Here is a 57,671-nt window from a genome sequence, read left to right on the forward strand (position 1 = left end):
GATCCGTAAACGTTGATTCACATTCATTAGTCCCGTAATCTCTTCATCCCCATGTCTCGGGTTTGCAGATTCCTGAAAGGATGCTTGCAGGCTGCTCAGGATTTCATCTGTTAATTGATCGCCATCATCTTCTATCCGAATGGACAACTTGTCGTGTTCCACTTGATAGGATAATTTCAGAATTCCTCCCTGACTGCGTTTGGCAAGGGCATGTTCGAATACGTTCTCGACGATTGGCTGAATAATGACTCGGGGAATGGCGATGTCTCGATACTCCCTACTTAGTTCCTCCAGTTGCAGTTGGACTCTTGAGCCAAATCGGATTTTCTGAATAGAAGCATAGACCAAGGCATGGTCCACCTCTTCACCTAGCGAAACCTCGGAATGAGAATCCCTGGACATATACCTGAAATATTGACCCAAATAGTCGGTGAATTCCTGAATTAATTCAACATTCTCGACCTCGGCCATTTGCTTGATGCTGAACAGACTGTTATATAGAAAGTGAGGCTGAATCTGGGACTGCAAATGTTTGAGTTCTGCCTCGCTGGTTCGAATCCGGGCAACATAATTTTCATCAATCAAAATATGTAAGCGCTCTATCATGTGGTTGAAGCGAGAGTATAAATAACCGAATTCATCGCGTCTGGATTGCGGAATATGAATATTTGTCTGGCCCTGCTCCGCCATTCTGAACCCGCGAATGAGCACAGATAACGGCTTGTGAATTGACCTGTAGATCGAAAAGGAGAAGATCATAATGATAACAATTGAAATAAGCGTCAACGTCCACAGCCATAGGTTGTATTGTTCCAGCGGAGCTTGGAGCACATCATTAGGGATACTGGCTGTCAGCGTGAACGAGTGATCGGGATCATAAAGCGAATAATACAGATATGGATCGGATTGAAATCTCGTCACTTGCATGGATACAGGTGATACCGGTGATACCCGTTGCAATAATGCCGCCGACGTAGGTTCGTCTGAAGAGGAAATGGCGACATTGTGCTTCTCTCCGAAGCTCAGCGTAATATCACTGCCTCCTGTTTCCGCGAGCTGCTGTAATCTGTGCTTCAGTTCTTCTGCAGACAAGCGTATGCCTAATATAAAATTGGGTGGTTCTTCATGATTCATGTTATACGGATTGCTTTTGAGAAAATAAAGATTGTTATCCGAATAAGACAACTCACCATTCAGATTCCCTATAGTTTCCAGCAGATCCTTCCATTCTGTATCCTCTACATTGCGAATTCCGTCCACCGCGCTTACTCGTTTATGCAGAGCCGGAACGTAATACACAACATCGCTGATATAGGGACTCGTCACCATGATCTGCCCCAGCTTGTTGTGGATATTATTGAGACTGGAAGTCACCTCATATCTACTCATAATCGCAGCTCGTGTACTTAGGGTGGACATCGTTTCATCGAACGAAAATTCGGTAACAAGCCCACTCATTCTCTCCAGTTCGAATTGCAGATGATTGTGGTAAAAATAAAGCTTTGATTCATGCGCCTTCTCCACTTCCGTCTGCATTTGCTTGGAGCTGGTATGCGTGATCATAATGCTGATCCCATATAGGGGCAGGATGACGAGCACAAAAGCAATCATCAGTTTGACGACGATGGATGCATTTTTCCAGGTGCCCACCGCGAATCTCATTTCACTTCACTCCTCTCCTCAACGGCAAAAAGGAGCCGGAAATCGGCTCCTCCCATTGGTTTTCCTCCATCGATCTTATCCCTTTACACTACCGACAACAAGTCCATGAACGAAATACCTTTGCAGGAACGGATACACGAGCAGAATGGGTATAACAGACAAAAAGATTTGAGATGCCTGGGTCGTTCTATCCGACACCTGACTTAATAGTGTTGCATCTTCAAGGGTCATCATCTCACTTTGAATCATCGTCACTTGCTGAAGCATAGATTGTAGATACGTAGCTAGCGGATAACCTTCCGGACTTTTCATATAGATCATGCCGTCAAACCAAGCGTTCCAGTGTCCCACCATGGCAAACAATGTAATGGTTGCGATACTGGGCAATGAAATGGGAAGGTAAATGCTCCATAGCGTGCGGAAATGGCCTGCGCCATCCATCCAAGCCGCCTCTTCCAGCTCCTTCGGCAAACCCCGGAAGAAATTCAGCATAAGCAATACATTAAAGATCGGAACCGCTCCCGGTAATATCAGAGCCCAGATGGAATCCAAAAGGCCTGCTTCCTTGACGATCAGATAACCCGGGATTAATCCTCCACTGAATAGCATGGTAAAGACAAAAACCCACGCATAGAACGTTCTGGAACGAAACTTTGCTGCCTCTTTGGAGAGCGGATAGGCTACAAGAATCGTGAAAATCAGGTTGGTCGCAACTCCGAGTACCACACGGAGAAGACTTGTACCGAATGAATTTAGAAACTGCTGATTTTCGAGAATGTATTTATACGAGGAGAAGGTGAAGTCCACCGGCCAGAATGTGACACTTCCCGCCTTGACTGCATCACTCGAACTAAACGAAATCGCCAGAATATTCACAATAGGAAACAGGCATAGCAAGGCAAGAAGGGTCAGGATGACATAATTGATTCCCAGAAACCAACGGTAGGCTCTTGAAGCGTGATGCATGTTCTTGCCTCCTTTCTAGAAAATCCGATAATTGGCTAATCGATAGGCTAGGAAATAACCAAGCCCGATAAAGATAAACGAAACGACTGACTTAATGAGACCCAATGCGGTTGATACCGAATACTGCGCATCTTGCAGACCGATCCGATAGATCATCGTATCCAGAATGTCTCCGGATTCATAGACCAGTGGATTGTAGAGGTTGAACACTTGGTCAAAACCACCGTTAAGCACGTTACCCAGACTCAGTGTAACCATTAGAATCACGATGGGACGAATGCCAGGCAGCGTAATATGCCAGGTCTGCTTCCATCTTCCTGCTCCATCCATGACAGATGCTTCGTACAGGGATTTATCAATGTTTGTCAGTGCGGCCAAATATATAATCGTGCCAAATCCGAATTCTTTCCATTGGTCCGTAATGACGAGTATGTAAGGAAACCAATCGTTACTGGCCAGGAATTGAACAGGTTCAACCCCTATCGCCTTAAGCAGCATATTTACAATTCCTGTACTAGGGGACAATACGTCTACAATGATACCGGCCAATATAACCCAGGAAAAGAAATGCGGCATATAGATGACCGTCTGAATTGTTCGTTTAAAACCTGTTTTGCGCACCTCATTCAGCAGCAAGGCCACAAGTACGGGAATGACCAAACCGGACACAATTTTCATCGCGGAAATAAATACCGTATTCCATACGACCTGACCGAACCCCGGCAGATCGAATAGATACCTGAAATTGTCCAGGCCAACCCAGTTCATATTTTTGAATCCGGCAATGGGAGAGAAATTCTGAAAGGCAATGGAGAGTCCCGCCATCGGAATGTAACCGAATACAATAATAATGATCAATCCAGGCAATATCATGAGATGAAGCGGAACGTTTCGTATAAATTGTCTGTAGTTGGAACGCATGAGCTGTCTCCTCCTTCAAATTCATTATAGAATCCGTCAGGAATCGGCAATAGTGTAGGCTATTTACTTTAGGTATCTTTTGTTGACTCTCTTCGTTGAACGCCAAAAAACCGCGAGTGTCGCGGTTCTAAGGCTGCATCAGGTTACTATTGAAATATTAAAACTTATTATTTCTGGACATCCATAACCAATACATTGACCGAATGAGCAGGAAGCTGCAAAACAACCGAATCCTCCTGCAGATGAATCACTTGTTCTTGTGGAACAATTTTCTCATCATTTTTCTGGTTCACATTAGGAACATGTAGCAATTCTTCATCTCCGCCAAGTGTTATCCATTTCGCAACAGAGGTAACGTTTAGATTTTGAAGGTGAATTTGGGTTGCTTTGTCCACCCCATCTGCGTTCACCAGCTTCACATACACATGCTGCGCATCTCTCGTAACGGAATGGAATACATCCCGGTTGTACGCTTCCAACTTGTAATCCAGAATTCTGCTAGTAGTGTGACCATCGGTATAAGAGCAGATCAGATTCTTCCCTGTTTCACTACCATAATTGACAGTAATCGTATAATTCGTATCGTTCGCCAGCGGTTCATAGTTGGCTGCCCGGAGATTTCCCGCCGCGGAACTGGAAGAATAATCACCCAGAGTATAGCCTTCTACACCTTGCTTATATACTTTGACTCCTGTTGCATTGCCGCCATAACCGATTGCGTATTCGATGACATCCTTTTTCTCAGGTGAACTATCCGTCAATCCAACACCGATGGTGAAGCCATCCTCACCCGCTATGCGCTGAGCCTCGACTTCCACTTTATAATTCGACCATTCATCGTTCAGTAGGTATAACCCATTCAGTCCGCTTGACTGGGCTTTCAAAATCAGTCCTTTTTCCTTCTCCAGCGTGTATCCTGCCGATCCCGGAATCGAATTCCATGCCTCATTCAGAGCTGTCCGCTCCCTGAAATCTTCTGTAAACAGCACGCTGCCATCCTGGTTCGATGTGACCGTAATCCGTTTCACCACAATGTCAGCATTGCCTGTCGCAATCTCGATACCGCCTCGTGGAATGAGTTCCATCGGTTGACCCTTGCTGTACGTTGTAAATGAAGTGCCCAGCACCTGCTCACCCACATACTTGGCAAAAAGCTGCTGCACATAATAATTCGGTGTATACCACACCGTTTCATCATCAAACCAGATGCAGTCCGGCGTCCAGCGGTAAGTACCATCCGTCAGTACTTTGTTGAACAGCGGCGCATAGGCAGCCAGGCGAACAACGTCCGCATTATTTTCAAAACCGATCATGACTGCAGCTTCTGCGATCGCACCTGCCAGTGTATTTTTGTCCGTGGATGCATATTCTCCCACAAATACCTTGGATGTCTCTGTCCAATCCATACTGCCGTCTTCATGATAAGCCCGCTCATAATAGTTGTACCGATCCACGTTGTTCAGCAAATAGTCATTGGAGCGATAGTAGTGCTCATCCGCAATGGTATCCATATAGTTGTCCTGGTTCTCATACCAAGTGACCGTCTCCTCGATGACCTCTTGGCCATCTGCAAAAGCCACCTGAGCTGATCCGGTCAGATTGCCGCTCAGGAATTTCCAGCCCTGCTGGTACGCATCATCGTCTGCCTGGGCCCCAACTGTCGAAATGATATGAAGCTCATGATCAGGATAATTACGTTTCATATACTCATCAATTGACGTCTTGAATACTTCAAAGTTGGCAAAAAATTCGGTTCCCCAGTTCTCATTACCTACGCCAAGATAACGCAGATCGAATGGTTCAGGATGTCCCATGCTACTTCGAATGGCAGCCCATTCGTTATGTTCAATATCCTTGCTGAGCGCGAAATCGATCAGGTCTGTAAAGTTTCGGATATAGTAATCCCTCAAAGCGCCACCCGCCGGATGTGCGTAATCCGATCGAGCCTGGCACAGAACACCACAGGCCATAACCGGCACCGGAGCAGCATTCAAATCTTCTGCCAGTTGGAAATACTCCATATAACCTAGACCCATCGTCATCATGTAACCCCAGACGTTATAGTTCTCTTTGCGAAGCTCTACCGCTCCCACCGAATCCTTCCAGTCATACACATTGTCCCAAATAAACGAACCTTCGGAAATGCATCCCCCCGGAAAACGCAGAAACTTCGGATGCAGATCAACAAGGGCTTGAACCAGATCTTTCCTAAGCCGATAGTTCGGATTCCCGGTGTAGTTGGCATGTGCTGAAGCGGATACTCCCTGCTCTTTCGGATCGGCTCCCCATACATCCTGCGGAGTCAACGACACCATGTCGATGGAAATGTCTCCTTCAAAGGTAAGTGCCAATTGCCCAAGCACGGTCTCCGTTCCGGTCAGGGTCACGTTTGAATGGGTGATATGGGGAGAGCTGGAGTGAGTCAATACATGGCTACCACTTGCATGACCGCTGATCTCGCCATTGGCCACAAGGACACGGGTATCGGAATAGGCGATCCCGTACTTCTTCCATGTGTTACCGCCTTCAACTTGCAGCGTAACTGAATCACTGATGGCATCACCGTTCCCGTCCTGCAATTGAACCGTAATCGTTCCTGCGGATACTGCCTTGGCCCAGACGGTAAAATCATATGCCTCTCCTTTCTTGATGGACATGGCACAATGCTCATTGGAATCCGAGAATCCGCGATTTCGAATGGTTGCACCCGTCTGAACCGTTACATAATAAGCGTTCACTTCCGGGTCTTCTACGTTAAGATGAGTGTTTATTCCATCGGTATGCTGTACGATCATTTTCTCGGTATCCCCTGACCAGGCAAACAAAGGATCACGGTTCCGGCCTGTCGAACAACCACATTCGCCAGAGTCATGCGAGTACGTATCGAATGCAAAGGATTCGAACGAACGGTTCTGAACTAACTCCGCATAGATTCCCCCATCTGCTGCATTGTTGATATCCTCGTAGAACAGGCCGTACATCACTTCACTAATATCCGCCACATGCTGGTCCCCATGGATTGTAACGGTATAAGGCGGAAGATGTTCTGGCACAACGGACACATCAAAACTTTTGTTCAGCGTATTTCCACCTTTGGTTAAAAGTGCGTTCAAACGAATCTCCTGTGCTGAGCTCAGGGGTTGAACTTGTCCATTCGCTGACAGAACTTCTGGCTGACTTGATTTCCATTGAACGTTTACCTTGCCCCCCAGCAAATCTACAGGCAATGACACGTCTTTGGTAATAATCCGGGCTGGAGCAGACAAATATTTATCTCCTGCCAGCTTCACAATCTCTTCATCCGTCAGGGACTCGCACATGACTTCGATCACTTCATCCATGGACAGAGCCGCCTGATAAATCCGAAAATCAGACAGTGAGCCTGCAAAATCCACATCTGCCGCGTACTGAGAACGTCCAATATAATTGCGGCTATAATTCGCAGGATCCATGAACGAATCAAACCATCTGCGCAGCTTGGCATAGTTGCCACTAGACGTCTGACTGATGGAGCCATCCGCTACTTTCTCTCCATTCACATATACAACCGGACCCGCGCTGCTGCGTGTGCCGCCCTGACTGCCTGCTACTGACAAAGCAACATGCATCCATTCCCCACTGACAAATCCACGTCCCGGGTCTACAACCAGATCATCGCCTGCATATAACGTGCCTCGCATCTGACGAGTCAGAAATAAATAGGGGCCCTTTTCTCCTTTGCCGAAGTCGAAAATCCGCTCCCACACGTTCGATCCCTTGCCTAAATGGACCCATGCTGCAACAGTTACTCCAGTGTTGTCGCTTACATTTTGCAGCAAATTCGAAGGCAATTCCATATAGGATGTTCCGTTCGATCCTCCAGTAAAAGTAACCGCCCATCTGCCATTCACTTCGGAAATGTCGGGTATTTTCTCTCCTGCGGCGCCTCCAACGTGCCCATTTCCTGAACTATCCTTGCCAATGTCGGCTGCATCTTCAAACTTGTAGTGTGCAATTAGTTGATTATGAAATGTATTCATGTTCATTCCTCCTATGTAGCGTAAATTATCGTAGATAAGCTTTCTTTAATTCGTATAAATATAAATTGATTGATAAATATATAAACACACGATCTAATCGTATAGTATCTTATTCCGAGTAAAGATTTCAATCCCAAAATTACAAAAAATCCGTTATATCATAGGAATTCTTTCGAATACATCGACCTTTTGCTTATCTCCCTCTCCATCCTAAAGTCACCCTAACCCTGATATTTATGGTTTACAAATATATAAATTGATTGATAATATAGCAAATGAAAGCGCTTGATAATTTATGAGAACCAAAAGGAGGGCTGTCAGAGCAAATAACGTTTGCGGCAATGAATAGGGTGATTTTTCATTTCAGGTATTGGGAAAGGGGAAACGTATGAAACGTTATTGGGTAAGCGTACTTAACATTTCTTTACTGAGCTCTGCATTACTTACGACAACAGCTTTGGCTCCCGTCTCCGTATTCGCGGATAGTCCGGGGGCAATCCGTTCCAACCCGCAAGTTTCCACATCCATTGAGAATGCGGTTCCAGCATTCAGGAATGTTTCCGTTCATGACCCTTCCGTTATTAAGGTGGGTGATACCTTTTATATTTTTGGTTCACATCTTCAAGTGGCAAAATCCAAAGATTTGATGAATTGGGATTCGGTCGCCTCCGGGGTTACGGATGACAACCCTGTTGTCCCTAATGTAACCAAGGAATTCGCTGAAGCACTACAATGGGCGCAGACCGATACATTATGGGCAGCAGACGTCATCCAGTTGGCGGATGGAAAATTTTATATGTACTACAATGCGTGCAAAGGGGACTCTCCCCGCTCTGCGTTAGGTGTTGCTGTGGCAGATAACATTGAGGGCCCTTATAAAAATCAGGGTATTCTGCTCAAATCCGGCATGTGGGATGAGATTAGTGAGGATGGCACCATATACGATGCAACCATACATCCGAATGTGGTCGACCCTGATGTATTTTTCGATAAAAACGGCAAGCTCTGGATGGTATACGGTTCCTATTCCGGGGGGATTTTCATTCTGGAGATGGACGAAACGACGGGGAAACCTCTCCCTAATCAGGGGTATGGCAAAAAACTGACCGGAGGCAATCACAGCCGAATTGAAGCACCTTATATGCTCTATAATCCCGAAACCGACTATTATTATCTGTATCTGTCCTATGGCGGATTGGGTGCTGACGGGGGATATAACATTCGCGTAGCTCGCTCCAAAACACCGGACGGCCCTTTCCTCGATGCTGAAGGAAACGATATGATCAACGTCAAGGCGGACAAGGACAAACCCTTGTTTGACGACCGTTCGATCGAGCCTTTTGGCGTCAAATTACTAGGAAACTTCCTGTTTCAAAGACAGATCGGTGACCCCGGCACAGGTCAAGGTATCGGCTATGTATCACCAGGACATAACTCCGCTTATGTTGACGCTGAAACGGGAAAACAATTTCTGATCTTCCATTCCCGCTTTCCAGGACGCGGCGAAGAGCATGAAGTCCGCGTCCATGAGATGCATATGAACTCGGAAGGATGGCCTGTTGTTTCTCCCTATCGCTATGCGGGCTTAGAAGAGGATACTACCGCATTGAAAACCCAGGATATTGCTGGTCAGTACAAATGGGTGAATCACGGGAAGGAAATTACGGCCGAGATCAAATCTTCACAGACCGTTCAGTTCACAGCAGATGGGCAGATTAGTGGTGCGGTGACGGGAACTTGGAGTCTTAAAGAAGACAATCAGGTGCAAATCACATCGAATAATGTTCTGTATAAAGGAGTCTTCACTCATGAATGGGAGCCAGATTCCCAAAAGACGGTTCTGACCTTTAGCGCTCTCTCCTCGTCTGGCGTGGCAATCTGGGGAAGTCAGATGGCTGCACTGAAGGATCAGGATATTGTTAATGCGGTGAAAAAGGATCTGAGTATCGGCGACACAGGGAACGTATTCTTCAACCTGTCCCTCCCGATCAAGGGAACTCGTGATACTGAGATTACGTGGAAATCTTCCAACACCTCTGCGCTGTCCGCTACCGGAGTAGTGAATCGTCCTCGCACGGGTAAGGGAGATGCCAAGGTGGCATTAACGGCAACGATTCGCAAAGGTAGTGCGGTAAGCTCCAAAACATTTAACGTTATCATTCCACAGCAAGCGGTTAGTCCTTTGCTTGGAGAATATACGTTTGAACAAAAGAAACTTGCCAAAATCGCACAGGATTTCAGCAAAAATAAATATCATGGACAAGCCTTTAATGTGGTGACTTCTGCTATTAGCAGCAAGAATCAGGCTGCTGCTTTTAATGGAACCGACAGCTACATCCAGCTGCCCGGAATCATTACCGATACGAATGATTTTACCTTTAGTGCATGGGTCAACTGGAGTGGCGGCGGAGCCTGGCAGCGAATTTTCGACTTTGGAAATGGCCTGACCCGACATATGTTCCTTACTCCCGCCCAGCATAACGGAGCTATGCAATTCACCATTCATGATCAGGGACGGGATCAGAGCCTGATTGCTGCTGAACCGCTGCCCTCCAATCAATGGGTGCATGTCGCTGTTACCCTTCAGGAAAATACCGGCACGTTGTACGTGAATGGAAAAGCTGTAGCAAGCAGCACGGAAATCACGTTTAACCCGAAGGATCTGCAAGTGACGGAAGCTTATTTGGGCAAAAGCCGCTATACAGCTGATCCTTTCTATAAAGGCTCAATGGATAACGTAAAAGTATATGATAAAGCGTTAACCTCTACAGAAATTCAGCGTCAGGCAAAAGAAAAGCCTTAATCAGGATACCTGCCGGAGGTGTTGGATCTATAAAACAAATACCAATAAAGCAGCCGATTTCTCAGGCTGTTTTATTGGTATTATCATTTAAATCTTCTGTATTTATTCCTGTGGTCCGGCTGCTGCAATTTCCGCAATTCGTTCGTTTACATTCCCTTCATACCAACCACCGTGATAACAGAGGATTTTTTCGATGTCATATGCAGCAAATTTGCTTAGCGATTCGTAAGCTTGCTTCAAATCCGGTGTCTGCACGGGGTTAGGTCCTTGCAGTTGTCCCCCGCGAATTAACATGGCATCACCAGCAATTAATGTTTTGGAAGCAGGTTGGTACAAACTGATATGCCCAGGTGTATGTCCTGGCGTCTCAATAACAATGACTCCGCCACCGAATGCCAATTCGTCGCCATCTTCAACAGTATCTGTAACGACAGCTCCAGACACTAAAGGGAAATGGGCCGTTTTGAGCTGCACTGTTGGAGGCATTTGTTTTAGAAGGGGAAGCTCTCCATCGATATAAGGACGATCAGCAGCATGTGCATACACCTTTTTACCCGGATAGGTCTTGATGATTTCGGTTAGATTGCCAATATGATCCGGGTCCTGATGCGTGAGCAGAATACCTGTTAACTGTTCAATGGAATATCCAGCTTCCTTCAACTTGGAGGATACTTCTTGCACCATTCCCGCCACGCCTGTGTCCACAAGAATTAATTCATCTTCCGAATATAACAGCGAAGGCGTGAATGTCCACATGCCTTGCGGAAGCTCAATACCGAGTTCGAGAGAAATTACACCTGATTTTTTCATTTTTATGATCTCCTTTTACGCTTGGATTGTGAGTTCATTCATTAGTTCACATAATGCTTCAATGGCATTGTCCGAGAAAAACAATTCCATGTTGGACTGGGTAACGGTTGCCGTTTCCGCCGCGTACTCAAACATCTTGGTTTCATATTCCTGCACGGCTTTGTCAAGATCAGCATGATTTATAATGGAATTGGCAAGCTCGGCAGCATCCAGCATCGCCAGATTGGCCCCTGCTCCCGCAAAGGGAGACATCAGGTGGGCGGCATCGCCTATCAGTGTAACGCCAGATTTATGTTCCCACTGGTGAGGGACAGGCAGCATATATATTCGTCTGGGTGTGATTGCCCCGTTAGCACATCGGATATAACTCTTCAGTTGTTCGTCCCAATCTTCAAATAACGGCAATATCTCTTTCTTCGCTTCTTCCAAGTTCTCAAAAGGAATATTGCTCTGTTCCAGCCAATCTCGTTCCACCTGGAAACCCAGGTAAACCCGAATCCGTTTGTCACCATTCAGCTGTGCCATAATTCCTTTGTGATCGCCCAAGGCATACATACTTCCCATCCCATTAAATGCTGCAAGTTCGGGAAACTGGGCTGCGGCATTCAGGATGTTAAGTTCAATCATGCTCACACCCGAATATTCTGCGGTTGCATCACTGACCAATGGACGAACTTTGGAAAAAGCACCATCTGCTGCAATGACCAGATCAACGGTTTCGGTAAACCCATTTTCAAACCGCAGTTCATGTTTTCCCTGATCAAGCGGTACAGCCTTCAACAATTTATACCCCCATTGAATGGAATTCGGCTGCAGCGAGTCAAGCAGCATCGTCCGCAGCACGGAACGGTCAATTTCAGGACGGTCATGTTCTGTAGGATCAAGGTCTCCCTGGGCATCAAGCAGAATGTTTCCTCTTTTATTCGAAAGTTTTAATGCCTGTCCTTCAAAACGGCAAATGGCATGGAACTGATCGAGTAGTCCGGCCATCTGTAATGCTTTTTGACCGCTCTCCTGATCCAAATCAAGTGTACCTCCTTGTTCGCGAAATGCAGGATATGGATCACTTTCATACACGACAGGACTGTAACCAGCCTGCTGCAAAATTCTTGCCAAAGTGAGTCCGCCAGGACCCGCTCCAATAATAGCGATACGTTTATGTTGATTACTCATAGCAATCACTCCTAGATTTATTATTTAATTTCATGTTGTTTCCTGTTCACAAACTTATCTTAGCGCTTGAAGTTAAACGGAATTTAAATGGATAAAGAAATCAGCATATTCATCTTCTCGTCAGAATGTTTCACATCTGAAGATCTGACGAAAAACCAAAAAAGCACCAGTCGTTAAACGACTGATGCTCCACTAAATCCGATCCCATATTCCACACATTCAATCTAATTTCAGGATTTTTCAGTGATCAGGGGTAAACTCACAACAAATTCCGATCCCTGTCCCAGCTCACTTTTGGCAGTAACTTGTCCGCCATGCATCATCACAATTTTTTGGACAAGAGACAGCCCAAGTCCATTGCCTCCCCGGGAACGGGTTCGAGCTTTATCCGCCTTGAAAAACCGTTCAAAAATGTGCAGCTGATCTTCTGGTGAGATGCCCACGCCATTGTCCGTGATTGCACATACGACCTCATCTTGATGACAATCAAGTTTTACCCCAATAGTTCCTTCTTCTGGTGTGAATTTGATTGCATTGTGCAGCAGATTGATCCACACCTGACTTAGCAAATCCTCGTTCCCTATAATCGTGGTCACAGGCATAGATACATCCAATTGAATTTGTTTTTCAGCCCATTGGGGTTCCAGCATAAGAAGGATGTTCTCAAGTTGTCTGTCCAAACGATAAGCTTTCTTCTCCATGGAAGTATAATCGGACTCCAATGCGGAAAGACGCAACAAATTACCACTCAGCTTGGATAATCGCTTACTCTCCGTTTCAATAATATCTGCATATAACACGATTTGCTCTTGATTCACACTTTTATTTTTCAGCAACGAGGCATACCCACTGATGGAAGCGAGCGGGGACTGGATCTCGTGAGATACATTGGATATAAAATCCTGGCGCATCTTTTCCACCGAGCCAAGTTCTCTAGCCATGGTATTTACGCTGTCCACCACCTCCTGATACGGGCCCTGTTCGACCTCCATCTTCACAGATACATTGAAATCTCCCTTGGCAATCCTGCTCATCGCTTCAAGCAATTCTGTACGTTGTTTATTGAAAATGAATCTGCGATCCTTCCGTTCTTCGCCACGGATCCATGCCCACACGTAACCTACCAACGGCATAAGAGCCAAGCCAACAATCGCAGTAAGAAGATGGGCAATCAGTTCCGGGGGATTCCCAGTCACCTTATAGATCCACTGCATTAGCACATATCCAACACATAGAGATACACAGAAGAGCACCAGGAAGAAAATCGTTCGCCTTATAAACATATCCATCTCCGCTCGATTGAATGCCCCTTCTTTCTTCAAGGTGTCTCCTCCAATCGGTAACCCAATCCTCGAATGGTTGTAATCTTGAAACCTGCCGTCTCCGGTTGATAACGTTCTCTCAACCGATTGATATGTACATCCAGTGTGCGTTCATTTCCTTCAAAATCATACCCCCATAAATCCTCAATCAACTGATTACGGGAGAGTGTTTTATTGGCATTACCCGCAAGCTTAAATAACAATTCAAACTCTTTCATAGGAATCGTATGAGTATTCCCCTCCATAATGACGGCATAACTGCTTCTGTCCAGCGTGATTCGTCCAACGGTAACCGATTGAGAAGCATTTATTTTATAACGCTTCAGCAATGCCTTCGTACGGGCTATCAGTTCAGCAGGTTCAAACGGTTTGGTGAGGTAATCATCCGTACCCATTTCAAATCCTTTGACTTTTTGAGTGATATCCTCCTTCGCAGTTAGCATTAAAATCGGAATATCCTCATGATAGCGCCGAAGCTCGCGACACAATTCAAAACCGTCCATATTTGGCATCATAATATCTATAATGCAAAGGCTTGGATTCACTTCTGCTACTTTTTGCAGCGCATCATGTCCATCAACCGCTTCAATTGTAAGAAATCCCTCCTGTTTCAGGATCGTACTTACAAGTTTTCGGATATAAACATCATCATCGACAATTAGAATTTGATTCATTACCGGACCCCCTTTCACTCATTCAGGAAGATCGTACGACACGAATTTAAACAAAATATAAATAGCGTAGAATCTATTCGTATGACCATCTCATTTTGAATAATGGATGACCATGCTTAATTTATTCGCAGAAGCTCCCGAATTTTTATAGCCATGAGCCTTATCCGCGCGAAACCGAATCGACTCCCCTTGTTTTACCGTATAATCCTCTGCACCAACCCGAATCGTAACTTCCCCTTCAAAAACTGTAATAAATTCCTCTGCCCCTTCTATATGTGGTTCAGCATTCAAAGAAGACTCTTCATCCATTTCCATCATGTACATTTCAAAACGGCGCCCTTCTTCAAAAGGAAAATGCGGATAAATCCGAATCTTTCCCTCATCCTCCATCAATGCTTGAATATCACTGCCCGTTACAACTGTAGTATCCGACTTTGGCTCGTGGATCAAGGCAGTAAACGAAATTTTCAGGCCGTTCGCAATCTTCCAAACTGTCGCAATTGTAGGGTTGGATTCACCCCGTTCAATCTGTCCCAACATCGTCTTGCTAATTCCAGACATCTCGGCTACCTTGTCCAGACTAAGTTTTCTTTGTTCCCTGAGCTGCTTCAAATTCTGTGCCAGAACAACATTAATGTTTTTCAATATACTGTCACCTCTGATTTAAAAGATTATATTGTGCTATATAGCGTACATATTGTACAATTATAAAGAACGTACGTTATATCGCACGTTTCAGTTAAATATAACATGCAACAAGAATGAAATGTGGAGGACATATGAATATCATTCCGTTACTGACTTACGCAATCGTTGCTTCATTCACACCGGGTCCCAATAACATCATCGCCATGACTCACGCAAGAAACGAGGGATTCAAAAAAATTATTCCGTTTATTGCCGGCGTAGCAGCTGGCTGCCTGCTTATTATGTTCCTGTCTAGTTATTTCAACCTTATTCTGCATCAATACATCCCTAGGATCAAACCGGCCCTGAACATATTGGGGTGTGTATACATGATCTATTTGGCGATCAAAATCATGCGAAGTAAACCTGCAAATGCCAAAGATCCAAAGGTCAATCGTTTTACGTTTCTCTTTGGCTTCACCCTGCAATTCATCAACCCCAAAGTCATTCTGTATGGTCTTACGGCCATCTCGGTATTTGTTATGCCTCTCGGAGACTCTCATGTTCATATGATCGTATTTTCGTTACTTCTAACCATCATTGGCATTAGTGCCAATATGACTTGGGGGTTATGCGGTATGTTATTTCAGAGCTTTTTATTGAAATATGAACGTCCTTTTAATATTCTAATGGGTGTTTTGCTCATCTATAGCGCCCTATCGATTTTAAAATAAATGCAAGAGAAAAAGCGTCCTCCCATCGAATGGCTGGACGCTTTTATGTTTATTTCAAATTACCTCAGTTTGATCTCCACCACGGTTGGCTTGGGTAAGCTCCCGTATGCAGCACAACCTTCTCACCGATTTTGGGTGTTGCAATGGTGACATTCAGGGCATGTGCAGCCTTAGTGATCCGTTCAACTGGCTCGTTCCAGGCATGATAAGCAAGCGTAAATGCGGCCCAATGAATCGGGATGAGCAGTCCTCCCCTTACGTCCAAGTGAGCCTGTACCGTTTCTTCCGGCATCATATGAATGTTGGACCAACGCTCATCATATTGTCCGCATTCCATCAGGGTCAGGTCAAAGGGTCCATACTTACTGCCGATTTCCTTAAAATGAGGACCGTATCCACTGTCGCCGCTAAAGAAAACCTTCGTTTCTTGTCCAGCAATAACCCACGAACACCACAGTGTCGAATTGCGGTCCAACAACCCTCTGCCCGAGAAATGCCGCGCCGGCGTGCAGGCTAATGTCAGACCTTTGAAGGATAGCTCATCCCACCAGTTATGTTCGGTAATCTGTTCCGAGGGCACACCCAGTTGAATTAGTCTTCGACGCACGCCGAGTGGGACGATAAACCGCTGTGTTTTATTTTTCAATCTGCGGATAGAGGAATAGTCCAGATGATCATAATGGTCATGCGATATAATGATCGCATCCAAGGCTGGAAAGTCCTCGGGTTGAATTGGCAGGTTAGTGCTGTATCGTTTCGTACCCGCCCAAGATACAGGAGATGGACGGTTGCCCAGCATTGGATCAAAGAGCAATCTGTGTCCTTCGATCTCAAGCAAAAAAGCCGAATGACCGAACCATGTTACCTGCGGATGATCGGATACATTTAACGATTCCGCTGGTTCATATTTCTCTACGGGAATGTTCCCCACAGGTCTTCGCTCTATACTTCTCCGCATGGAATCTTTCAACATGCTCACGAGGGAGCTGAAGCTCATACCTGCGGATGTCGGAACCTGATTTTCGTATTTTGTCATTATTCATACCTTCTGTTCTCTATAATCAATAATTCAAGCGATCATTCAATCTTGAGTAAAACAGGAGCAATATTAGCCTTTATATTAAATCATTGTTCGTTTATAATCAATTCGCCAGGCGCGAACAGAATCAACCGCGATATTATCTAGTCTGGAAGATGAGGATTTGTCCAGGGAAGTGACCATTCCCTATGAGCTGACCGATTGGAATCGTATGAACCGTCGTGAGGATGAAGCCAAAGATGCGCATGAGCATAAATTTGTACGTTCTCTGTTGATAAAGGTCGCTTCCCATTATGGCTACCATACAGGCCAGATTATACTGCTGTCGAAGCTTTTACAGCCCAGCGACGAACATCTCACAGGACTATATCACCAATTTATTCCAGTAACCCAAAACAAAAGAGTTTTTCTATAAAAGGCTGTATGACGGTAGGTGTTATAACGACTCCTCAAAACCGTTAAATAAGAAAAGATAGTGTCCCTTCTCTGCAAGGACACTATCTTTTTTCTCTTTATCATATATTCAGTACTGAGTTTACTGCCTTATACGAATTTCCAACCTGTATATCCTCATCCTGCTTCTGTTCATTCTACAAAGTCGTAACATTTGAATTATAATATTGCCGGTTCTCTCCCATTCAAATGGAAACCAGACCACCCAGCGCCGTCTTCAAACTATCCGCAGCGGAATCAACATCGTTCTGGTTTGCTTCCAGATCCGTATCAACCACGGCTGCACTCGTGATAGCAGCCTGTAACTGCGCATAGCTCTCTCCGGTATAATCCTCCTCTTTCACTGCATTTGCCCGTTCCATCAGCAGTGTAAGGAGCGTTCTGTCCACAATCTTCTCATAGAACTCCAGCTCACCGATATTGGCGAAGCCGTTTGGCGTATAATAGCGCAAATAACGATAAGCATTGCTGCTGCTCAAAGTCTGCTTATACCACTTGATCTCGCTTACACCACCTATGGTATAAAGCGTATCAAAGTTCACCCCATCAGTGGACCCCTGGATCAGGGCTCCATTCATTCGGGCGGCATTGCCGGTACGTGGGATAAACCTGATACTGCCAACTACTTTGGCGTGATCTGCTCCCAGATCGACTCGGGTCCAGCCTGCTGCTGTTTTGGTATCTGGCGATGTGGCAGGATCGCCGTCAAATGCACGCCATCCGTTATTAATTGCATCAACCTTTCCATCCCATGAAATGGAGGAGGCAAGCACCATCGCAGTGTCTACATGAATTGGAGGAAATGAGTCAGCGAAAGAGATTAGCAGGGTCTTGGCTGCAATTAACTCTTTAAGCAATGCCATCTTGTTTGCATCCGGTTCGGTTAATGAAGCTTTGATGCGGTTGACCTCCTGCATATACAGGTAGTAGCTTCCTTGGGTGTAGCCTTCAGGCGCAACCACTTTTGAATCCACAACCTCCGCATCGTAGTCTACATCACCATAAAACTCAACTTCGGCAACGTTACCACTCCATGCCGAGTTGTTGTACAGTTTTAAATATCGATAATATCCATTATTCAGAAGCTGATCCTGTCTAATATCGGACCACGTTCCTTCTTGAGAACCTTTTAGGGGCTGTGTTAGATCCGTCCAGTTTGAATTATCGTTGGAACCCTGAATGACAAGCCCGTTCATTCTTGAGCTGTTGGAAGCTCTTGGCATCAGCACTATTTCATCCAGCTTCACAGACAGACCTTCACCGAAGTCCACCGTGTAGAAGGAACCCGATGATGTATTCAGATCTCCATAGGTGGATGTATCACCATCGAATAGCAGATAACCCACCTCATCCTGGGATAACCCGTTACCTGGCCATTGTTTATCCGAAGCCTTTACTTTCGCCATCATAGACACATCAATATACCTGCCGCCATCTACAAGGAACAGCTTCGAATTGTCAGTGGTCAGGACTGTCCGCTCCCCTGCTGTTCCGTCACTCTGTTCGTAATCCACTGTAAACTTGACCGTACCTGTAGGTACATCATCTCCCATAGCAGCCACCGCTGTCCAATGGATCTGATCCTGCGTCGTAACGGTTGCTGCAATTCCCTGAATGGTCGCTGTTACGTTTTGAATTGCTTCCTTGGCCTGAATCGTCAATTGTACCGTGTCCCCAGTTGCAATCTTGCCACTTACACTTTGATCCGAAAAGATGGAGACGGACTTCAGCTTATTGCCTGTCTCATGACGTTCACCATAGATCCGGAACTCGGTCATTTCGAACAAATTCCGTACGATGCCATACAATACATCCGGCTGTGGATGAAGCAGCTGAACCTTGATGAACCGGAACGAATCATCCTGGTATTCGGGAGCAACATCCAGGGTTTGAAAGCTCTGGGTAAATGCTGTTAACCCCGGGGTCAAGCGTACCCAGTCCTCCCCATCATTGGAGCCAAAAACAGCTGACTTCGCGAGACGATCGGCAAATATATTACTTTGGAATCCAAAGGACGTAGCCGATACTTTGAAATCTGGTCCGAAATCAATCATATGGTATAGGTTTGGCGCACGTGTATACGAAACCCCCGTCTGATTGTCCCCGTCCACCATATTGGCAATGTCTGTTCCAAAGGTCGATGAAGCAACGATGTTGTGGTAATCAATACCTCCGCCCTGTTCCAGCAGCGGAGTGACCAGCTCCAGCGCTTCCGCTGCTTGGGCTAGCTCCTGCAGCTGCCCATAGAATACTTCATCTGTAGCTGTATCAAGCTGCTCCAGGGTATCCTCATACACTGCATGAAATGAGTTGAGTGTTGCTGCTACATAAATTCGATCCTGATCATAAGCAGCTATGGCCTGCTCCACAGCGGAAGCCCGATTCGCAGAGACTTCAATCTTTACATTTCTTGTCGTGATTGTTGTACCGTCTGAAGCGGCGACATGGAAGGAATGAGTTCCAGTCTGTGACACTCCCGGCTGCCAAAGCATCTCGCCCGTGGCTTCATTCAATGCTGCTCCTTGAGGCAGATTCGGGCTGGAATAGGTCACCACATCCGTTCCCCCAGCATCGGTTGCTTCAAAATAAACACGAATCGGCGAGCTAGGATAGGCGAATATGGAGAGATCAGAATTTCCTATTTTGAATACTGGCGGTGTCAGCTGTTCACTTGCTTTGATATGAATGTGATCGATATCTACTGTCTTATCCGAACCTGTGACCTTCATATAAAGAATATCGTTCAGGCTCTGGAAGCTGTCCAGCGTGTAAGTCACATACCGCCACTGTCCATGCGTATCTGGCAAAGTTAATGTATCATGGATTCCCGGAGTAAGCTCCAAGTAGGCAGGCCCATTGGTACGGATGCGGAAACCAATGATTTTCTCGCTGCTGGAACCGTTAAGAAATGCTATACGACTTCCCGCTTGCGTCGCCTGAAACCGCACAAACGACGTATCGCCTTCCTTTATGGTGGTTGTGTTGCCGCCAAGCTTCGTATAACGATCTTCAATATCGATCAGTGAGCCGCTTGTCTGCTCACGCGGCAGAAATTCTGCACCTTCAGACACTGCCTCCTCTGGCATATACAGCCAGAAGTCTCCGCCTCCGTCCACATTGTCCCAGTTTTTGTTCAGAGTACCACCATAATAAAAGTTGGAAGGCAGCCGCTTCGTAAATGCTTCATAATAATGAGGAGCCTTCTCTGCAACATTAATGCCTCTGACATATGTGTAGTAGTAATACATATCCCAGAAATTTGCCGTATTCATTCTACCTTTGTAGGCATTGGATATATGATTATACGTATCCCGAATCGTTCCATCTGGCGAAATGGCATAGGCCACTGGCGTCCAGGGCGTATCATAACCAAGCATGAATTGCCAGAAGAAGTCTGCGGCCGCCAATATGCGATCATCCAGGAACTCATACGGTCCGACCGCATTTGCCGCTGTTGATACGGTACCATCCACGGGATCGACCTTTGTACCCTGAGCAAGCAGCATACGTGATAGGATAGCAGCGTTAGTGAGGTCTCCACCCCCATGCGCCTGGTCCCTACCCATCTCCACATGCTGAATCACCGGCTCATCCAGCGGCTCCCCAGTCAGATCATCAGTATCCATTAAGCGGAAGAGCTGCTTGACAGACCCATTAAAGCCTTGGTCTTGTGCAGTGCTGTTAACGGTGAACCACTCAACTGCTTCGTCATATCTGCTCTGATTGTTGGTAAAAATATACCCTGCCATCGCACCAAGCAAAGGATAGTTATGCTGATTCATAAAGCGATTGTTGTCATGTTGGAAGGTCTCGATAACCGGATTAATCAGGTTGGTTGTAAAATTCGTTGTATCCTGTGCTGTCCATCCCAGCTCATCCGTCTGATAACTTGTATATCTCAGAATCTCAGCTGCCGTAACCATGCGATTCAGCGGAATCCCGGTATGAATGTGTGCATCATTAAAGTAAACATATTTGCTAGGGTCCATCTGCGACCAGATCCGAATGATACGCATCGCATTGGACCGATACGTCTCATCTCCTGAAATATAATACATCAACGCTTGAGTATACGCTTTCAATCCATCGCTTATAAAACGGGAGTTGAAGCCTTGGCTGTTAAAGGCATCGCTTGCCGGTTTTGTTGGGTCCGTTTGGCTGACATTGCTGGACGTCACTGTCTTGGAAGCCGCTGCAGAACTAGTCATCGCCACATAGTAGGAGTACCATGGTTCCTGTTGCGACAATACCTGCTCTCTCATGTTCTCTAGGACTTCCTTGGTTAGTCCAACTCCGGGATGCGTGAAGCCACCTGTGATTGCTTCATTGATCTGAACTTCATATCCTGACACAGTAACATCGTTTGAATCCGCAGCAACTGCGATGGAATGGGTACCAACCGGTAAAAGTGTTGCCAACAGACTGATTGCAGCAAGTAAAGCAATCACCCGTCTCCATCTTTTTCCCTCATGAAATCCGCTATTCATTTCCATATCAAACCTCCTCATTTTCATGGAATTCGATGTTCTTCCCTTGAAGCCCACTTGTGCCAGACATTGAAATTACACATCCCCCCTTTCCTGTTTACTCGTCGTATTTTCCAATTGAACGCCCTTAACGGAATGTGATGCCACGTACATACTCGTTCATTTCAATCGCTGGGTGATTTGGGCTATCCACACGTTGACCTGCAATCGTCAAATTATTAAACGTCACTCCTTCAATGCTGCGCTCTTCGTCATAACCATAGATCCGGGAAGGATGTAACGCCCCTCCTGCGTACTCGATATCCTCAAATACAATGTGTTCGATCCTCCGACCAGGAGCAGGATTGTAATCCTTGTTCCTAATCACACGCAGATCGAATAGCTGACCTTGCTCAAAGGTTTCCACTCTGATTCGTGCATAGACAACGTTCCGCACGGTATTATGATCACCCGCGTTAATGGCCATAGCTCCCCAGTAGTTGGGTTGTGGCTCATGATGTTCCAGGATGTCGATATCTTCGTACCGGATATCCTCAATTACATCACCGTTAGCCTCGTGGTCCCCGTGCGTGCCAATCATAAGTGGATGTGCCACGTCAGCCCATAGCACAGCATGTCTAACCCGGATACGACGCGAGTCACCACGGTAACCCCATCGGCTGCCATAGATCGCGATGCAATCATCCGAGTTGCGCATGAAAACATGTTCGATCTCAATATCCGAGCTGGACATGATATCAATACCATCCGACCAGCCCCGTGTACTGAATGACTTAATACCCTTGATGGACACGTACTGTGAGCTACCGATGTACACACTGTAGTGCGGCACGTCGATGATCATAATGCCTTCAATGGCAATCCGGCTCGCATGGATCAACCGAACTCCGCGGAATGCAGAGAAACGATGAAAGTCGGCCAGATAGACCATGCCTCGCCCCCGGATTGTAACGTTCTGAACCCGATCACAGACGAATGAACCGGCGACAGCAGCACCGCCATCAATATAGACCGTCTTGCCTGATGGAACGCGTAGGATGGTCTCTTCAATGTAATGCATGCCTGGTGCAAAATAGAGTACTTCAGCCTTTGTCTCCAGCCATTCCGTACGATGGATGCCAGGCTTTATGACGTGAACACGTGGATCGTGCATGCTTGGAGCATCCGTCTCCAGCCCGTTTCCGAATAAATGCAGATTGCGAAAGCGTTCGCCATTTACCTCGATGGACAACTTAAGAGGTTCTTTCAGTTCAAATGAGAGTACATTGCCCCGTATCTGTGATTGGATTGTATAAGATAAAGGCCGAATATCAATGGTCTGAACCTCCGTGTATCTGCATTCAATTTCCAAATCAATTGGAACACCCATATCAAAATAAGCCATGCTCGCCTGCCGCACCTGGTGCATATCAACCTTTACTCCGTATACATTTACGTCAGACCACGGTCCGTCACTGCCAGCCTCACGAATACGAATAATGTAATCTTGAGATTGGGGAATTTCCTGAATCAGGGGATAACAGATGATTGGCTTCACAAGCGTTCCTCCAGCTATAATATAGGTGTAGACCCCGGAGTATCATGGGGTCTACAGGCACATTGGTACTTATATAATTGATTCGTTCAAATGTCTCCACAATTCAACTAATCCGAGTCTATTACTTCTTGCTTGCACCAAAAGCATCCAGTTGAACCTGTAATTCAGCCATAAACTTGTCGAATCCAGCGCCCTCCAGCTGTTTCTTCACATTGGCAAGATCGGCATCAATATCCTTGGTAATGCCCACTGACAGAGGAACGATATACTGAGATTTAACCGTCTCCATGCTTGCAAGCTCTGCAGCCACATTAGATGTTGCAAGTCCGAATCCGGCCAGTGGACTTTGACCATTCTCTTCCGCTTTCTTGGCACCTTCATTCTGCAATTTATCGTTAATGGCTTGCCATTCGTCTGGATATTTCTCCTGCAGGTTCATATATCCATCATATAGCCCCGTCCAGCCTGGCTTTTTGTTCTCCGATTTGATGCCTTCAAAGCTAACGAATTCGCCATCCAGCTTGTAATTCTCTCCTTCAACACCGTATTGCAACAGATTGTAGTACGTTCGATTGGTATGAGCTTTTTCGATAAGCTTTAGAACCGTTTCGACGTGTTTGGAGTGAGCACCAATCGAGATCATGGTGATATTATCCGGTGCCATGAACGGCATGTAGGCCGGAATATTGTTGAAATAATAATCAAACCAACCATACTCAAAATCAGGATGCAGCTCTTTCAGTGCACCAACATAACTGCTGCTGACAGCGCCAAAGTGGTTGTTAAATTCAAGCGGCTTTTTGTCGGCTTTCATCAATTCCAGCGTCTCACTTGTCGCATTGCCCTGAGCAGCCAAAATATCGTGGCTCACAATGCCATCTTCATACCACTTTTTGGACCGCTCCAGAACCTGCTTATACTCAGGTGTGTCGTACATGCTGATCGCCTTGTATGGCTCATCCACGGTGGCAACAACGTACCCTTTTACCAGATCCAGATACTTGGAGCCCGCAACCAGAGTCCAGACGTTATCCGCGAACCGCTTATCATTAATCATCGGCGTGTCTGGATAAGCTTCTTTGGCCTTGTAAAGATATTGTTCTACGGTATCCAGATCTGTAATTTCCGGTAATCCCCACGCTTTGCGCAGATCTTCACGGAACAACAGGCCTTCTCCGCCGCCTCCGGGCTTATTGTATTGTGGAATGCCGTAGAGACTACCGTTAATCTTTACGGTATCCAGTGTGCCTTTATAATGCTCCACCAGATCAGGCACATCTCCCAGCAGTGGGGTCAGATTCGCAAATGCATTCTTGGTGGCGAACGATGCAAAGTCGGACCAGGCGCCGCCAACATAAACGTCGTATTCCTTCGCGGCGATAGCTCTGCTGATCTGATTCTTTTCATCTCCCCAAGGCACAAAGTCAAAACGAATCGTTGCCCCCAGATCCTTAATCGTTAGCTCATCCAGTTGCTTGTAAAAGTTGTCCATGCCACTGGCGGGAGCATTCCCCATCGTGATACCCTTCAATTGCACAATCGTCTTGCCATCGGATGTCGTTGTGCTTGAACCTTCGGTAGTACCTTTGTCCGAACCCCCATTCGAACATGCGGAAAGGATAACCGTGAATACCATGAGACAAGACAGAAGTGATTTTCTAATATGTAGCGCTTGCAAAACAATCCCCTCCATTATGATGATATTTTTGTATGTGAAGCGACCAGTGACAACCTTTCACCCTATCCTGATCGTGTAAACCCATTATCATTTATCCCTTCACGCCTCCAACAATCAGACCGCTGACAAAATGACGCTGCATGTACGGATACAATAGGATAATGGGTCCTGTTACCAGCATGGTCGTTGCCAGCTTCATCGTCTCACTTGGCAGCTGATCCACGACAATCTGAGCGTCTCTGACGGCATCCGTTACACGGGATAACATACGATAAAGCAGATACTGCAATCCCCATTTCTCCTGATCGGAAATCAGGTACAAACTATAACCAAACCAGTTATTCCAGTAACCCAGTCCAAGAAACAGTCCGATTGTTGCGCTAACAGGCTTCGAGAGTGGAAGAACAATCTGCCAATAGATTCTGAAATCGCCTGCCCCGTCGATTCGTGCGGACTCCATTAAGGAATTGGGGATGCTTTTGACATAGTTGCGGAACAGGAACACATTAAATGGAGAGAGCATACCCGGAAGGATAATCGCCCACAACGTATGATTGAGATGCAGCACATTGGCGACCACCAAGTAGGTGGGAATCAGTCCGCCGCTGAACAGCGTGGTAAAGTAGATAAAGAAAGCAACTTTGTCCCGGTGCTTAAAGTCCGGACGGGATAAAATGAATCCGCTAATGGACGTTGTCAATAATCCGAGAAACGTACCCAGCACCGTAACATAGATGGTAACAAGATACGCCCTGCCAATTTCCCCTCCCAGGGTGGTAAAAACAATCTTGTATGCATCCAATGTGAAATCCTGTGGCAGTAGTGAGTAGCCATTAACTACAATTTTGGATTCATCACTCAGTGATCCTGACAGCATCAGGATAAATGGAGCGACGCAGATTAGTGCTACCAAGCCAACAATGACCACAGCCATAACATCGAATATTTTCGAGCTTGCATCCACTTTTAACTTGTTCTTGTCAGATGTTGCAGCAAATTGTGCCATCAGGCTTCCTCCCATTCGGTTGACGATTAAAATAATGAATTTTCACGATCCACTTTACGAACAATTGCGTTTACCGTCACAACAAGTACCAATCCGAACATCGATTGATATAGCCCTGCCGCCGTTCCCAGTCCGAGACTGAAATTCACGGTTAATGAACGGTACACATACGTATCGATAATATCGGTTGCATTCAGCAGCAGTCCGTTGTTGCCGATTATGTTCCAGAACAGGTCAAATTGTCCCCTCATAATTCCTCCGATAGCAAACAAAACCAGGATGATAACCGTCGGCTTCAAAAGCGGCAGTGTAATGTACCGAATCCGTTGCCACTTGCTGGCGCCATCGACATAAGCTGCTTCGTATACGCTTTCATCAATACCCATAATAGATGCTAAATAAATGACCGTACCGTACCCTAGCCCCTTCCAGATTTCGATAATGACGATAATGAACGGCCAGACCTCAGGTGACTGGTAGAAGTCAAAGCGCTCGAAACCCAATGACGTAAAAACGTTATTAAATACACCATACTTGTAGTTGAACAGATTGTATACAATGGAACCAACCACGACCATCGAGACGAAGTAAGGCATGAACATCAGCGTCTGCGACGTTTTCATGAATTTCTTGAATGTCAGTTCCCTAAGCAGAACGGCCATGGCGATCTGACAGATGTTGCCGAGTACAATGAAGGCCACATTATAGAGCAGCGTATTGCGAGTCAATTTCCAGACAATCGAATCCCAGCCTCCTTTGAACAGGAACTCAAAATTTTTCAACCCCACAAAAGGACTGAACAGACCCTTGCTAAAGTCATAGTCGGTAAATGCGTTGTAGAGTCCCGCCATGGGAAGGTAGTTGAATAAGGTGAAAAACACGACTAGGGGGATCAGCATAATGTAATAGGTTTTGTGTTCCCTGAGGTCTGCAAAGCGCCTTTTCTTCTGTTTGAGCGCTTTTGTCATTGCTATATTTGGTTCTGCCATCGTATCACCCTTTCCTTGCTTCTTATTGTAGTCCGGCACGATACCTCTCTACTATTCGAATTTCACAAGATTTCTGGTACTTTTCGATGAAAATGCAAAACAAAAGCGACAGGTAAAAAATACCTGTCGCCATGCTCTCATCTTATTCGATAAAAGACTTTCGTCGTTTGCTTCGTTTACGGCGTCCAATGTTACCGCCATTGTTCTCTCTCATCAAAGTCATGTGCTGGCTTGTTTCAATTCATGTGCATCACGAAAAACCATGGGAACATTGATGATTACACTTGTGCCTGTCTCAGGAGCCGATTCATAATGCATTCCATCCGTTTCATTATAATAAAACTCCAGCCGTTTGCGGATGTTATGTACGCCGTATCCGCTGCCTTGATGGCGGTGTAGCCGAGAAGGGGATTGCTCTAAGCCAGGACCATCGTCAGTGATCACAATCCGTACTCGCCCTTCCTCTATGCCTCCCGTAATTGTAATAATGCCACTGCTCTCGGGCTTTTCCAGAATACCGTGTACAATCGCGTTCTCAACCAGCGGCTGGAGTGTAATCTTGGGCAACATACATTCCATTACCGCTTCGTCTACGTGTACATCGAATTGAATCTTGCCTTTGAATCTCTTCTGCTGAATGCTTACATAGATCTCAGATAAGCGCAGTTCATCTCTCAAGGTTACGAAGTCTTCCCCTTTGTTCAGAATCAACTTGTAATAATCAGAGAGAGCGTACACGACCTGCTGAACGTTCTGCTTCTCTTCTTTCTGAGCCATCCAGACGATCATATCCAGCGTATTATACAGAAAATGCGGATTAATCTGGGACTGCAATGCCCGCAGTTCTGCTCCTTTCTTATCCTGCCCAAGCCTGTACTGATTGTCCATCAGTTCCCTGACACTGTTAATCATATAATTGTAGCTGGATACCAGATGACCTACTTCGTCCTCCCTATTGGGAATATCCAGCGTGTTTAATCTGCCTTGCCGAACCTGACTCATTCTGTTCATAAGCAAAAAGATGCGACTCGTAATAGATTTCGTCACCGGGATGATGCATACCAATAGAGCTAGGCAGACAAGCAAGTGTACGAGGAGCACCTTGTTTCGCACCTTATTCACGGCTGTAGCTGCCGTATCTGGAGATATGACGGAATGCAGGAACAGATTGCTCGATCCAACTCTTGAATCTCGGACGATATAAGAGGAGTCACCTACTTTGACCTCTTCAAACTGATTTCGGCTCACCTGAGATCTGAATCCATTTCGTTGTTCCAACTCCGCATGTCCATTACTGAGGACCACTTCTCCCTCATCCGTATCCAAGTAGACCAGCTGCTCCATGGCTGAGTTCATGATATAGGGCTGAAGCTGAGGCAACTCCACACGCAGCGTTACAATGCCTACCGGCTCGGAATAGTCGTTAATATTCCACAGCACTCTTCCCAGCGCTAAATAACTCACGGACGATGTGCTGCTCTCATCTTTCATCATTACCCACACCGCTTCGCCGCCCCCTGCAACGATCTTCCTGACCCAGGGCAATGACGACACCTGGGCATATGGACGATACATCGTTGCATGTGGACCCGTTATGACGAAGTCATCATTAATATAATATACGATACCGTTAATCTCAGAATTTGTCTGAAGAATACGTGTATAATCCGTGATCCGTTCAAAGGCGGACAGCTGCTCCCACACCTGCATATGCTCCGGGTCTTTTGAGAAAACCGCATTGATCTGCTCGTCAATCGTAATCATCGACGACACTTCCTCAATGTGGGAGAATTTGCTGGACAGCAGTGATAAAGTTTGGTCAAAGCTTTGGTTGGCTGCATAGTTCTGTCCGGTGATTACAGAATTACGAAGTTCTCCGTATGTCGCCGAGAACGTAATCATCAGCGGAATAATGCCTGCGAGTGCCAACAGAATGACCAGCTTTTTTTGCAGAGATAGGTTGCCCAGCCACTTCAGAACCCTCATTGGGAAAACTTCTTTCGATATTCCACAGGCGTTACGCCCGTAGCGGCCTTAAACACTTTGGCAAAATATCCTGCACTGGCATAACCGGACATTTTCGAAATATCGATCATTTTGAAGTGCTCCTCAAGAATAAGTCTCTTGGCAAGCTCCAACCGATAGTCATTCAGATACTGCTTAATCGTAGTTCCTGTCTCCTGCTTGAAGAGAACACCAAGATGGGCAGTGGATAAGTGCACATGGTCAGCAATCTCCCTCACATCCAGGTCAACATCGCTGCAATGGTCAGATATATAGTTCATTACATTACGAATCAAGCCCGAATATGGGGATACCCGGGTGAACTCCTCCTGATACGCATGACACAGCTCAAGCATGTGATCCTTTACCTCAAGCATTGTACGGCATTCGTTCAACTGCTTCTCCACATCTTGAATCTGAACCATCTTCCCCCTGCGGATCAGTACACCATTTCTCTCCTTGAACAGCGCATTGACAAACGTGACAAACATGGACAGCACTCTTTCTCTTGCCTGATCCCCTTCTACCAGCACTCTGTTACAGAACGTCTCCATCCAGTCAATCAATCCTTCAGGTTCCTTCTTCAGCAACCGGTAGAATTCAGGATATATGTCGCTTCTGAGCCCTTGTGGTGCGTAATTCACCGGATCATATGTGAGATAACACAGATCTGACTTGAAAAAAACACGTTCCATGGCCAGCGCCGCTTCGCGGAAACTTCTGGATACTTCCTCCAGTCCGCCCACTACCTGACCAGCTGCAATACGAAGCTCGCTGTACTCCCTGCATAGCGTTTCTGCCAGTACCCTCACCATCTCCTCATCCGGTCGGGGCAGTGCCACGACAAGCAGCAAACGGTCGTAATCCAATTGCTCGGCGATGGTAGCAAGGTTATGTTGTTCCCAGTAGGTCTGGATGTTGACGGCATCAACCAGCATTTCCTTGTGGAACTGGGTTACGATCAGACATACATAGCTCGCATGTACCGGATAACCGATTTCCTGGGCTTTGCACCTAAGTTCATCAGCGGGGTGGGACTTCGTTCTCAGCGCATTAGCCAGCTTCACACGCTCCAGGTCCATCTTCTGATCCAACAGCAAATGCTGCGCCCTCCGCTCGGCGATATAATGTACTGTTTTCTGGATGGCGTTCTCCATCTCCGGCAACTTGATCGGCTTTTCCACATAATCGACGGCCGAGAGCTGAATCGCACTCTTCAGGTAAGCCACATCCATATACCCACTCATGAATAACAGCTTGCTATCTGGGCAGACTGCCACGAACTGCTCGGCAAATTCGATACCGTTAAGCTTCGGCATGCGTATATCCGTAATGACAATTTCGGGTCTTTGAGCGGTTGCAATACGTAAAGCCTTGGCTCCATCCTCGACCTGAAGCACCTCATGTACACCGAAGCTCTTCCAGTCGATAGCCTCCACTAGCCCTTCTCTTGTATAATCATCGTCATCGGCAATCAATACTTTCATCGCGATGCCCCCCCTTTTTACAATGTACAGCTAAGGCGTTCATTAAGATAGCGCTTACATTTATAAGTACGATCCGCTTCCTCGCCCTTTCTATCCTTCATATCGGTATAATATATCAACAGGGCCGCCCTTGGCTATCAATCAATTCTGAGAAATATCATTTTATCCATTTAAATCGGTCAAAAAATAATTAAGGTGGAATTAAGACTCTGTTTTCTCTCCAATAAGATTGGGCATATATGATAGAGAAAATACAGAGAGAGTATGTGAGAGATGATGAAAAAATTTCGCAGAAGATTATTTAAGACGTTTATATTCGGAGCATTGGCTTTACTTCTCCTTCTGGTTACGGGCTTGATCTATCAACAAGTGAGTACCCGTCAGGATCAGAAAACATTTATTCCGCCTGGCAAGCTCTACAGCATACATGGTGACAATATGCATTTATATACGGGTGGTCAAGGAGATGCAACAGTTGTCCTTGCATCCGGGTGGGGCACAGCTGATCCTTATGTAGACTTTTATCCGCTCTATGAAAAGCTTGCACCGTACACGAAATTCGCGGTTTATGATCGCTTTGGTTATGGTTATAGCGATATGACCGATAAGAAACGCGATGTCGATACCGTGGCAGATGAATTGCATGAGTTACTAGAGGTATCTGGGCAAAAGCCACCATACGTTCTGGTGGGCCACTCCCTCGGTTCGCTGGAAACACTCCGGTTTGCGCAAAAATATCCGGATGAAGTTCAAGGTATTGTCATGTTGGATGGGGGAAGTCCGGAATATTACGCCAATGACACTGACGATATAGCAAGTGTGATTGGTGGCTTCATGAACCAATTCCGGATCAAAACGGGTTTGTTTCGGTTGACTTTACAGTCTGACGCTGTTGTGGAAGCTTCCAATGCCAATCGCAACGGCCTGAAGTTTGTACCAGATGATCTGAAGAAAATAGATACCACGGCTCTATTGCTTAACTATGGGAATGCCAACACCGTGGATGAGTTGCGTGAAATGACAGCCAATGCCAAGGTTGTCGTCGACAACAAAAAGCCCTTCCCGTTTCCACTTACCATACTGACAGCAGATTACTTCGGAGCCAGTGAGCCGATATGGGATAAAACCCAAGCTGAATTTACGTCCTGGTCGGAACATTCCAAACATGTAACTGTTAAGGATACCGAGCATTATATTCATCAATATCACCCGGATCTTGTTGCCAATGAAATATTGGAACTGGTCAAGAAGTAGATTCCCTGAACAAACGCTAAACAAGCAGTACAATTCGTTTCAAAATAAAACCCTAACGATTCTGGTAATCGTCAGGGTTTTTATTTCGTTAGTGCCGTTACTGTGCTAGTGCCATCCTCGGTGTTAGCGATCTGAAATTTACTAATGCCTCTTGGACCTCCGTGGTCGTGAGACCGTGTCGATCAAAATAATGCACGATCTCCCCCAGGTCAGCTCCATCACCGCTGTATATCCGCTCAATCTTTCGAATAATCTCTTGTTGTAATCGCTCCCGTATCCGCAGGCAACTAACAGGTTCACATAGCCAAAAATCAGTTCGCTTGACCTCCCCTGTTGCAGTCCATAACAAATTCTCATATCGTATGACATCCCAATCACGATAACCTGCCTGAATCTGCTGAAGTTCTGTTGAAAACATATCATATATTAGATTGTGCGGTATGTGTCCATACGTTGCCCGATATTGTCTCAGATTGAATCCTTCGATCCATTCTGTCAGCACAAAATTCCCAGGAGCGTACGCATACAGTTCGGGAACATGAAGGTTGTTTTGCAATGACAAGAGCGCCTCACATTCCAATTCTCCATCCACTTTTCCACGAGGCGTATATACCTTAAGGCAGTACTCTTGTAAACGATAAACAACCGACTGCTTTCCCATTAGTGAAGCTTGCATGGTCAGATGACCATTTTTCTCATAACGATCTAGCAATTGTTCAATATTCGCAGGAATTGATTTAACGATTCTCATAAAGACGTCTCCTTGATTATAAAATACACTCTAAAACGTTTTCCTCTATCCGTTATCATTCATTAATCCACTCTCTATATTATCTTTAAAATTCCATATGAACATATACAATTTCACCAGAACATGAACTATTTGCTTTCAACATCGAGATTTATTCTTTTCGACTGGCAGGTTTATTTTCACTCTAATGGATGGAACCCGTTTCATGTCAAGGTACAAAAAAACGATGCCCTCTATTGAAGAGAGAGCATCGTTTCATTTCTTATGTGACTTTTAATTAATGCATAGGACCTTGTTGGCCCTGCTGAGCACCGACCTTAACTCGTTTTACGAAGAGTGAAGTGATCAGTCCAATCACAGCAAGAACCAGTGCGAAAATAAATGCATTTTGTACACCGGATGTGAAACCTGCCAACTGATTCTCTGGGCTCTCAGGATCCGTCACACCGCTCAAGAAGCGGGTCTGACCTGCGCTCAGTATACTTACCGCAACAGCTGTACCAATAGCTCCGGATACCTGCTGCAATGTATTCATGATCGCCGTTCCGTGAGGATAGAAATCAGGTGGCAATTGATTCAAGCCGTTGGTTTGTGCAGGCATCATAATCATTGAAATCCCGATCATCATGAAGATATGCAGCGTAATAATCTTGCCCAGAGTCGTTGTCGGAGTGATTCCAGTGTACAAGAAGAGTACAACAGTTACGATCGCAAGACCGATAATCACAAGCCACTTCGGACCGAATTTGTCAAACAGACGCCCCATAACCGGGGACAAGAATCCATTCAGCAAGCTGCCCGGCAGCAGAACCAGACCGGCAGTCAGAGCCGTGACCGCCATACCTTGTTGCAGGTACATCGGCAGGATCAGCATGGATGACAACATCATCATCATACAAAGGAAGATCAGAATCAAGCCGACTGTAAACATTGGATATTTAAATGCCCGCAGATCCATCATCGGCTGTTTCATTCTCAATTGACGGATGCTGAACAGCAGCAAAGATAATACTCCAATAACCAGTGTGGCTACAACGATAGGACTGGTCCAGCCACCGCCACTTTCCCCATGTCCTCCTGCACTACTGAATCCGTACACGATACCACCAAAACCAAGTGTGGAAAGCACAATGGAAAGAACATCAATTTTGGGCTTGGTCAGCTTCGAGATATTCGGTAAGAACAGCAAGCCGCATACCAATGAAATAATGAAGAACGGCAAGGAGATCCAGAAAATCCAGTGCCAGCTCAGATTGGCCAGAATCAGACCCGAGATACTCGGTCCACTTGCTGGTGCAAACATGATAACCAAACCGATCAATCCCATGGCAGCGCCACGCTTTTCAATCGGGAAGATAACCAATATAGTGTTGAACATTAGTGGCAGTAACAGAGCTGTACCTATAGCTTGCAATACCCGCGCCACCAACAGAATTTCAAAGCTCGGTGCAATAGCAGCAACTATCGTTCCTGCAATCGAAAAAATCAGAGAAGTCGTGAACAACTGTCTCGTCGAAAACCATTGTAACAGCATACCGGAAACCGGCACCAAAATACCCAAAACGAGCAAATAACCTGTAGTTAACCACTGAATGGTAGTAGGTCCAACTTCGAGCAAGCCCATAAGCGGTGTCAATGCCACATTTAGTGCCGTTTCACCGAACAGACCAATAAAGCCGCTAAGTAACATGGCGAATAAAATCGGAAATACTTTATATTGTTTTGTTTCTTGTTGATCCTGTACAGAACCAGCCTTCATGGAAGCCTCCACGATCCCATCCTCCTCAAACAATCTGACGATTTCTATTTCTCTTTACGAAGCTTATTGCTTCTCTTTTGCATTCTTCGCCACAACGGACAAATAATCAGCAGCCGTCAGCAAAGGCTGTTTGTCCTGGTTGGTCAGGCTGATAATTAATGCGCCCTCCATTAAGGAAATGACGAGTAGTCCCATCTCTTGTGCTTTCTTTTCACCTATGCCATCCAAAATCAGATGTTTCGTAATGATTTGCTGCCATCCTGCAAACACGTCCTGACAGGCAATTCGCAATTGTTGACTGATGCACGAGGTCTCCACGGCTGCCCAGAAACTAAATGGAAGAAAACCCGTAAAACCTGCCGCCTCCGTTTCAATGGCTAAGTCATGAATAAATTGCTGAATGGCATCCCCCGTATTATCATGAGCAGCAAACACTTCTTCAAACTTCTGCAGAATGTTTTCATTGGCTTTTTGAATGCACTCATGAGCGAGCTCTTCTTTGCCATGTGGGAAATAATGATATAACGAGCCTTTTGGCGTACTGCTCTCCTTAATAATCTGATTTAGACCGGTCGCATGATATCCTTGTGAAAAAAACAGTCTGGCTGCTGTGCTGACGATTAGTTCTCTAGCATTAGACTTTTCACTCAATAAAGCCACATCCTTAAATGAATTATAACAATCGGTCTATATAATTAAAACCGTTTCAAAAAACACTGTCAACCCTTATATTTCGGCCAATATTCGTGATAGCGCTATCAATTCAGTGCACGGAAAGAACAGGAGCGAATTATCCTTGATAACATTTTAAAAACATAATATCCTATTGAAATAGTATGCATTAACCATGATATACTGATCATTACAATAATGAATAGAAAGGTGTTGCCATGGAAATGCGAATGATCAAGACCTTTCAAACGATTGTAAAGCTCGGGAGCTTTCAACAGGCAGCAGAAGCTTTGCAGTATTCACAACCCGCCATTACACTGCATATGCAGAAACTTGAGGCTGATCTGGGTATGAAATTACTGGATAGAGGCAAAAAGATTAAATTGACGGAAGCGGGGAAAATATTTTACGCCAGAGCCGATCAGCTTCTGAAGGAATACGAGTATTTGACAAATACGATCACCGACATTCAACAGGGACAAGCGGGGTTTGTACGAATTGGAGTATCCGAGCCAACAGCCAGCCATCGGCTTCCTGCTATTCTGTCTTCTTTTGTAAAACAGAATCCGAAGATTAAGCTCAGCGTGCGCATCGGGGACAGCAAGCTTCTTAATGAACTGCTAATTGATGAGCAGCTTGACTTTGCCGTCTGCCCTTCTCCTGAGACGAGTATGGAAACCGAGTTTCAACCGCTGCTTTTTGAACCGATGGCATTGCTGTTGTATGATTCACATCCATTTGCTCAGGGTGATGAAATCCATTTGGCAGATCTGAAAGGACAACAATTTCTGTTCACACCCCCCAATTGCCCGATTCGCATCCGTATTGAGCAGCTATTGGCCGAGAAAATCGACAGCGATTATCAGGGAATCGAAATAAGTAATATCCGGTCTCACAAATATTATGTACAAGCCAAATTAGGCATAACTATTGCTCCGATTGCAACAATCTGCCCAGCCATTCCCGGTACTGTTATCCAAAAAATTGCCGATCTCAAGGTTGGGCCCATTGCAGGCATTTTGCGTAAGCGAAATATACCGCTTGGTTCCGCGAGCGAAAAGCTGATGCTCGACATTCGAGCTGCGCTGCTTCAGAGCAATTTATATGTTCCTGAATTTGAACTCCCTTCCCAGCTGGCTATGCCATAGAATTGACTCACCAGCTGCCATTCTATTTTCTTTTTCAGGGCGCAAACTACTACTTGAGTCTGCCTGCCGTGCGTCCACCATCTACCGTTAGTATGCTGCCTGTAATAAATGAAGCCTGGTCAGAAGTCAGATACAATATCGCTTGGGGAGCGTCATCTGGACCTGATGTTCGGCCTAGCGGTGTAATTTTAATCATATGTTCCGTATGCTCCTTCGTCATCACACTAACCTCACTGCCGGGTGCATAACCCGGCACAACTGCATTTACCCGAATGCGATAGGGGGACAACTCCAGGGCAAAGGTTTTGGTCAGCATCTCGATTCCTACTTTCGAAACCGAATAATTCCCCATGCCGACACCTGCGGTGGAAGCTGCCCCAGAACTTATATTAATGAAGGAACCTTCGACCTCGCTCGCAATCATCTGTTTGGCAAAATGCTGAGTAAGCAGAAATGGTGCTGCCAGATTTAGATCCATCGTCTCATTCCAATGTTGAAGCGTCATGTTCATGAGTGTGCGGTATGGATATATTCCCGCATTATTGATGACGATATCCGGCGCTTTCCATTGCTGTTCGACCACTTGAACCAATTCATTAATGGACTTTTCATCCACAAGATTCGTTACATGCCAATGAACATCCACTCCCTCCTGCTTCAGCTCATCTACTGTATTCCTTAGTGCATCCTCCCGGATATCGGACAGATAAAGGCTCGCGCCTTCGGCGGCGTATGCTTGTGCAATCCATTGGCCAAATACACCTGCCGCTCCGGTAATAACTACCTTTTTCCCTGCAAATGTTCGTTCCGGCATGACTGTCGCTCCTCTATACCATGATGTTCTTGCTGTAAACAGGCTGCTTCACCTTGGGTTAATTCCAAACGAGATTCTTTCCGGCCTCCACGACAAGTCGCTCTGCCTGCTTTATCTCATAGCCAATTCGATTCACCTGACGTATAAGTGATGTTTGGAGTCTGAAAAAGGCTTCACTGCCTACTTCGGCTACCGCCAGAAGTTCGATGTCTGACAGCGCAGGCACAAGTGTATGACTGCCTGCCGCATCATGATCATACCGGCTGCCTCGAACATAATTGATGGGAACCAGCCATCTGCTAAGTGACAATATCGTTCGGTTCGCTTCTGTAACAGAAGCATCCGCCAGGGACGAGGAACCTATCCGGTCATAGAAATGGTCTGTGGCATTCTGTAGCTGCTGGACCCTGCTTGTTAAGCGCGAAAGATCAAGCTTGTCTCCGATAAGCTCTCTATAATAGCCCATTCGTTCGGAAAGGGTTCGGATCGCGTGTCTCTGATCAATTGGAATAATGGGAGCAGAGGCAGCATTATAGACGGCAGCTACGTACACTTTGCAATCACGGGCCAGATAATCTCCATCAATTTTATCCAGCGTATCCTCTGTCGTATGCCACCACCAGCCAAACCAGCCCTCAGGCTGATAGGACAGCCCCATAAAAGCAGACGGAAGTCCAGCACCCCAGAAAGACTGATCTCCCGACCTTCCAAACGGAGAACCGCGAAAAGGTTCATCCGTTACGGTGCGTATGGCATCAGCACATAGTGTCCGTGTCTCTGACATTGTATTGGCTGCACCGAGGTGACTCGCTCCCTTGGCGCCCACGGAATCAATATTGATATGCAACACCCCGTTTTCGTGCAAATCTTCCCAATGAAGATCGCTGTATAATGCAGAGCCGGCATATCTGCCGTGGGAATGGCCTGACCAAAATGCGAACCGAACGGAGCGCCGCAGCGTGTTACGATGCAATGATAATACCCGTGCCGTCTCCACCATGACGGCATTGGCGGAGCCGTTATCCATCGCCCCATAATGCCATGAATCCACATGTCCGCTAAACAACACAAAGGATTCTGGTTCTTCCGTCCCCTTTATCTCAGCAATCAAGGTCGGAATGTTCACCCAGTCTGTGCGCACTTCCGCGGTCAACGTAATCTCTACATTCTCTCTTTCTTCCACGGCGATTAAAGACTTGATCTGCTCTCCATCTGAATGGTTGACCGACAGAACCGGAATAGACGGATAGCCATCATCCTCTGGTGTCGGATTTCCCCACACGGAGGAAACGATCATTTCATGCGTGTACGGACCGCTATTGATAAATATGACCGCTACTGCACCCAACTGCTGCAAACGATAAATCGTGGGCCCATTCGCAAGCCCATGAACGACCACCGCATGACCTGTCACTTGATTGGCCCAGTCGGTCTGGTCTATATCCATTAGCTCAATGAATCTCAGAAGTGTGCTCAACTGTTCCGTCTTGGCTGACATGGAGTGCGTAATAGCTGCAAAAGAAATGCCGCCGACCTTAAGTTCTGCTCTGACAGGGATACTGATGTAGGCTTTGTTAAACGTAAGCTCGGTGGTCAACCCAAAATCCTCAAGCTGTTCCTTAATATAATGGAAAGCCCGTAGTTCCTCTTCGGAACCCGACAAACGAATCTCCTTCGCAATCTGTCTGTTATATTCAAGCAGGAGATCACGGTCGATCTCATGCAGTATGGAGTGCACCTCCGACTGTTGCTTCAACTCAGTCATGTCGATTCCCTCTCTCCTCATTGCCTGCTGCAACACCCAGGGCAACCCTTGATTCATCATCACTGCTCTGGTTCAAATAACGGATGGCTGTTTCTCCAAGAACCGATATTCCTGTAACAATCGCTTGCTCATCAAAAATAATGGAATCACTGTGAAGGGGAAGCTCTGAACGGGCATCTTCTTCTGTTATTGTGCCGAGTCGGAATATGGCACCCGGCACAAATTCGAGATACGCACCAAAATCTTCGGCGCCCATGGATGGCTCCTTCAGATACACCACGGCCTCCCGGCCAATAGTATCTTCCGCTGCCTGTTCAATCACATCGACGATATAATCATCGTTTATTACAGGAGAACCGCCGCGGTAGTAATCAAATTCCGCTTTACCACCGAACCCTTCGGCAATGGCCTCAATGAGGCGCTTCATATATACGGGCACAGCTTCACGCGTCTCAGGATTGTGCGTACGAATGGTACCTCTGAGTTGAACCTCCCCAGCGATAACGTTATACGCATTGCTATTGCTTTGCAGTTTCGTAATCGAGATGACGGAAGAATCAAGTGGAGACAGGTTTCGGGATACTACCGTTTGCAACGCAGTTATAATCTGGGCAGCAATGATGACCGGATCGATGGTTCGATGTGGATAGGCAGCATGTCCACCTTTTCCCGTCACTCGAATATCAAAAGCATCTGCCGCTGCCAGCATGGCCCCTTTTCTCAAACCAATCTTGCCAGCAGGCAAATCCGGCCACACGTGGAGCGCAATGATCGCATTCACTTCCGGATTATGCAAAACACCTGCAGCAATCAGATCCGTTGCGCCTCCCTGAACTTCCTCTGCAGGCTGGAATATAAACTTCACTGTTCCCTGAAGCTCATCCCTGTGCTCACTTAATGCCGCTGCTGTTCCAAGAAGAATGGCAGTATGCACATCGTGCCCACAAGCATGCATCACCCCTTCGCGAACGCTGGCAAACGGCAATCCTGTCTGCTCTACGATAGGCAGTGCATCCATATCGGCACGAATTCCAATGGTTCTTCCCTCGCGTCCACCTTTCAAAAGCCCAACAACCCCTGTGCCGCCTACACCCGTCTCTACTTCGAGACCAGCATCCTCCAAAAATTGAGCAACCAGCTTGGCTGTTTCAAACTCCTGGTGACCAAGCTCAGGATTCTGGTGAATATGGCGGCGAAGCCGTATAGCCTCGTCCTTCCACTTTTCGGCTGAACTACGAAAACTCATTGTTTCATTCCTCCTCTATTCATCGTATAAATGACACTGCACTTCACGGTCTGGAGCGACGAATCTTTTCTGTGGAACGACCTGTCGGCATGTCTCCATAACGTATGGGCATCGGGTATGAAAAACACAGCCCGCAGGTGGATGAAGTGGCGATGGAATCTCACCGCTTAATACAACTCTTTCCCTTTTGGCACGGGGATTCGGGATCGGTACCGCAGACAATAATGATTTGGTATAAGGATGCAGAGGATCGGCGAACAAGGCTTCCGCGGGCCCCTGCTCCACCATCTCGCCCAAATACATCACACCAATACGGTCGGCAATATGGCGTACAACGCTAAGGTCATGTGCAATGAATAAATAAGAAATGCCGAGCTCTTCTTGGACCTCTTCCAGCAAATTAATGACTTGGGATTGAATCGATACGTCCAGCGCTGATACGGGTTCATCACATATAATGAGCTTCGGTCCAAGGGCCAACGCTTTGGCGATGCCCAGCCTTTGACGCTGACCACCTGAGAATTCATGGGGGAACCGCTCGTAATGTTCTTCACTGAATCCAACTTTGCGCAGCAACGACATGGCTGTTTCCATTCTGTCCCGTTTGTTGCCCTTCTTGTGGATTAATAGCGGCTCTTCAATGGAGTAGCCAATGCGTTTACGAGGGTCCAGCGAGGTGTATGGATCCTGAAATACCATCTGCATATGCTGCCTATAGCTTCGCAGTTCTTTTTTGCTTAACCCCAGAATATCCGTGCCCTCATAAAATGCTTCCCCTGATGTTGGCTCAACAAGTCTGAGAATCGACCGACCGAGTGTGCTTTTACCGCAGCCGGATTCGCCCACCAGGCCAAAGGTTTGTCCTGTGTGGATGTCAAAGGATACCCCGTTGACGGCCTTGACTTGCCCCTTGGTTCTGCCAAAAGAAGATCGCACAGGGAAATGTTTATTCAGATTGCTAACCTGCAGCAGCGGCTTCGACTCAACCAATGATTTCGAGTTCATGTGTCTCCTCCTGAATCGTTGCTATTCCGGGATACCAGCAGCGTACCGAATGGTTCTCGTCCACCTGTTTTAAGGAAGGCGCTGCCCGTAAGCATTGTTCATCCGCATAAGCGCATCTTGGAGCGAATCGGCAGCCTGTTGGAACCTGATGCAGCGCGGGTACCGTTCCCTCAATGACGTGAAGCTTGCTGTGCTGTTCGCCATCAATACGGGGAATGGATTTCATTAAACCTGACGTATACGGATGCTGGGGATTGAAAAATAAATCGTCCACGCTCGCCTCCTCCACGACCTGTCCAAGATACATGACAGCCACTCTTGTACACGTCTCCGCGACTACACCCAGATCATGTGTAATCAGGATGACACCAAGTCCCGTCTTCGCTTGCAGACTTTCAATCAGCTCTAGGATTTGCGCCTGAATCGTCACATCCAGTGCCGTCGTCGGTTCATCTGCAATAAGCAGTTTCGGATTACAGGCAAGCGCCATGGCAATCATGACCCTCTGTCGCATCCCTCCGGAGATTTCATGCGGATGTTCATCCACCCTCTTCTCCGGTGAGGGAATACCTGTCATACGCAGCAGATCCACGGCAGCAAGACGCGCCTGTCTGCCATTCATGCCTTGATGCAGCTTCAAGCTCTCGGCAATTTGTTTGCCAATCGTCTGAACCGGATTCAGGGAAGACATGGGGTCTTGAAAGATCATGGAGAGTTCATTGCCACGTATGCGTTCCATTTGTCTTTTGGACAAGCTTAAGAGATCGGTACCTTCGTAGAGGACTTCACCCGAGTAATCCACGTAATCTTCATCAAACAGTCTAAGAATGGATTCGGCGGTTACGCTTTTCCCGCAGCCGGACTCACCTACGATGCCCAACGTCTCCCCGGCAAGGACGTGGAAGGAAACACCTTCCACCGGGTGAATGGTTCCTTTTTCGGTTGAAATGGACACTTTCAGGTCCTTCACCTCAAGCAGGGGTTGTTTTCCCACGACGTCTCCCCCTTTTCACCTTATTCGCATGTGGGTCGAGCAGATCTCTAAGGCCATCGCCGAACAGGTTCAGACCCAGTACAACGAGCACCAGGAAAATACCCGGGAAAACAGTCATCCACCAAGCGTTGTAAATCACCGTTTTCCCGTCAAAAAGCATATTCCCGAGACTTGGGGACGGGGAAGGAATACCTGCTCCAAGAAAACTTAGAGAAGCTTCCGTCAGGATCGATACGGCAAAAATAAAGCTGGATTGGATAATGAGCGGAGACAGCGTATTGGGCGCCATATGAATCCAGATGATGCGCCAGCTGCTTGCTCCCTGCGCATGTAATGCTTCAATATAAGTTAACTCCCGAATGACCAGCGCCTTGGAACGAATAATCCGGGCCATCGATGGAATGAAGATAATACTTAGGGCGATAATGACATTGCCCGGATTCGGGCCAAGAGCCGCCATGATGGAGATGGCAAGCAAAATGGACGGAAAAGCAAACAAACCATCACAGATGCGCATAAAGATGTGATCCAGCACCGAATAACTTGCAGATAAAAGCCCAACAATCATACCGATCAAAGAAGACACAACCGTAACAGCGAAACCAACCGCAACTGAAATACGCAAACCGTAAACGGCGCGAGTGAATACATCACGTCCAAAGTTATCTGTGCCAAATATGTGCTGCCCGTTGGGGCCTTTGAGTCGATTTACCGGATCAATCTGTAACGGCCCGTATGGTGTAAGCATCGGCCCCATGATTACCAGAAGCACAACTACAAGCAGAATTCCCGCCCCTGTGGTTAACAACTGATTATGCATAAAGCGTCTGAATACGATGCGCCTGTTCTTCCTTTTGTGAAGTCCTGACGTAGCGATGGTGGTATCCGGATTGGTTATCAAGTTGTCTCCACCCCCTTCATTTCTTGCTTAATCGAACTCGTGGATCGACCAAACCATACAACAAATCAACGATTAGATTTACAAACACATAAGCTACCGTGACTAGCAGCACAGAGCCTTGAATAACCGAGTAATCTCTTCGACTAATCGAATTGACGATGAGCTGCCCCACTCCCGGAATATTGAATAGCGTTTCTATAACCGCAGCACCAGTAACGAGCCCACCGAACGACTCACCAATAACTGTGAGAATAGGGATGAATGCAACGCGTAACGCATGTGTATATACGATCGTTTTTTCTCTGACACCCTTGGCTTTGGCGGTTTTGATAAAATTGCCGGACATCACATCCAGGATGGAGGATCTTGTCATTCGGGTAATGAGCGCTGCCTGAATGATGCCGAGCACGATGCCAGGGAGCAACAGGTATTTGATATGCTGCCATAGCCCCTCACTTAACGGTTGATACCCTGCAACGGGAAGCCAGCGCAGCTTCACGCTAAAGAACATGACCAGCAGTGAACCCAACAGAAAACTCGGAATGGAGATGCCCAGCATGGAGAAACCCATCACCGATTGGTCCACGATGGTCCCTCTTCGCTTGACCGCTGTAATGCCGAGGAACAAGGCAAGAAACACACCAATCACCTGGGCAATGATCGCAAGGGACAATGTAGGCGCCAGTCGTTCAAAAAAAGCCTCTGTCACAGGCTTGTCCAGAAAGATGGACTCCCCCAAATTGCCGGATAACAGCCCCAGCAACCAAATGCCGAATTGCTCATAGATTGGTCTGTCCAACCCCAGCTTGCTTCTTAGCTCATCGATATCGGCTTTGCTCGCCTCTTCACCCAGTAGAATCGCAGCGGGATCACCAGGTGTGACATGAATGATAGAGAACACAACGATTGCCACCACAAAAAGGACAGGTATCAAGGACAATAACCGACGAACAATATATCCACCCATATGAGGGCCACCTCACTTTCCAATGGCAAACGGAAAGGCGTATTCCTGTGGAAGCGATTCTACGCCTTTTCATCCGTTGCCTTCCTTATAACTACTTGTTATTGGTTGTATTCCAGAAGATCGGGCCCAAAATGTTCTGGAAACCACTGATATTTTTCGATAGCGCTGTAACCTGTTTGGTATGCCCGATCTGAGAGAATGGAACTTCGGTCCATACAAATTGCTGCAATTCGTCAATGAGTGGCCTTGCGGCCTCTACTGAATCGGACGTCCGGATTCCTTGAAGTAGCTCGCTCAGTTTCTCGCTTTTTAGCAGCCCTGCACCGCCTCCCCAAAACGCATACTGGTAGAACGTAGGCCGGAATGCATAACTCATCGGGTAGATATCCCACCCTGTGCCTGTCCCGAGTTTTTCTTGCAATGTAGGCCAATCATAGACATCCAGCTTAACCTTGACGCCAATCGACTCCAGCTCCTGCTGCAAAACAACGGCTACGTTATATTGATCCACATAATCTCTCGTCGTGAAAATTTTGATTTCTTCGCCGTTATAGCCTGCTTCTTGAAGCAATTGCTTTGCTTTATCCGCGTTAGCCTGGCTGTACGATTCCTTACCTGCTTCTGAATACCAATTCGGATATTCGGGTAGAACCAGAGAGGATGTCTTCACATAAAATTGTGGATCACGGAATGCCGATGTAAGTATGTCATCCACATTCTGAACGGCATTGACAGCCTGCCGAAGTTTGACGTTCTTGAACAAGCCGTCATTACTGTTATAGAAATATCCAATCATGCCTCCCGGACTGAGAAAGGTTTGCAACTCGGGATTGTCCGCGATCTGCTGTTCATTATCCACAGAGATATTCAGTGCAATGTCATATTCCCCGGAAGTAATCCCGGCAAGGCGGGTTGACTCGTCTGTTACGAATCGGAAGTACAGGTCATCGACCAACGCTTCCTTTTTGCCGCCTGCTCCATCACTCGGCTCGGTCCGGGCGGAGTAATCATCATACTTTTTCAAATGAATATACTGATCCTGCTTCCACTCCTCCAATTGAAACGGACCTGTACCGATGAATGATTTGATACCTTTATCATCTGCTTTATCAACCACTTCTTTCGGATAAATCGCCGCAGCTGGAATCGGATCAGCAAGAAGTTGCAGTGTTAGCAGAAAAGGTGTTTTCAATTGAAGTACGACAGTATACGGGTCCGTTTCTTTGGCCTTGGCACCCACAAAGTTCGCTTTACCATGACTCGACAGTTTGATCCAGCGATTCAGGGAAGCGACAACGTCCTCCGCTTGCAGTTCCTTGCCATTATGAAACTTCACACCTTGGCGCAGATGGAATGTATAGGATAACTTGTCGTCGCTGATCTCATAGGATTCAGCCAGCAGCGGAATAACCTGTGCATCTTTATCCAACGTTACCAGCTGCTCGTAGATCTCGCGTGAAATATCCTTAACCGCTGTATTGGAAGACACATGTGCATCCAGTGTGACCGGTTGTGTTGGATAGCCAATGTTCAGTGCCCCGCCTGTCTTGCCTTCTTCCGATGTCTGCTGTGCTGGAGTTTCACCGGTTGTTGAAGAGGCCTGTGTATTCTGCTGGCCTTCTCCACCTGAAGCGCAACCTGCCAGAAGCAGGAATGCCAGAATCATCATTAAAGCAGGCTTGGTATGTTTTCTCATCATGTAACCCCTCTCGCTCTCATGCATAATGTTAAATCCAATTTCACTGTCCTAAATGATATACAAGTGTTCATGTCGGATTAGTGAAAATTGGTATTTTCAGGCTAAGGGAACAGAGGTCTTTTGTAAAATAAGCAATCGTAATGTGTTGATTCATTTTTTGTAATCTACGAAAAAGCGTGATTCTCTGTACTTCCAACTATTCCGATGGTAATATACAACTTAAATTTCATCCTTTATCTGGAAGGAGTCACGAACATGACAACGATACAACGCTTGGATGCTGCACTTGCGGCACATATCGAGAAGGTTGAACATTATAAACAGGTACAAACCCTGCTTGCCTGGGATGCTCGCACAGGGGCACCTCGAAAGGGCGCATCCTACGCCGCACGAGCCAAAGCAACATTGGCTGGAGAACTATTCAAGTTACAGACCGATGCTGATTTCGGTTTGCGACTAGAGGAAGCAGCACAACAAGAGGACCTTGATGAGCTATCCAAGCGAATTATTGCAGAGCATTGGAAAACGTATAAACGCTGGAGTGCCATTCCGATAGAGGAATATCAGGCATTTGTACAGCAGCAAGGTTTTGCAAACGCCGCTTGGCTGGAAGCCAGGGCTGCCAATGATTTTTCCATTTTCGCTCCGCATTTGAATCAGATCTTCAATGCAAGCTTGAAGTTTGCCGGATACTGGGGATACGAGCAGCATGCATATGACCCACTCGTGCAGCAGTTTGATCCTGACCTGGATAAGGTAACGTTGGATCGCATTTTCAGTGAGCTGAAATCCGCTCTAATACCACTGATCCGTCGTATCACCTCTTCCGCTAAACAACCGGACACATCCATATTCAACCATCCCTTCCCACTTGAACAGCAGCGGCAGCTTGGGATCGAGCTGTTACAAGCCATTCGCTACGACTTTGATGCCGGGCAATTCGGTGCAACCGTGCACCCATTCAGTTCTGCCATCAATCCGTACGATGCACGTCTCGCAGCCAAATTTGTTGAAAATGACGTTCGCGTTTCCTTGTGGAGTGCTTTACATGAAGGAGGCCACTCGCTCTATACACAGAATATTGACCCCAACCTGATACATACTGGACTTGGGATCTTCACTTCGTACGGCATTCATGAATCCCAATCGATCTTTTTCGAGAAATTCATTGGCAGACATAAAGGCTTCTGGGAAAACAACTATTTTATTTTGCAAAAAATCAAACCTGAAACGTTTGGCCATGTGAGTTTGGATGACTTTTATTTTGCTTTAAATGCAGTAAAACCAACGTTTAACCGTTTTGAGGCCGATGAACTTACCTACAACCTGCATCTCATTATTCGGTATGAGTTGGAGCAAGCCATTATTGCTGGAGAAGTGGATTACGAAGGATTGCCTGAAGCATGGAATGATAAATATGAGGAATATCTGGGGATTCGTCCCCCGACTCATCTGGAAGGCATATTACAGGATGGACACTGGAGCGCAGGATTTGGATTATTCCCTTCCTATACACTCGGGTTTGTCTATGCAGCACAAATACACAAAGTCATCCGCCGTGAACTTCCCGATTATGATCATTTGATTGAATCAGATCATATTGAGACAATTACCGGATGGCTAACAACTCATATTCATCAATATGGTAAATCAAGATCGGCGGACGAGCTAATCAAGTCCATCAGCGGAAAAAGTATTGATACCGCTCCATTGATTCGTTACTTAACGGATAAATACGAGCAGCTATATGAACTGTAATGATTCTGTGATTCTGCACACAACAAAAAAAGCGAGAGTAGTTCCTCGCTTTTTTTGTGTATCATTTTTTAAATGGAATGTTGTATGGATTGTTGCCCCCTACCAGCTCTACCCATTTAAAATCCTTTTCTTCAAAATACGATTCACTTGCTCCGAGCTGACCAGCATCAGGATAAGGAAAACAAGTACAACCATCGGGAAAAATCCGATATTGGTTTTCGCAGCGAGAACGCCAAAAAGCGGAGGAAGCAAAGTCGTTCCTGTGTACGCCAGTGCCATTTGGTATCCCATCAATCGGGCAGAATTCGCTTTGCCGAATCGAGTTGGAGTTTCATGCAGAAGTCCGGGATAGATGGGTGCAAGCCCCAATCCAATTAGCATAAATCCAGCCAGTGCAAACGAAATCGATAATGGAAGCAATAAAATGATTCCACCCACAATGGCGGTCACTTGACCCGCCAGAATTAACACTCGATTTTTTATTTTTAACGTGATAAAGCCTGTTATCAATCTGCCTATCGTAATACCACCGTAGTATAAGGAGATCCATCCTGCAGCCGTTTCCGCCGAGATGTTTCTTGCTCCTACCAGATAGCTGGCTCCCCATAAACCGACCGTCGTCTCCACGCCACAATAAAACAGAAATGCAATCAGTGAGTTTTTGACTCCCTTAATCTTCAATACATTCCGTTCGGGTCTGTTCTCACTCTGTACTAACGTGTTGTCCGCTTGCACAAGATCTGATTCGTTGTTCATACTTGCACTCTCCCGACTTGCAGCAACACGCTTCCACAACGGCAACGTGGCAAACAAAATCAGGACGAGACAGCACTGGACGACGGCTACAGCTGTATACCCGCTTCTCCAGGAATGATGTTCCGCAATGTAATACGACATAATGATAGGCCCTGTCGTCGCGCCCACACCCCAGAAACAGTGCAGCCAGTTCATATGGTGTGCCTTGTAGTGCTCTGCTACATAATTATTCAGCGCAGCATCAACGGCTCCAGCTCCAAGACCCAGAGGAATGGCAAGAATGACGAGCCATACCAATGAAGGTGCGAAGGAAAATCCAAGGAGTGCTCCGGCAGTCAGACAACAGCTAATTAACGTAACCTTGCCTGTTCCCCATTTTTGAATAACCGTGCCACTGGCCAAGCTTGAAACGATGGTTCCCGCTGCAACAACCATTGACAGAATTCCTGCTGACCCAAACGAAGCGCCAAGTTCAGGCCACATGACGGGCCAGGCTGAACCTAGTAGGGAGTCCGGAATCCCCAGACTGATAAACGCAAGGTAGATAATGATAAGAAACCAAGTTGCCATAAATAGATCCCTTCCCTGCATATAAATTAAAAGTAAATGAAACACAATAATGCTGATTAAACTTCTTTATTTATATACTTTATAAAGTTCATTTATTATATTGCGTCAAAAATTTTTCTTTGTCAATAGATCGTATCAGCCAAATTAAAACAGCCGCCGATCTGGATGAGAAACTCCAGATCAGCGGCTGTTTTTCGGATAGGTAGCATTATTCAATGATTAATTGATTAATAGGTGACATAGCCCTCATAGGTAACAGTCCACGTATAGCCTGTCTGACCATCGACTGATTTTAATGTAAGTATTCCCCTGTACGGATCAACATTATAACTTGCTGTCACCGGGATATCACCAAGCGTTGGGAATTGAGATTTGGGTAGAATGGTCTGCCAGGTTATATACTTTTGTGCGTAAGGAACTACTTGTGTACTTTCTGGTAAACTACTTGTTGAAGTTGAAGGTACACTAGCTGCAAAAGATGTAGAGCCTAGAGTGAAACATGCAACGACAGTTAAAAGACCGACCATAAGTTTCTTTTTCATCTTCATCTTCCTTTCGTTTTGGAGTACAGTTCTATCATATAAGACAGGCTTCTATTAAAATGTAATATTTGTCATATAGTGAAAATATTTGATGTAAAATGTGTGAACTATTATTTGATTTTTAAGTATATAACTTAGTTAATGTGAACACATACTGATCTTTTCTCTTCTCACATCATCCAACAACATAAGAAAAAGGCGGCTTATCGCCGCCTCCATCTTAACGTCTCTCAACATACAGGAGCTTTAGCCGATTCAACGGGTCTTTTACCTGCCCACACGTCCTGAACGTAACGGCCCTCCGCCTGGAGCTGATTGAGCCAATCTTTTGCCTCCTGAAGGGTTGCACCTTTCGCCTTCTGGTATGCTTGCCTCAAAGTCTCTTCGACGGCGGGAGCCATTTGGCTTCCGTCACCACATACGTAGATTCTCCCTTTTTCATCAAGCAAATGGAGCAACTGCCCCCACTCCTGATTCATCAGATGCTGCACATACGTTTTGGGCTTATCCTCCACACGTGAAAAAGCTGTGTGCAGCTTGACGATGCCTGCCTGTTCGTATTGTTCAAGTTCTTGACGATATATGAAATCCGAATCATTCCTGCAACCAAAGAACAAATGTGCTTCACTCAGTGGCAATCCTCTCTCTTTTAGCACAGATCTGGCCTGGAGGAAACCTCTGAACGGTGCAACACCCGTCCCTGGACCCACCATAATAATTGGAACATCCGGCTCTTCTGACAGCTCAAATCCGGGTTCTGGCGTACGTACAAACATCGAAATACTCTCTCCCGTCTGGCAGTCTGCCAGATAGGATGAAGCCACACCACGGAATTCACCGTTGCCGCTCCAAGCAGGCTCTTTCACAACGGACACTGTGATGCTCGCCTGCTTGGCATTAAAGTGTGGAGAGCTGGATATAGAGTAATACCTGGGTTTGAGTGGAGACAGCAGTTCAAGAAATCTTTCGAACGGCAGTTCACAGGCCTCATACTTTTCCAGCAGTTCCAGCATGGTAGTTCTGTTTTCAAGTATATGTTCCCTGTAGTTGTTCTCTTCGAGCATCGCCTCCAGCTCACGCTTATGAGGTGGGCACACCGTATTGTTAGCTAACTCCCGCAGCTGCGTTCTTGTAACAGGTGCTTGCAGCTCAACGCAGGAACGGAGCAATTCATTCACTTTGACAGGACGGTTCAGAGGAAGATGTGTCAACTGTGTCTCGTTCGAAGTTAATTGGATCTGAACGTCCCCTTTTAATCCGAAACGATGCAAGATGCGATTCACGATTTCATCTGCATTTAGGGGCAATACGCCAAGATGATCGCCTTCTTTATAGGTCATGCCTTTAGGCAGCAGCATCTCAATATGACGTGTACTCCGCCCACTATCCATGGCCTGAAGCTCTTCATTTACCACTATAGTGGCATAGCTGGCATTGTAGGTTTGTGCAAGTGGCAGATCGGCTTTCTCGCGAACAAATTTCATTTGAATTGTACTTCGTGAGGAGTGCTCCATAGATTCCTCGCTAATCCCCAACGCTTTTAACATTTGGGGCCACAACATCCGCTGCCACTCTTCCACTTGTTTCTCCATATCCCCGCCTGCATCGGCTTCTCCCCGAGGTAACAGCCTGTTGCCTCCAAAGCTCGCAAGCTTCTCATCGACCAATCGAGGAATGCTCTGGTAGGTACTGGACCAGCTCCGATCCCCGCAGCCCAGAACTGCATAGGTCACACCTTGCACCTTCTCTGACTCGGCTTCCTTTAACCACTCGATAAATGCCGCTGCATTTTGCGGAGGTTTACCATTGTACGAAGCTGTCACGATGAGAACGATCCCTTCTTTGGGCAGACGGCCAATCCATTCATTCAATGTTGCGGCTTCGCTTGGAATTCCATAGGAACGGGCTTTCTCTGCAAAAGCTCTGGCAATGCCTTCTGCCGTCCCCAGGTTGGAGCCGTATAGAACCAGTATGGTTGGATTGGCATTTACGGAAGTCGTCATCGATTCCTTCATAGCACTATGACCAGCTACATTTGTATGCATACCCTGATCCTGATTCGGCTTTTCATCCGAGTGAGCAACAGATGTACTCAATTTCGGTGAAACGGCCCGTGCTCTCACCTGTATTCGAAAATCGCCTGGTTTTAACGTTAACGTTTGTTTCACATCCAACTGATAGTTGCTATAGTCTACCAGTTCAAAATGTTTGAGTACCATCCCGAGTACAAGGGTTGCTTCATATAGAGCAAACTGCATACCGATACACGCTCTCTCTCCATTGCCAAACGGTTTATACGCATGGTGAGGCACTTGAGTCGTATCTTTAAAACGTTCCGGTCGGAATAGCTCTGCATCCTCTCCCCAGGCGCCTTTGTCACGGTGAAGCTGAGGCAGAAGAATACTGCAGCTCTCCCCTTTTTTCAGTGGATATTTGCCACCTATGACGGTGTCTTCTTTGGCATAGACGTCAAATCCCGGGGCGGTTGGCCATAGACGTAGCGATTCGCTAAGAATCATGCGGATATAAGGAAGCTGAAGGATTTCTTCGTACTGTGGTGAGTCACTCACCAATACCCGGTCTACCTCATCATAGGCCTTTTGAAGTGCTTCTGGACTGTTCAGCAAAAAATAAAGGGCAAATGATAACAAACCACTCGTCGTTTCATGTCCGGCAATGAGGAACGTAATAATCTGATACCGAATGTTCTCATCGTCCAGCGTTTCTCCGGTTGCCGGATCTTTGCCATTCAGCATACGAGCGAGCAAGTCAACCTCTTCAGGAGCAGCACTTGCTTTACGTTCCTCAATAATCTGATCAACTAATGAGAACATCGTTTGGATGTCTTCCTCGAACTGTCGTTTGGTTTTCACCATTAGCAGATTTTGGATTTTCAAACGCGAGCTTTTCTGCATAGCTTCATTTAATGCACGGACCATACTTTCGATAAAAGGACTGTGGTCCTGTCTGTAAAAGCTGTTAAATCGATAATTGAAACCGCATAGTCCAATAGTATCCAACGTAAGTCGTGTCATGTCGTCTGCTACATCAATGGTGTCGTTGGAATTCAAACGTGCCCATTTGTTTATCAATTGTTCGGCTATGTCGACCATCATCGGATGATAACCCTTCATCGCCTGTTTACTAAAGGTGGGAAGCAAAATATTATGTGCCTTTTTCCAGTTCGGCTCGGATGTTCTGCTTGTAAATAAACCATCACCTCCAAAGGCACGTACATTTTCGAGTTCATTGTATACAAATTTATCAAAACGAGACACGTCACATAACTCAGCCACCAAATCTGGGCCAGATACAATCAATCCGGAATAACCAGGAACGGTCAGTCGATATATCGGTCCATATTCCTCAGCAAGCTGTCCAAGGGACAATGTTGGTTTCTCTTTATCAATCAAGGGCAGATTCCCGAGCGGTCCGTACATTTTGGGCTGTGGAACGTTAGTTGCAATGCTCATTTTAAACACCCTCTCCCAGAGTTTAAAATGATAGTAATATCTATCATTTGATACAACTATAAACCGTTAACGGATGAAAATCAAATATTGGGCTTATGCCAATAACGGACGGAACTAGTCCAACTTAGTGACAGAGAAGACCTAGTAAAAGATCTACTAAACACAAAAAAGGAATCGCGTTTGCAATCCCCTTTTTGATCTGATCTATTATGTTGACTTATTGTTTATGCAAAGTACTGGACAAGGAACCGTACATCGTTATTCTACGGGTTTAAATGTTTACCGCGCTCATCCCAAGCTTCCATATTAAGCTCACTGTTAATCGTTACAGCGGTTAATGCACCAAGGGATGCCGCAGTAATGGCCTGGTACAACTCCGATGCTGCATCTCCAGCGCTGAACACACCCGTTACGGTCGTTTTGCCGAAATCATCTACAACGACCGTACCTGCATCCGTAACCTCACAGCCTATCGTCTGCGGAAGTTCTGATCCAGCCGTTAGTTTCGGTCCAAAGAAAATCCCTGTGCACGAGATTTCGGTACCATCCTCTAACACCACTTGCTGCACCATGCCATCGCTTGATTCAATGGATTGAATTGGAGAGTCCCATACCGGAACTCCATGCTGCTTCAATTCCTCCCGCTGCTCATCCGTTAATTCATCCGGTCCATTCGTGCAAATAGTAAACTTGCTTGTCCAGCCGGAAATGGTCTTGGCCATATGAACTGCCTTCGCTCCATTCACAATGATGACAAGCCGTTGATCTCTTAATTCCCAACCATCGCAGTAAGGGCAGACAAAAGCACTCTTGCCATATACCTCTTTCAACCCGTTAATATCAAGTGGTAGATCTTTTTTCCCAACTGCAAACAAAATTTTCTTCGTGCGATAGACGACTCCTTGGGCCGTTGTAACTTGAAAATCACCATCTGTTCCTGTCACTGAAGTCGCTGTGTCCCCTACAAAATGAACAGACGGGTAAGCGCTAATCTGTTCTTTCGCAACCTTCCGAAATTCACGTGGACTTGCTCCATCTCTCGTCAGAAAACCGTGCGTTTCACGCGTAACCCAATTGCGCGGGCGTTCATCATCTATGACCACAACATGTTTGCGAGCTCGTCCTAGTACAAGTGCAGCATTAAGACCCGCTGGTCCTCCGCCTATAATTAATACATCCATCTTTTGATCCATATTTAACACCCTTTCCAGATATTCAATGTCCTTTATTGTTACAAAAAAAAGCCTATACTGATTATACCTTGCCGCTTGCAGCTATTCTCTAATAGCAAAAAACGTAATAGGAGATCACTCGATACCTTTAAAGATCTCTTATATCTACAATAAACAAATACAACTCAACATGCAAGAAAAATATTCTTTTCTTGTTATCGCTGCTATTTGGTTTCAATGACCTGTATCACAGAAAATCATTTTTAACAATTAAAAAAAACCGTGTTTTTAAATTGTTCACAATCAAATGACATTATTTTAAAACCTAAATCGTTAATTAATTCACATAGTGTATTGGATGCTATAATAAGACCACGAGATATATAAGAATAGATATAGGAAGTGAGTTCTTGAAAACATTGAATAAAGGGTCACGGCCCGAAATCAGCCTGGAGTATACTAGCTCGATTCCGAAAGTATTCTTTGATACGATCAAGATCGGAATTATTAAATCCAATCTAATCGCCATGTTTGCCGGTTTAAGTTTGGCTTTGTATGTATTTGATGCATCCATTTTAGCTAATATTGTACCCATTATCCTCTCTGTCATCGGGTCTTCCCTGATTATCGGAGCGGCAGGGGTGTTTAACAATTTGTATGATCGGGATATCGATGCGATCATGGAACGCACCAAAACACGTCCGACGGTAACTGGTCGTGTAGATACCAAAACAGGTTTGATCCTCGGTATTGCCATTACGATTATCGGGGGCATCATGTTGTATATCGCTTCCCCTTCGGCTGCCGTATTCGGCATATTGGGACTGTTGTTGTACGTGTTCCCTTATACGATGTGGACCAAGCGGACAACGGTATACAATACGGAAGTAGGAAGTCTTTCAGGCGCTGTTCCTCCACTCATTGGTTGGGCAGCCATTTCGCCAGAACTGGGTCATTATGAAATTTGGGCTTTGGTTGTTACCATGCTGTTGTGGCAGATGCCTCACTTCTATGGCATTGCCATCCGGAGATTTGACGAATACAAAGCGGCTGGCGTTCCCATGCTTCCTGTTGTAAAAGGAATCAGACGGACATACATCCAGACAAATGTTTATCTGGTATTGTTGTTATTCTCCAGCTTCTTGTTCTGGCCGCTGAGCCCGTTCATTGCCATTGTTGCGTTTCTGGTAAGTTTGGCATGGCTTATTCTTAGTGTGGCAACTTTCGATAAGAAAGAAACCAAGAAATGGTCACATAAAATGTTTATTTTCTCCATTAACCACATCACGATTATCTTCCTGGTTATCATTGCGTATTCATTGATTGCACAGCTGATCAAATAAAGATTGACCCAATGAGGAATAATAAAGCCGTACAGATCTTAACTCTTTCAAAAAGAGTTGTCTGTACGGCTTTTTTCATTTTTATATATCGTATATCTTATCTTATCCCACTTTAACCGGTGTTTGCTCACCTTGCCATAGTAATTGCATCTCTTCATTTGTAGCAAGCAAATCTGATAAGCTGCCCTCGGCCTCAATTCGTCCATCCTTCATGACGATGATATGATCTGCCTTCGCAAGTGCTGCTCTGCGGTGAGACACCGCAATACATGTAACATCCGGCTCCTGGAACAAACCTTCCCAGACCTGTTGCTCGGTTTCCACATCCAGTGCACTGGACAGATCATCGAAGATGAACAAGTCCGCTTCCGTCATCAGCATGCGCCCAGTTGCTGCGCGCTGGATCTGACCACCAGACAACATGACACCTCTTGGACCTACGGATGTTTCGAGTCCTTGATCCAGGTTTTGAATATCCTTATCCATTACAGCCAATCGTATGGCTTTTGCAAGTGCGACTTCCGTACGGCCCTGTTTGCCCTGAACAATATTCTCTTTCAGCGTATCACTGAACAATCGAGGTACTTGCGGCGTATATGCTGCTCTGGGCGGCATCAGGAAGGTAGCGGGATCTACATCTTTACCATTCCAGCGAATCGTGCCCTCTTGTTTGGGCAGCAGTCCCAGAAGTGTGCGGACCAGAGTCGATTTGCCAGAACCGATCCGTCCAGTGATGACCAGAAATTGTCCCCGCTTCACACGGAAGCTGATATCCTGTATTCCATTTGCAGAATGTGGATATTGGTACGCCAGATTGCTGATCTCCAGCTCTCTTAGCTTCTCTTTGGGATCTCTCTGTTCATTAGGAAGCTCAGGCGGATCTTCATTCAGATAAGTCTCTCTGAAATCCATGATCCGGTCTTCCTCACCAGGACGAAACAGGGTTCTCATCCGGTCAAATGATACTTTGAGCCGTTTATGCTGAAATACCATATAGCCAAACAATGAGATACTAAAGCCAATATTCGCTAGATAACTGGTGAACAAGGCAAAATTACCTACGGTGAAATTGCCAGATTTCATCTCAGCTGCACACATCAGGAGAATGAGACCTGTACAGATACTGAGCACATGCTGATTAAGTGATCTCATCCACTGCTTGAACAGATTATCCCGGAGTGCGGCTTGACGACGTTCTTCATTGAGTTTGTTAAAACGAGTAGAGACATGCTCTTCTGCCTGCCCAAGTTTCAGTGCCTGCACCGCTCCAAAGGTTTCGGCAATGAAACTGGTAATTCTCCCTGTCGACTCACGATTGACCTGAGCATATCGACGAGCCCGATTACCTGACAAGTTATTCAGCAACGTCACGACTACTAGGGGCAATACTGCAACTAGAGTGATTTTCCAGTTAATGTTCGCCATGATGACGATGGATACGATAGCGAACACAAGCCTTCCCCAAAAATCCACCCAGGATTCTACGTACTCAACCACTTCATCTACATCATCCCGAAAGCGACTCATCGCCTCCCCCGGTGAAGCTGGCAGATTACGTCCTGGCCAGCGCATAATCCCAGCGAGCATGTTGGTACGCAGAATGGCCTGAATATGGTAGATATACGTGATCCATGCATAGAATGCGGCAAAAAACGTGCCTACTCTTACCGCTCTGATCAAAGCAATGAAGATCAGCGGAGCAGCCAGCCACATATAATCACTGGAACCCGCCGTTGCCCGGTCAAAGAACCACTGCATGCCGATCCCTATTGCCAGCGGCAAAGAATGAAAGATGCACCATGACAATCCGTTAATCAAAAATAGAAAAGGCCTGAATCGAAACAAACGGCCTATAAATCCTGTTACATTCACGCCAATTCCTCCTCTCGCCCTGTAATCAGCAATCTGGCATAATGTGAAGCCGGATCGCTGGCGAGTGCTTTTCTGGCTCCGAATTCCAGTACCTTGCCATCACCCAGTACCATAATCTGATCGACCTTCTCTAAAGTAGCCAGGCGATGCGCAATAATAATTCCCGTACATTGCTTCATCAACTGATCGATGGCAGACTGAAGCATGCTCTCTGTAGCGGCATCCAGCCGTGAGGAAGGCTCATCAAGAATAACCAGGCTAGGTTCAGTCAGAAATACTCGCGTCAAGGCAAACAATTGAGCTTCCCCAGCGGACAATGAAGAACCACCTGCCTTCAGATGTGTATCCAACCCTGCCGGTTGTGATTCAATCCAATGACTTAATCCAAGTCGATCCGTTGTCTCCTTAATAATTTGATCCGAGACATCCTGGTTGAACAGCGTTAAATTATCTCGCAACGTACCGTCGAACAGCTGTACATCCTGCGTAACCATACCAACCCTACGGTAAAGTGCAGGCAAGGTAAGCTCTGTAATATCTTTGCCACCCACACGAATTGTTCCGCTATCCAGATTGTACAAGCGTAGAAGTACCCGACTGAGACTTGACTTGCCGCTACCTGTACGACCGATGATGCCCAGCCGTTCGCCAGGTTTAATGGCAAAGTTAATATTCTGCAATACAGGTTTATCCTCGTTATAACTGAAGTTCACCTGCTTGAATTCCAGACCAAGCGGCCCTTCTGGCAGCTGATCCTCTTGTCCGTTTTCGATCTCACTGCGCAAAGACAACAGTTCTCTTGACCGAAGCATACCTGAT

General features: G+C 46.2%; 41 protein-coding genes (2 of these 41 cut by a window edge). 7 read left to right on the forward strand and 34 right to left on the reverse strand.

The features are described from left to right. The 4 genes from CRO25_RS06345 to CRO25_RS06360 all read right to left on the reverse strand — a co-directional run. On the reverse strand, positions 1-1,662 hold the 5' portion of the coding sequence (locus CRO25_RS06345) for a sensor histidine kinase (protein WP_079694367.1). Its footprint begins 90 nt before the window's first position; only the first 1,662 of its 1,752 coding nucleotides appear in the window; the start codon lies at positions 1,660-1,662; the stop codon falls past the left edge of the window. 75 nt (positions 1,663-1,737) lie between these two features. Beyond that, positions 1,738-2,628 carry a carbohydrate ABC transporter permease gene (locus tag CRO25_RS06350; protein WP_063563570.1) on the reverse strand — a complete coding sequence of 297 codons (891 nt, stop codon included), beginning with the start codon at positions 2,626-2,628 and terminating at the stop codon, positions 1,738-1,740. A gap of 15 nt (positions 2,629-2,643) precedes the next feature. Next, positions 2,644-3,549, reverse strand: a complete 906-nt coding sequence (locus tag CRO25_RS06355) for a sugar ABC transporter permease (protein WP_079694368.1) — start codon at positions 3,547-3,549, stop codon at positions 2,644-2,646. 167 nt (positions 3,550-3,716) lie between these two features. Continuing rightward, on the reverse strand, positions 3,717-7,568 hold the full coding sequence (locus CRO25_RS06360) for an alpha-L-arabinofuranosidase C-terminal domain-containing protein (RefSeq protein ID WP_079694369.1): 3,852 nt from the start codon (positions 7,566-7,568) through the stop codon (positions 3,717-3,719). Positions 7,569-7,956: 388 nt separating this feature from the next. Between CRO25_RS06360 and CRO25_RS06365 the strand changes: the two genes are divergently transcribed. Further along, the gene (locus CRO25_RS06365) at positions 7,957-10,371 is read left to right on the forward strand and encodes a family 43 glycosylhydrolase (RefSeq protein ID WP_079694370.1); all 2,415 of its coding nucleotides are present in this window, start codon (positions 7,957-7,959) and stop codon (positions 10,369-10,371) included. Positions 10,372-10,473: 102 nt separating this feature from the next. On the opposite strand, the gene CRO25_RS06370 is transcribed toward CRO25_RS06365, so the two are convergent. The 5 genes from CRO25_RS06370 to CRO25_RS06390 all read right to left on the reverse strand — a co-directional run bounded on the left by CRO25_RS06370 (position 10,474) and on the right by CRO25_RS06390 (position 14,995). Continuing rightward, complete coding sequence (locus CRO25_RS06370; protein ID WP_072732679.1) at positions 10,474-11,181, reverse strand: MBL fold metallo-hydrolase; 708 nt, start codon at positions 11,179-11,181, stop codon at positions 10,474-10,476. Between the two features lie 15 nt (positions 11,182-11,196). After that, complete coding sequence (locus CRO25_RS06375; protein ID WP_063563565.1) at positions 11,197-12,354, reverse strand: NAD(P)/FAD-dependent oxidoreductase; 1,158 nt, start codon at positions 12,352-12,354, stop codon at positions 11,197-11,199. A 230-nt stretch (positions 12,355-12,584) separates the two neighbouring features. Next, positions 12,585-13,676 (reverse strand): cell wall metabolism sensor histidine kinase WalK, encoded by a 1,092-nt coding sequence (locus tag CRO25_RS06380; protein WP_218670774.1) that lies wholly within the window; start codon positions 13,674-13,676, stop codon positions 12,585-12,587. Beyond that, positions 13,673-14,350 (reverse strand): response regulator transcription factor, encoded by a 678-nt coding sequence (locus tag CRO25_RS06385; protein WP_079694372.1) that lies wholly within the window; start codon positions 14,348-14,350, stop codon positions 13,673-13,675. The genes CRO25_RS06380 and CRO25_RS06385 overlap by 4 nt, the downstream gene beginning before the upstream one ends. 90 nt (positions 14,351-14,440) lie before the next feature. Beyond that, positions 14,441-14,995: a helix-turn-helix domain-containing protein gene (locus tag CRO25_RS06390; RefSeq protein WP_079694373.1), complete on the reverse strand. Its 555-nt coding sequence runs from the start codon at positions 14,993-14,995 to the stop codon at positions 14,441-14,443. Positions 14,996-15,129: 134 nt separating this feature from the next. On the opposite strand from CRO25_RS06390, the gene CRO25_RS06395 reads away from it, so the two are divergent. Beyond that, complete coding sequence (locus tag CRO25_RS06395) at positions 15,130-15,711, forward strand: LysE family transporter (protein ID WP_063563562.1); 582 nt, start codon at positions 15,130-15,132, stop codon at positions 15,709-15,711. Positions 15,712-15,775: 64 nt separating this feature from the next. On the opposite strand, the gene CRO25_RS06400 is transcribed toward CRO25_RS06395, so the two are convergent. Continuing rightward, positions 15,776-16,747 (reverse strand): MBL fold metallo-hydrolase, encoded by a 972-nt coding sequence (locus CRO25_RS06400; RefSeq protein WP_079694374.1) that lies wholly within the window; start codon positions 16,745-16,747, stop codon positions 15,776-15,778. A gap of 166 nt (positions 16,748-16,913) precedes the next feature. On the opposite strand from CRO25_RS06400, the gene CRO25_RS06405 reads away from it, so the two are divergent. After that, positions 16,914-17,165 (forward strand): hypothetical protein, encoded by a 252-nt coding sequence (locus tag CRO25_RS06405; protein WP_079694375.1) that lies wholly within the window; start codon positions 16,914-16,916, stop codon positions 17,163-17,165. A 223-nt stretch (positions 17,166-17,388) separates the two neighbouring features. On the opposite strand, the gene CRO25_RS06410 is transcribed toward CRO25_RS06405, so the two are convergent. From CRO25_RS06410 to CRO25_RS06440, 7 genes are all read right to left on the reverse strand, one after another. Then, on the reverse strand, positions 17,389-21,696 hold the full coding sequence (locus CRO25_RS06410; RefSeq protein WP_097115745.1) for a discoidin domain-containing protein: 4,308 nt from the start codon (positions 21,694-21,696) through the stop codon (positions 17,389-17,391). Between the two features lie 121 nt (positions 21,697-21,817). Next, the gene (locus CRO25_RS06415) at positions 21,818-23,227 is read right to left on the reverse strand and encodes a glycosyl hydrolase family 28 protein (RefSeq protein ID WP_256863591.1); all 1,410 of its coding nucleotides are present in this window, start codon (positions 23,225-23,227) and stop codon (positions 21,818-21,820) included. A 121-nt stretch (positions 23,228-23,348) separates the two neighbouring features. Next, on the reverse strand, positions 23,349-24,905 hold the full coding sequence (locus CRO25_RS06420) for a DUF3502 domain-containing protein (protein WP_079694376.1): 1,557 nt from the start codon (positions 24,903-24,905) through the stop codon (positions 23,349-23,351). 91 nt (positions 24,906-24,996) lie between these two features. After that, on the reverse strand, positions 24,997-25,911 hold the full coding sequence (locus tag CRO25_RS06425; RefSeq protein ID WP_256863592.1) for a carbohydrate ABC transporter permease: 915 nt from the start codon (positions 25,909-25,911) through the stop codon (positions 24,997-24,999). 26 nt (positions 25,912-25,937) lie between these two features. After that, positions 25,938-26,900 (reverse strand): sugar ABC transporter permease, encoded by a 963-nt coding sequence (locus CRO25_RS06430; protein WP_256863593.1) that lies wholly within the window; start codon positions 26,898-26,900, stop codon positions 25,938-25,940. 219 nt (positions 26,901-27,119) lie between these two features. Continuing rightward, positions 27,120-28,886, reverse strand: coding sequence for a sensor histidine kinase (locus CRO25_RS06435; RefSeq protein WP_079694378.1), 1,767 nt, complete (start codon positions 28,884-28,886; stop codon positions 27,120-27,122). Beyond that, on the reverse strand, positions 28,883-30,391 hold the full coding sequence (locus CRO25_RS06440; protein ID WP_079694379.1) for a response regulator: 1,509 nt from the start codon (positions 30,389-30,391) through the stop codon (positions 28,883-28,885). The genes CRO25_RS06435 and CRO25_RS06440 overlap by 4 nt, the downstream gene beginning before the upstream one ends. A gap of 273 nt (positions 30,392-30,664) precedes the next feature. On the opposite strand from CRO25_RS06440, the gene CRO25_RS06445 reads away from it, so the two are divergent. Continuing rightward, entirely contained in the window at positions 30,665-31,645 is a 981-nt protein-coding gene (locus CRO25_RS06445) for an alpha/beta fold hydrolase (protein ID WP_256863594.1), read from the forward strand. Between the two features lie 97 nt (positions 31,646-31,742). On the opposite strand, the gene CRO25_RS06450 is transcribed toward CRO25_RS06445, so the two are convergent. From CRO25_RS06450 to CRO25_RS06460, 3 genes are all read right to left on the reverse strand, one after another. Beyond that, a complete protein-coding gene (locus CRO25_RS06450; RefSeq protein ID WP_079694380.1) occupies positions 31,743-32,396 on the reverse strand; it encodes a hypothetical protein in 654 nt (217 codons plus the stop codon). A gap of 277 nt (positions 32,397-32,673) precedes the next feature. Further along, positions 32,674-34,155, reverse strand: a complete 1,482-nt coding sequence (locus CRO25_RS06455; protein WP_064640890.1) for a DHA2 family efflux MFS transporter permease subunit — start codon at positions 34,153-34,155, stop codon at positions 32,674-32,676. 63 nt (positions 34,156-34,218) lie between these two features. Next, positions 34,219-34,806 carry a TetR/AcrR family transcriptional regulator gene (locus CRO25_RS06460; protein WP_063563558.1) on the reverse strand — a complete coding sequence of 196 codons (588 nt, stop codon included), beginning with the start codon at positions 34,804-34,806 and terminating at the stop codon, positions 34,219-34,221. Positions 34,807-35,051: 245 nt separating this feature from the next. Here CRO25_RS06460 and CRO25_RS06465 point away from each other — a divergent pair, with 245 nt between their 5' ends. Then, complete coding sequence (locus tag CRO25_RS06465; protein WP_179132101.1) at positions 35,052-35,975, forward strand: LysR family transcriptional regulator; 924 nt, start codon at positions 35,052-35,054, stop codon at positions 35,973-35,975. 49 nt (positions 35,976-36,024) lie between these two features. Here CRO25_RS06465 and CRO25_RS06470 read toward each other — a convergent pair whose 3' ends face one another. The 8 genes from CRO25_RS06470 to CRO25_RS06505 form a co-directional block, all read right to left on the reverse strand. After that, a complete protein-coding gene (locus tag CRO25_RS06470; protein ID WP_079694382.1) occupies positions 36,025-36,789 on the reverse strand; it encodes an SDR family NAD(P)-dependent oxidoreductase in 765 nt (254 codons plus the stop codon). Between the two features lie 58 nt (positions 36,790-36,847). Next, the gene (locus CRO25_RS06475) at positions 36,848-38,554 is read right to left on the reverse strand and encodes a M28 family peptidase (RefSeq protein ID WP_079694383.1); all 1,707 of its coding nucleotides are present in this window, start codon (positions 38,552-38,554) and stop codon (positions 36,848-36,850) included. Further along, complete coding sequence (locus CRO25_RS06480; RefSeq protein ID WP_079694384.1) at positions 38,547-39,800, reverse strand: M20 family metallopeptidase; 1,254 nt, start codon at positions 39,798-39,800, stop codon at positions 38,547-38,549. The genes CRO25_RS06475 and CRO25_RS06480 overlap by 8 nt, the downstream gene beginning before the upstream one ends. A gap of 15 nt (positions 39,801-39,815) precedes the next feature. Beyond that, positions 39,816-40,805: an ABC transporter ATP-binding protein gene (locus tag CRO25_RS06485; RefSeq protein ID WP_063563553.1), complete on the reverse strand. Its 990-nt coding sequence runs from the start codon at positions 40,803-40,805 to the stop codon at positions 39,816-39,818. Further along, entirely contained in the window at positions 40,783-41,799 is a 1,017-nt protein-coding gene (locus CRO25_RS06490; RefSeq protein WP_072732671.1) for an ABC transporter ATP-binding protein, read from the reverse strand. Before CRO25_RS06490 ends, CRO25_RS06485 begins: the two co-directional genes overlap by 23 nt. After that, entirely contained in the window at positions 41,777-42,700 is a 924-nt protein-coding gene (locus CRO25_RS06495; RefSeq protein WP_372828753.1) for an ABC transporter permease, read from the reverse strand. Before CRO25_RS06495 ends, CRO25_RS06490 begins: the two co-directional genes overlap by 23 nt. A 16-nt stretch (positions 42,701-42,716) precedes the next feature. Beyond that, on the reverse strand, positions 42,717-43,667 hold the full coding sequence (locus CRO25_RS06500) for an ABC transporter permease (protein ID WP_079694385.1): 951 nt from the start codon (positions 43,665-43,667) through the stop codon (positions 42,717-42,719). 91 nt (positions 43,668-43,758) lie between these two features. Continuing rightward, a complete protein-coding gene (locus tag CRO25_RS06505) occupies positions 43,759-45,366 on the reverse strand; it encodes an ABC transporter substrate-binding protein (RefSeq protein WP_063563551.1) in 1,608 nt (535 codons plus the stop codon). A 255-nt stretch (positions 45,367-45,621) separates the two neighbouring features. Here CRO25_RS06505 and CRO25_RS06510 point away from each other — a divergent pair, with 255 nt between their 5' ends. Then, on the forward strand, positions 45,622-47,124 hold the full coding sequence (locus CRO25_RS06510) for a carboxypeptidase M32 (RefSeq protein ID WP_179132102.1): 1,503 nt from the start codon (positions 45,622-45,624) through the stop codon (positions 47,122-47,124). 108 nt (positions 47,125-47,232) lie between these two features. Here CRO25_RS06510 and CRO25_RS06515 read toward each other — a convergent pair whose 3' ends face one another. From CRO25_RS06515 to CRO25_RS06530, 4 genes are all read right to left on the reverse strand, one after another. Next, the gene (locus CRO25_RS06515; RefSeq protein ID WP_079694387.1) at positions 47,233-48,450 is read right to left on the reverse strand and encodes a sugar MFS transporter; all 1,218 of its coding nucleotides are present in this window, start codon (positions 48,448-48,450) and stop codon (positions 47,233-47,235) included. A gap of 227 nt (positions 48,451-48,677) precedes the next feature. Next, the gene (locus CRO25_RS06520; protein ID WP_063563548.1) at positions 48,678-48,992 is read right to left on the reverse strand and encodes a hypothetical protein; all 315 of its coding nucleotides are present in this window, start codon (positions 48,990-48,992) and stop codon (positions 48,678-48,680) included. A gap of 230 nt (positions 48,993-49,222) precedes the next feature. Continuing rightward, positions 49,223-52,465 (reverse strand): bifunctional cytochrome P450/NADPH--P450 reductase, encoded by a 3,243-nt coding sequence (locus CRO25_RS06525; protein WP_079694388.1) that lies wholly within the window; start codon positions 52,463-52,465, stop codon positions 49,223-49,225. A gap of 263 nt (positions 52,466-52,728) precedes the next feature. After that, positions 52,729-53,658: an NAD(P)/FAD-dependent oxidoreductase gene (locus CRO25_RS06530; protein ID WP_079694389.1), complete on the reverse strand. Its 930-nt coding sequence runs from the start codon at positions 53,656-53,658 to the stop codon at positions 52,729-52,731. 398 nt (positions 53,659-54,056) lie between these two features. Here CRO25_RS06530 and cyoE point away from each other — a divergent pair, with 398 nt between their 5' ends. Further along, on the forward strand, positions 54,057-54,980 hold the full coding sequence (gene cyoE, locus CRO25_RS06535; RefSeq protein WP_371121420.1) for a heme o synthase: 924 nt from the start codon (positions 54,057-54,059) through the stop codon (positions 54,978-54,980). Positions 54,981-55,082: 102 nt separating this feature from the next. On the opposite strand, the gene CRO25_RS06540 is transcribed toward cyoE, so the two are convergent. After that, complete coding sequence (locus CRO25_RS06540; RefSeq protein WP_063563544.1) at positions 55,083-56,852, reverse strand: ABC transporter ATP-binding protein; 1,770 nt, start codon at positions 56,850-56,852, stop codon at positions 55,083-55,085. Next, on the reverse strand, positions 56,849-57,671 hold the 3' portion of the coding sequence (locus CRO25_RS06545; protein ID WP_072732664.1) for an ABC transporter ATP-binding protein. It continues 923 nt past the right edge of the window; the window shows 823 of its 1,746 coding nt (coding positions 924-1,746); its start codon lies off the right edge, out of view; its stop codon occupies positions 56,849-56,851. The genes CRO25_RS06540 and CRO25_RS06545 overlap by 4 nt, the downstream gene beginning before the upstream one ends.

Source organism: Paenibacillus sp. RU5M (assembly GCF_900221055.1).
Classification (GTDB): domain Bacteria; phylum Bacillota; class Bacilli; order Paenibacillales; family Paenibacillaceae; genus Paenibacillus; species Paenibacillus marchantiae.

Excerpts from the sequence above, each read along its gene's own strand:
- CRO25_RS06350 (WP_063563570.1), bottom strand. The coding sequence starts at position 2,628 with ATGCATCACGCTTCAAGAGCCTACCGTTGGTTTCTGGGAATCAATTAT.
- CRO25_RS06355 (WP_079694368.1), bottom strand. The coding sequence starts at position 3,549 with ATGCGTTCCAACTACAGACAATTTATACGAAACGTTCCGCTTCATCTC.
- CRO25_RS06360 (WP_079694369.1), bottom strand. The coding sequence starts at position 7,568 with ATGAATACATTTCATAATCAACTAATTGCACACTACAAGTTTGAAGAT.
- CRO25_RS06365 (WP_079694370.1), top strand. The coding sequence starts at position 7,957 with ATGAAACGTTATTGGGTAAGCGTACTTAACATTTCTTTACTGAGCTCT.
- CRO25_RS06370 (WP_072732679.1), bottom strand. The coding sequence starts at position 11,181 with ATGAAAAAATCAGGTGTAATTTCTCTCGAACTCGGTATTGAGCTTCCG.
- CRO25_RS06375 (WP_063563565.1), bottom strand. The coding sequence starts at position 12,354 with ATGAGTAATCAACATAAACGTATCGCTATTATTGGAGCGGGTCCTGGC.
- CRO25_RS06385 (WP_079694372.1), bottom strand. The coding sequence starts at position 14,350 with ATGAATCAAATTCTAATTGTCGATGATGATGTTTATATCCGAAAACTT.
- CRO25_RS06395 (WP_063563562.1), top strand. The coding sequence starts at position 15,130 with ATGAATATCATTCCGTTACTGACTTACGCAATCGTTGCTTCATTCACA.
- CRO25_RS06400 (WP_079694374.1), bottom strand. The coding sequence starts at position 16,747 with ATGACAAAATACGAAAATCAGGTTCCGACATCCGCAGGTATGAGCTTC.
- CRO25_RS06410 (WP_097115745.1), bottom strand. The coding sequence starts at position 21,696 with ATGGAAATGAATAGCGGATTTCATGAGGGAAAAAGATGGAGACGGGTG.
- CRO25_RS06425 (WP_256863592.1), bottom strand. The coding sequence starts at position 25,911 with ATGGCACAATTTGCTGCAACATCTGACAAGAACAAGTTAAAAGTGGAT.
- CRO25_RS06430 (WP_256863593.1), bottom strand. The coding sequence starts at position 26,900 with ATGGCAGAACCAAATATAGCAATGACAAAAGCGCTCAAACAGAAGAAA.
- CRO25_RS06435 (WP_079694378.1), bottom strand. The coding sequence starts at position 28,886 with ATGAGGGTTCTGAAGTGGCTGGGCAACCTATCTCTGCAAAAAAAGCTG.
- CRO25_RS06440 (WP_079694379.1), bottom strand. The coding sequence starts at position 30,391 with ATGAAAGTATTGATTGCCGATGACGATGATTATACAAGAGAAGGGCTA.
- CRO25_RS06445 (WP_256863594.1), top strand. The coding sequence starts at position 30,665 with ATGATGAAAAAATTTCGCAGAAGATTATTTAAGACGTTTATATTCGGA.
- CRO25_RS06450 (WP_079694380.1), bottom strand. The coding sequence starts at position 32,396 with ATGAGAATCGTTAAATCAATTCCTGCGAATATTGAACAATTGCTAGAT.
- CRO25_RS06455 (WP_064640890.1), bottom strand. The coding sequence starts at position 34,155 with ATGAAGGCTGGTTCTGTACAGGATCAACAAGAAACAAAACAATATAAA.
- CRO25_RS06465 (WP_179132101.1), top strand. The coding sequence starts at position 35,052 with ATGCGAATGATCAAGACCTTTCAAACGATTGTAAAGCTCGGGAGCTTT.
- CRO25_RS06470 (WP_079694382.1), bottom strand. The coding sequence starts at position 36,789 with ATGCCGGAACGAACATTTGCAGGGAAAAAGGTAGTTATTACCGGAGCG.
- CRO25_RS06475 (WP_079694383.1), bottom strand. The coding sequence starts at position 38,554 with ATGACTGAGTTGAAGCAACAGTCGGAGGTGCACTCCATACTGCATGAG.
- CRO25_RS06480 (WP_079694384.1), bottom strand. The coding sequence starts at position 39,800 with ATGAGTTTTCGTAGTTCAGCCGAAAAGTGGAAGGACGAGGCTATACGG.
- CRO25_RS06485 (WP_063563553.1), bottom strand. The coding sequence starts at position 40,805 with ATGAACTCGAAATCATTGGTTGAGTCGAAGCCGCTGCTGCAGGTTAGC.
- CRO25_RS06500 (WP_079694385.1), bottom strand. The coding sequence starts at position 43,667 with ATGGGTGGATATATTGTTCGTCGGTTATTGTCCTTGATACCTGTCCTT.
- CRO25_RS06505 (WP_063563551.1), bottom strand. The coding sequence starts at position 45,366 with ATGATGAGAAAACATACCAAGCCTGCTTTAATGATGATTCTGGCATTC.
- CRO25_RS06510 (WP_179132102.1), top strand. The coding sequence starts at position 45,622 with ATGACAACGATACAACGCTTGGATGCTGCACTTGCGGCACATATCGAG.
- CRO25_RS06515 (WP_079694387.1), bottom strand. The coding sequence starts at position 48,450 with ATGGCAACTTGGTTTCTTATCATTATCTACCTTGCGTTTATCAGTCTG.
- CRO25_RS06520 (WP_063563548.1), bottom strand. The coding sequence starts at position 48,992 with ATGAAAAAGAAACTTATGGTCGGTCTTTTAACTGTCGTTGCATGTTTC.
- CRO25_RS06525 (WP_079694388.1), bottom strand. The coding sequence starts at position 52,465 with ATGAGCATTGCAACTAACGTTCCACAGCCCAAAATGTACGGACCGCTC.
- CRO25_RS06530 (WP_079694389.1), bottom strand. The coding sequence starts at position 53,658 with ATGGATCAAAAGATGGATGTATTAATTATAGGCGGAGGACCAGCGGGT.